This is a genomic window from Streptomyces sp. NPDC001157 (assembly GCF_053598255.1).
Genome location: NZ_JBSFJW010000035.1, coordinates 57672 through 101197, shown reverse-complemented (window position 1 = coordinate 101197; position 43526 = coordinate 57672). Strand labels below are relative to the sequence as shown.

Annotated in this window: 41 protein-coding genes and 1 pseudogene (1 of these 42 only partly in view); 21 read left to right on the top strand and 21 right to left on the bottom strand. The window is 70.3% G+C overall.

Annotated features, from left to right (window positions below):
* Positions 1-124: 124 nt before the first annotated feature.
* Positions 125-1153 carry an SGNH/GDSL hydrolase family protein gene (locus ACWDAG_RS39000; RefSeq protein WP_450700288.1) on the bottom strand — a complete coding sequence of 343 codons (1029 nt, stop codon included), beginning with the start codon at positions 1151-1153 and terminating at the stop codon, positions 125-127.
* Positions 1154-1302: 149 nt separating this feature from the next.
* On the opposite strand from ACWDAG_RS39000, the gene ACWDAG_RS38995 reads away from it, so the two are divergent.
* Both ACWDAG_RS38995 and ACWDAG_RS38990 read left to right on the top strand, forming a co-directional pair.
* On the top strand, positions 1303-2703 hold the full coding sequence (locus ACWDAG_RS38995) for a cystathionine beta-synthase (protein WP_450700287.1): 1401 nt from the start codon (positions 1303-1305) through the stop codon (positions 2701-2703).
* 244 nt (positions 2704-2947) lie between these two features.
* Complete coding sequence (locus ACWDAG_RS38990; protein WP_450700286.1) at positions 2948-3178, top strand: hypothetical protein; 231 nt, start codon at positions 2948-2950, stop codon at positions 3176-3178.
* Between the two features lie 120 nt (positions 3179-3298).
* Here the strand turns inward: ACWDAG_RS38990 and ACWDAG_RS38985 are convergent, their stop codons facing one another.
* The gene (locus ACWDAG_RS38985) at positions 3299-3532 is read right to left on the bottom strand and encodes a DUF397 domain-containing protein (protein WP_450700293.1); all 234 of its coding nucleotides are present in this window, start codon (positions 3530-3532) and stop codon (positions 3299-3301) included.
* Positions 3533-3849: 317 nt separating this feature from the next.
* Between ACWDAG_RS38985 and ACWDAG_RS38980 the strand changes: the two genes are divergently transcribed.
* Positions 3850-4860 carry a terpene synthase family protein gene (locus tag ACWDAG_RS38980; protein ID WP_450700285.1) on the top strand — a complete coding sequence of 337 codons (1011 nt, stop codon included), beginning with the start codon at positions 3850-3852 and terminating at the stop codon, positions 4858-4860.
* Positions 4861-5995: 1135 nt separating this feature from the next.
* On the opposite strand, the gene ACWDAG_RS38975 is transcribed toward ACWDAG_RS38980, so the two are convergent.
* Positions 5996-9013: a caspase, EACC1-associated type gene (locus ACWDAG_RS38975; RefSeq protein WP_450700284.1), complete on the bottom strand. Its 3018-nt coding sequence runs from the start codon at positions 9011-9013 to the stop codon at positions 5996-5998.
* A 2-nt stretch (positions 9014-9015) separates the two neighbouring features.
* On the bottom strand, positions 9016-9447 hold the full coding sequence (locus tag ACWDAG_RS38970) for an effector-associated constant component EACC1 (RefSeq protein WP_450700283.1): 432 nt from the start codon (positions 9445-9447) through the stop codon (positions 9016-9018).
* Positions 9448-10108: 661 nt separating this feature from the next.
* Here ACWDAG_RS38970 and ACWDAG_RS38965 point away from each other — a divergent pair.
* Together ACWDAG_RS38965 and ACWDAG_RS38960 are read left to right on the top strand one after the other, a co-directional pair.
* The gene (locus ACWDAG_RS38965) at positions 10109-10972 is read left to right on the top strand and encodes a hypothetical protein (protein ID WP_450700282.1); all 864 of its coding nucleotides are present in this window, start codon (positions 10109-10111) and stop codon (positions 10970-10972) included.
* Between the two features lie 659 nt (positions 10973-11631).
* Positions 11632-12372, top strand: coding sequence for a hypothetical protein (locus ACWDAG_RS38960; RefSeq protein WP_450700281.1), 741 nt, complete (start codon positions 11632-11634; stop codon positions 12370-12372).
* A gap of 492 nt (positions 12373-12864) precedes the next feature.
* Here the strand turns inward: ACWDAG_RS38960 and ACWDAG_RS38955 are convergent, their stop codons facing one another.
* Positions 12865-13071, bottom strand: a complete 207-nt coding sequence (locus tag ACWDAG_RS38955; RefSeq protein WP_450700280.1) for a hypothetical protein — start codon at positions 13069-13071, stop codon at positions 12865-12867.
* Between the two features lie 68 nt (positions 13072-13139).
* Between ACWDAG_RS38955 and ACWDAG_RS38950 the strand changes: the two are divergent.
* Positions 13140-13471: pseudogene (locus ACWDAG_RS38950) on the top strand (CBS domain-containing protein); the annotation flags it as partial.
* A 329-nt stretch (positions 13472-13800) separates the two neighbouring features.
* Here the strand turns inward: ACWDAG_RS38950 and ACWDAG_RS38945 are convergent.
* Positions 13801-14628, bottom strand: coding sequence for a helix-turn-helix transcriptional regulator (locus ACWDAG_RS38945; RefSeq protein WP_450700279.1), 828 nt, complete (start codon positions 14626-14628; stop codon positions 13801-13803).
* Positions 14629-14764: 136 nt separating this feature from the next.
* Here ACWDAG_RS38945 and ACWDAG_RS38940 point away from each other — a divergent pair, with 136 nt between their 5' ends.
* A complete protein-coding gene (locus tag ACWDAG_RS38940; RefSeq protein ID WP_450700278.1) occupies positions 14765-15529 on the top strand; it encodes an SDR family oxidoreductase in 765 nt (254 codons plus the stop codon).
* Positions 15530-15531: 2 nt separating this feature from the next.
* On the opposite strand, the gene ACWDAG_RS38935 is transcribed toward ACWDAG_RS38940, so the two are convergent.
* From ACWDAG_RS38935 to ACWDAG_RS38905, 7 genes are all read right to left on the bottom strand, one after another.
* A complete protein-coding gene (locus ACWDAG_RS38935) occupies positions 15532-15963 on the bottom strand; it encodes a hypothetical protein (protein WP_450700292.1) in 432 nt (143 codons plus the stop codon).
* 32 nt (positions 15964-15995) lie between these two features.
* Positions 15996-17597 carry a SulP family inorganic anion transporter gene (locus tag ACWDAG_RS38930; RefSeq protein ID WP_450700277.1) on the bottom strand — a complete coding sequence of 534 codons (1602 nt, stop codon included), beginning with the start codon at positions 17595-17597 and terminating at the stop codon, positions 15996-15998.
* A gap of 52 nt (positions 17598-17649) precedes the next feature.
* Entirely contained in the window at positions 17650-18330 is a 681-nt protein-coding gene (locus ACWDAG_RS38925; RefSeq protein WP_450700276.1) for a carbonic anhydrase, read from the bottom strand.
* A gap of 163 nt (positions 18331-18493) precedes the next feature.
* Complete coding sequence (locus ACWDAG_RS38920) at positions 18494-19423, bottom strand: ABC transporter substrate-binding protein (RefSeq protein WP_450700275.1); 930 nt, start codon at positions 19421-19423, stop codon at positions 18494-18496.
* Between the two features lie 12 nt (positions 19424-19435).
* Positions 19436-20098 (bottom strand): ABC transporter permease, encoded by a 663-nt coding sequence (locus ACWDAG_RS38915; RefSeq protein WP_450700274.1) that lies wholly within the window; start codon positions 20096-20098, stop codon positions 19436-19438.
* 1 nt (position 20099) lies between these two features.
* On the bottom strand, positions 20100-20741 hold the full coding sequence (locus ACWDAG_RS38910) for an ABC transporter permease (protein ID WP_450700273.1): 642 nt from the start codon (positions 20739-20741) through the stop codon (positions 20100-20102).
* Positions 20738-21781 (bottom strand): ABC transporter ATP-binding protein, encoded by a 1044-nt coding sequence (locus ACWDAG_RS38905; RefSeq protein ID WP_450700272.1) that lies wholly within the window; start codon positions 21779-21781, stop codon positions 20738-20740. The genes ACWDAG_RS38910 and ACWDAG_RS38905 overlap by 4 nt, the downstream gene beginning before the upstream one ends.
* 142 nt (positions 21782-21923) lie before the next feature.
* Here ACWDAG_RS38905 and ACWDAG_RS38900 point away from each other — a divergent pair, with 142 nt between their 5' ends.
* The 3 genes from ACWDAG_RS38900 to ACWDAG_RS38890 all read left to right on the top strand — a co-directional run bounded on the left by ACWDAG_RS38900 (position 21924) and on the right by ACWDAG_RS38890 (position 24975).
* Entirely contained in the window at positions 21924-23441 is a 1518-nt protein-coding gene (locus ACWDAG_RS38900; protein WP_450700271.1) for an aromatic amino acid ammonia-lyase, read from the top strand.
* Positions 23438-24298 carry a MurR/RpiR family transcriptional regulator gene (locus ACWDAG_RS38895; RefSeq protein ID WP_450700270.1) on the top strand — a complete coding sequence of 287 codons (861 nt, stop codon included), beginning with the start codon at positions 23438-23440 and terminating at the stop codon, positions 24296-24298. Before ACWDAG_RS38900 ends, ACWDAG_RS38895 begins: the two co-directional genes overlap by 4 nt.
* Positions 24299-24381: 83 nt before the next feature.
* Positions 24382-24975 carry a hypothetical protein gene (locus ACWDAG_RS38890; RefSeq protein ID WP_450700269.1) on the top strand — a complete coding sequence of 198 codons (594 nt, stop codon included), beginning with the start codon at positions 24382-24384 and terminating at the stop codon, positions 24973-24975.
* Between the two features lie 11 nt (positions 24976-24986).
* Here the strand turns inward: ACWDAG_RS38890 and ACWDAG_RS38885 are convergent, their stop codons facing one another.
* From ACWDAG_RS38885 to ACWDAG_RS38865, 5 genes are all read right to left on the bottom strand, one after another.
* On the bottom strand, positions 24987-25361 hold the full coding sequence (locus ACWDAG_RS38885; protein ID WP_351482697.1) for a roadblock/LC7 domain-containing protein: 375 nt from the start codon (positions 25359-25361) through the stop codon (positions 24987-24989).
* Positions 25362-25382: 21 nt separating this feature from the next.
* The gene (locus ACWDAG_RS38880; RefSeq protein ID WP_450700268.1) at positions 25383-25901 is read right to left on the bottom strand and encodes a roadblock/LC7 domain-containing protein; all 519 of its coding nucleotides are present in this window, start codon (positions 25899-25901) and stop codon (positions 25383-25385) included.
* A gap of 22 nt (positions 25902-25923) precedes the next feature.
* Positions 25924-26775: a transcriptional regulator gene (locus tag ACWDAG_RS38875; protein WP_450700267.1), complete on the bottom strand. Its 852-nt coding sequence runs from the start codon at positions 26773-26775 to the stop codon at positions 25924-25926.
* Positions 26772-27179 carry a hypothetical protein gene (locus tag ACWDAG_RS38870; protein WP_450700266.1) on the bottom strand — a complete coding sequence of 136 codons (408 nt, stop codon included), beginning with the start codon at positions 27177-27179 and terminating at the stop codon, positions 26772-26774. Before ACWDAG_RS38870 ends, ACWDAG_RS38875 begins: the two co-directional genes overlap by 4 nt.
* Positions 27180-27348: 169 nt before the next feature.
* Complete coding sequence (locus ACWDAG_RS38865) at positions 27349-28725, bottom strand: diaminopimelate decarboxylase (protein ID WP_450700265.1); 1377 nt, start codon at positions 28723-28725, stop codon at positions 27349-27351.
* Positions 28726-28872: 147 nt separating this feature from the next.
* Between ACWDAG_RS38865 and hutU the strand changes: the two genes are divergently transcribed.
* The 4 genes from hutU to hutI all read left to right on the top strand — a co-directional run bounded on the left by hutU (position 28873) and on the right by hutI (position 34617).
* Positions 28873-30537: a urocanate hydratase gene (gene hutU, locus ACWDAG_RS38860; RefSeq protein ID WP_450700264.1), complete on the top strand. Its 1665-nt coding sequence runs from the start codon at positions 28873-28875 to the stop codon at positions 30535-30537.
* A 308-nt stretch (positions 30538-30845) separates the two neighbouring features.
* Positions 30846-32048: an allantoate amidohydrolase gene (locus ACWDAG_RS38855; protein WP_450700291.1), complete on the top strand. Its 1203-nt coding sequence runs from the start codon at positions 30846-30848 to the stop codon at positions 32046-32048.
* Positions 32045-33406 carry a formimidoylglutamate deiminase gene (locus ACWDAG_RS38850; RefSeq protein WP_450700263.1) on the top strand — a complete coding sequence of 454 codons (1362 nt, stop codon included), beginning with the start codon at positions 32045-32047 and terminating at the stop codon, positions 33404-33406. The genes ACWDAG_RS38855 and ACWDAG_RS38850 overlap by 4 nt, the downstream gene beginning before the upstream one ends.
* Before the next feature lie 38 nt (positions 33407-33444).
* Complete coding sequence (gene hutI, locus ACWDAG_RS38845) at positions 33445-34617, top strand: imidazolonepropionase (RefSeq protein WP_450700262.1); 1173 nt, start codon at positions 33445-33447, stop codon at positions 34615-34617.
* Positions 34618-34630: 13 nt separating this feature from the next.
* Here hutI and ACWDAG_RS38840 read toward each other — a convergent pair whose 3' ends face one another.
* Positions 34631-36232, bottom strand: a complete 1602-nt coding sequence (locus ACWDAG_RS38840) for a ricin-type beta-trefoil lectin domain protein (RefSeq protein WP_450700261.1) — start codon at positions 36230-36232, stop codon at positions 34631-34633.
* 190 nt (positions 36233-36422) lie between these two features.
* The gene (locus ACWDAG_RS38835; RefSeq protein ID WP_450700260.1) at positions 36423-37361 is read right to left on the bottom strand and encodes an RNA polymerase sigma factor SigF; all 939 of its coding nucleotides are present in this window, start codon (positions 37359-37361) and stop codon (positions 36423-36425) included.
* 238 nt (positions 37362-37599) lie between these two features.
* Between ACWDAG_RS38835 and ACWDAG_RS38830 the strand changes: the two genes are divergently transcribed.
* The 7 genes from ACWDAG_RS38830 to ACWDAG_RS38800 all read left to right on the top strand — a co-directional run bounded on the left by ACWDAG_RS38830 (position 37600) and on the right by ACWDAG_RS38800 (position 43439).
* The gene (locus ACWDAG_RS38830) at positions 37600-37977 is read left to right on the top strand and encodes an STAS domain-containing protein (RefSeq protein WP_030941730.1); all 378 of its coding nucleotides are present in this window, start codon (positions 37600-37602) and stop codon (positions 37975-37977) included.
* Between the two features lie 296 nt (positions 37978-38273).
* Complete coding sequence (locus ACWDAG_RS38825; protein WP_450700259.1) at positions 38274-38801, top strand: ATP-binding protein; 528 nt, start codon at positions 38274-38276, stop codon at positions 38799-38801.
* 196 nt (positions 38802-38997) lie between these two features.
* Positions 38998-39678: an LPXTG cell wall anchor domain-containing protein gene (locus tag ACWDAG_RS38820; protein WP_450700258.1), complete on the top strand. Its 681-nt coding sequence runs from the start codon at positions 38998-39000 to the stop codon at positions 39676-39678.
* A gap of 155 nt (positions 39679-39833) precedes the next feature.
* Complete coding sequence (locus ACWDAG_RS38815; RefSeq protein ID WP_450700257.1) at positions 39834-40670, top strand: hypothetical protein; 837 nt, start codon at positions 39834-39836, stop codon at positions 40668-40670.
* A complete protein-coding gene (locus ACWDAG_RS38810; RefSeq protein WP_450700256.1) occupies positions 40667-41764 on the top strand; it encodes a hypothetical protein in 1098 nt (365 codons plus the stop codon). The genes ACWDAG_RS38815 and ACWDAG_RS38810 overlap by 4 nt, the downstream gene beginning before the upstream one ends.
* Positions 41761-43056, top strand: coding sequence for a hypothetical protein (locus ACWDAG_RS38805; RefSeq protein ID WP_450700255.1), 1296 nt, complete (start codon positions 41761-41763; stop codon positions 43054-43056). Before ACWDAG_RS38810 ends, ACWDAG_RS38805 begins: the two co-directional genes overlap by 4 nt.
* A gap of 191 nt (positions 43057-43247) precedes the next feature.
* Positions 43248-43439, top strand: coding sequence for a hypothetical protein (locus tag ACWDAG_RS38800; RefSeq protein ID WP_450700254.1), 192 nt, complete (start codon positions 43248-43250; stop codon positions 43437-43439).
* An 80-nt stretch (positions 43440-43519) separates the two neighbouring features.
* Here ACWDAG_RS38800 and ACWDAG_RS38795 read toward each other — a convergent pair whose 3' ends face one another.
* Positions 43520-43526, bottom strand: the 3' end of a protein-coding gene (locus ACWDAG_RS38795; RefSeq protein ID WP_450700253.1) for a peptide MFS transporter. Its footprint extends 1493 nt past the window's final position; the window shows 7 of its 1500 coding nt (coding positions 1494-1500); the start codon falls outside the window, past its right edge — the gene reads right to left on this strand; the stop codon is at positions 43520-43522.

Genomic DNA, 43526 nt, shown 5'->3' with positions numbered 1-43526 from the left:
GCCGGCCTCCTTGAAGAAGCCGAACGGGAGCAGCGACAGCGACCAGGGTGCGAGGACCAACAGGGGCGTGCCGAGCTGGGCCAGGCAGCCCCCAGGTACGGGACGGGTAGGGGCGGCGGCGAGATCACTGCGACGGCTGTTGCACCGGGGCGCGTTCGGGCTCCGGGACCCGGCGCCTGCGCCGCCGCTTGAGCAGGGCCCACGGCCCCCGCGGACCCGTCGGCATCGCTGCCGTGACCTCCGTGCCTGCCTCCGAGGCAGCCTCCGCCGCAGCCTTTGCGACCGGCAGGAAGCCTTCGCGGCGGGTGACGTCGGGGCGCTCCTCCTCGGCCGGCCACAGCTCCAGGGCCGCACAGACCGTCGGCAGCACCGCCATCGCGGCCGTGGCGTAGCCCTCCGCCGAGGGGTGGTAGTTGTCGGGGCCGAAGAGTTCGCGGGGGTTCGCCTCGAATTCGGGGCCGAGCAGGTCGCCCAGCGACACCGTGCGGCCGCCCTGCTCCACCGTGCCGATCGTCTGGGCCGCCGCCAGTTGGCGTGAGGCGCGGCGGGCCAGCCAGCGCAGGGGTTGCTGGACTCTTTCCACCGTGCCCAGGTCGGGACAGGTGCCGACCACCACCTCCGCACCGGCCGTCCGCAGCCGCCGTACCGTCGCGGAAAGGTGGCGGACCGAGCGGGTCGGCGGCATGCGGTGGGTGACGTCGTTCGCGCCGATCATGATCACGCAGATGTCCGGAACCAGCGCGGGGTTCGCCAGGACGAGGGCCACCTGGCGGTCCAGGTCGTCGGACGTTGCCCCCGGGAGGGCCACGTTGTGGAGTTCCACCGGGCGTTCCGCCACCGCGGACAGCCCGGAGGCCAGGAGCGCGCCCGGTGTCTGGCTCGCCCGGTGCACCCCCTGCCCCGCCGCCGTGGAGTCACCGAGCATCGTCAGGCGCAGCGGCGGTTCGTCGGGGGTGGCGTACGTGGTGCCGTACAGGCCGTCCGCCACGGGGACCCGGCCGCCGGAGCCGTTGCCCACATGGCGCCTGGCCATCCGGACCTCCGCCAGCAGCAGACCCACGGCGGCCGCGCCGGCCAGTCCGATCCCGCCACCGCCGTATGCCGCGCCGGCCGCGATCCGCCGGGCCACCCTCGCCCTCGACATGCTCGTCATGCGTCGCCGCCACCTCCTCGAAGCCGTACATCCACTCCTTGCCCCGTACCGGCCGTTCGCCAATCTCAACGACAAGTGAACGGCCCTCCCGGGCCTTAGGCTGGCTTCACCATCACGATCACCTCTTTTGCAAGCATCCGGAGACAACGGTGCATTTCCACGACTCGATGATCAGTCTCGTCGGCAACACCCCGCTGGTGAGGCTCAACAACGTGACCAAGGGCATCCGGGCGACCGTCCTGGCCAAGGTCGAGTACTTCAACCCCGGCGGCTCCGTGAAGGACCGCATCGCCCTGCGCATGATCGAGGCGGCGGAGGAGAGCGGCGCGCTCAAGCCCGGCGGGACGATCGTCGAGCCGACCAGCGGGAACACCGGCGTCGGCCTGGCCATCGTGGCGCAGCAGAAGGGGTACAAGTGCATCTTCGTGTGCCCCGACAAGGTGAGCACCGACAAGATCAACGTGCTGAGGGCCTACGGGGCCGAGGTCGTCGTGTGCCCGACCGCCGTGGACCCCGAGCACCCGGACTCGTACTACAACGTCTCCGACCGGCTCGTGCGCGAGACCCCGGGAGCGTGGAAGCCCGACCAGTACTCCAACCCCAACAACCCCCTCTCCCACTACCACTCCACCGGCCCCGAGCTGTGGGAGCAGACCGAGGGGAAGATCACCCACTTCGTGGCGGGTGTGGGCACCGGCGGCACCATCTCCGGCACCGGGCGGTACCTCAAGGACGTGAGTGACGGCGCCGTCCAGGTCGTGGGCGCCGACCCCGAGGGGTCCGTCTACTCGGGCGGCTCCGGGCGGCCGTATCTCGTCGAGGGGGTGGGCGAGGACTTCTGGCCCACCGCCTACGACCGGACCGTCGCCGACGAGATCGTCGCGGTGTCGGACAAGGACTCGTTCCAGATGACCCGCCGCCTCGCCAAGGAGGAGGGCCTGCTCGTCGGCGGCTCCTGCGGCATGGCGGTCGTGGCGGCCCTGCGGGTCGCCGAGCGGCTGGACGAGAACGGTGTCGTGGTGGTGCTGCTGCCGGACAGCGGGCGTGGATACCTCAGCAAGATCTTCAACGACGAGTGGATCGGTCAACATGGGTTCAGCGAGGAGGAGCCCAGCACCGAACCGACGGCAGGGATGGTCCTCGCGAAGAAGACAGAGGCAGAGTCGGGCGGTATCCCGAGCTTCGTGCACATGCACCCCAACGAGACGGTTGGGGAGGCGATCAACGTGCTGCGTGAGTACGGGGTCTCTCAGATGCCAGTGGTTGCCCCCGGTGCGGGACACCCTGACGTGATGGCTGGAGAGGTGGTCGGCGCAGTGGAAGAACGAGTTCTGCTGCACGCCGTGTACGTCGACCGCACGCCGTCGGACGCGCCGCTGTCGAAGCTCATGTCAGACCCGCTGCCGGTTGTTGGTGCCGGTGAGCCGGTGGCGCGTCTGGTGTCCGCCCTTGAAGGCCGAGACGCGGCTGTGGTGCTCATTGACGGCAAGCCCGCCGGCATTGTCACCCGCCAGGACCTCTTGGCCTTCCTCGCGACCACAGGCAGCTGATCCAGCGCGGATGTCTCCGCACTGGCCGCTGCGTGGATGCGTCCGCCCTTGAACGCGAGACAGACCAGGAGCGCAGATGGCCGATCAGTCGGAGACTCCGCCGGATCGTGACGAGTGGGTTGCACAGGAAGTCAGGAAGTGGTGAAGCTCCTGCCTCAGATCACCGAAGACAGGTGGTCTGAGGTCTGGGCTGTGATTGCTCCCGATGGCCTTGGCTCTGGCGTTGGCTTGGGGGAGTGAGGGCGTGACTGACCAAACGGCCAAGACGTCCAAGGTGTTGTCGGTCCGCCGGGACGACAAGTTGAGGCGGGCCCTCAGCGTCATCGGTCAGACGGGCATGTCGGACAGTGACGCAACCAAGTGGGCATTGACCATCGCGGCCAACATCCTTGAACTGGCGTGGCAGAACGGCCATGAAGCGCCCGGTGCCATACCGGATATGCGGGTGTCGTACAGGGTGAAGGACACCGTGTGACGGCGATGTGACGCAGGTCCGAGACGGCGGCCGCCTGAGCGCCGGATGGTCTCCCCACGACAACAGCGAAGCCCCGCCACTCTGCAAGGAGGGGCGGGGCTTCTCATAGTCGGGTCAGACTCACACGGGGAACTCGTCACGCTGGACGGCGGCGACGAACGATGCCCAACCGGCCGCGGAGAAGACCAGCGCCGGACCGGTCTTGTCCTTGCTGTCGCGAACCGGCACGCCCGCCGCGTAGCCGTCGATGACCTCAACGCACTCGCCGCCCTGCGCCCCGCTGTAAGTATCTGGAGCTAACCCCCGCTCTGACCGGATGTACCACTTCCCCCTGTCTCCGGTCAGAGAGGGCACCACCCCTTGTAGCTCAGTCAGGGAGAGCTCTGAGCACGCGCGTTTCTGCACTCCACTTTCTCCGCGCGCAGTGACCCCGGTTCGAATCCGGGCAAGGGGGCTGCCCGCCCCGGTTTGTGCGGATCAAAAGCAGGCGTATCGGACGCGCTTCATGGGCAGAACACTCCCGAGTAAGCACCTTGGGGCGTAGGCAGCCCGCCAAGTCCGGCGGCGCAGGAGCCTACCGAGTGCGAGAGACCAGCAACCACCATCAGACGTTGCCGTCCGCGGCGTCGAATCCCCCTGGACACCCGCGTCCTTCCTGCCCAGGAGGCACCATGAGCACGTCTCCGTTACCGAATTTCTTCATGCCCTTCCCGTCGGCAGGATCTAACCCCCACGCCCCTCAGGCGGAGGCTGCCATGTGGGCCTGGCTGGAGACGTCCGGGCTCCTGCCGACCGAGGCGGCTCGTCTGCGTGTTGAACGGACCCGCCCGGCGCTGATGTACGCACAGTGGTGTCCGACGGCCGAGCCAGACGTGTTGGCGTTACTGACGCAGTATCTGGCCTGGGCCTTCATCGTGGATGACGAGTTCGACATCCGGAGCCCTGACCCCGTTCGCTGCATCGCCACCGTTACCGCTCTGGATGCGGTGTTCGATCCGCACTGCCCGACAGCGGGAAACGGCCCTCTCGTCGACGCGTTCGCGGACCTTTGGAGGCGGCTTTCTCTGGGACGTTCCGAAGGTTGGAGGAAGGCGTTCCGGTCCGAGGTGAGGGCGTGGCTGTGGACCTACTATCGAGAGGCCGTGGGGCACCTGACGGGGCACCTGCCGGAGATGGACGCCTACAGGGCACACCGCAGGGACGGAGTCGCCCTGTACATGTTCATGGACATCAGTGAGATCGCCTCGGGTGTCGATCTCCCGGAGAGTGTGCGACAGCTGGCCGCCTTCCGGGACTTGAGGGATGCCGCCGAGGAGCACATGGGCCTGTACAACGACATCTGCTCGCTGGACTCGGACGAACGCGTGGGCTATCGCTACAACGCGGCGCTTCTCCTCCAGGACAACCAGGACTTCACGCGTGAGCAAGCGGTCGACGCTGTGAACGACATGCTCACCGCAGCACTGCAACGGTTTCAAACTGCGGTGGAACAACTCCCCGTCCAGTTGGAAGCCGCAGGGATCCAGGGTCAGGCGTGTGTCGATGCCTTGCGGACGGCAGAGGACTACGCCCGGTATGTGCGAGCAAACTTCGACTACCACCAACAGGCTCCCCGCTACACCAGCGTGCCGGAAGTCGCATTGGAGGGCATGCTCGGCCTCCGCACGCTGGGTGAGCAGTAGCTACGTCCTGCACGCGATGTAGCCCTGGCGGGAACGGCGGCTCGGCGGGCGTTCGCCGGCTCACGGGGGCAAGTCGATTTCGTACCCCGTGACGGGGGAAAGTGGCTGGTCACCACGCTGGGCGGGGTCCAGGGGTGCGCTATAGCGCCCCTGGTACCACCGGCCCCAGGTGAGGGTTTGTCACGATGCTGTGTGCCAGGGTCGGTTGCGTTGGCCTCCGTGAGGAACCGACGTCAGAGATCACGGACTCGGAACCGACGGACGGGCTCTAGCCGTTCAATCCCCCTTCCCGAGGAGGCCCGCGACTGAGTCGGAGACGTACCCGACGGGGCTTGTGAGCCCTCCAAGTGGGTCAGGGGCGGCCTGAGCGGGGGTGGCCAGCGTGATACTGCCGAGTGCGAGAAGGACGGTAGCTGCTCCCGCAGTGACGAACCGGCGTACGGGGCTCATGTGGCAGGCCTCCTGAATACGTGTGCTCGTTGGCACAGATGTGATTGGGCTGGGAGCATTCCCGGTCGCGGCTCTGCTGTACCGGTATTCCCGGCGTGATGGCGCTCGGAAGCTCCCGAGGAGCGCATGAGACTCACCGACGTGCCTGAGGCCAGCGAGCACCCGTCGGATCGGCCCGAGCAGTGTGGGCGCCTGTGGTTGCGGAGCGTGGGCCACGCTCCGCGCGGCTCGTCTCCCCGGTGGCTGACAGAGCAGACGACGAAGCCCCCCGCCATGATTCGGCGGGGGCTTCTCTGTTTGGTCCGGGGGCGGGCTGGGTGTGTCGGGCGGCTGGCCGTCCGGACGGGACCGGCCGAAGGTCGCATGCCCGGCCGAGGCGGCCAGGGCCGCCCGGCGCGCGGAGCGCGCGCCCTTGAGCAAGTAAAGAGAGGCTGGACCGATCAGGATTGGCGGCGGGCGGTCCGCTTGGCGGCTGGCTTCGTCGGCGTGACGGGGAAGGCGAGCTGACAGGTGGCGGCGGGCGCCTTCAGCTCCTCGCACAACAGTGGGCGCTCTTGGTCTGCGTCGGCGGAAGGGCTGCTTCGACCTTCAGGTGCGGACGGCCCTTCCCCGGACGATCAGAGCCTGACGATCCAGACGACGGCCGCCCCCGACCCCGCACCGTAGTGGTTGGCCGCATTGGGACTCAATCGGTCCACCACGCCCACCTTCGCGGAGGCCTCTTTGCGGAAGGCTTCTTCGCGCTCTCCAGTTCTGCACGAGCCCCGCTGAGTGTGGGGTCGATATCGAGTGCGGCGGTGAGGTCGGAAATCGCTTGGTCGTAGCGACGCGCCTGGCGATGGGTCGTGCCGCGTTGAGCGAGGGCCCAGGCGTACTGCGGGTCGAGGTCGAGTGCGGCGGTGAAGTCGGTGATCGCTTGGTCGTAGCGACGCGTCTGGCGATGGGCCGTGCCGCGTTGAGTGAGCGCCCAGGTGAGCGTGGGGTCGTTGTCGAGTGCGGCGGTGAGGTCGGTGATCGCTTGGTCGTAGCGACCCGCCTGGCGATGGGCCGCGCCGCGTTGAGCGAGGGCCCAGGCGGACTGCGGGTCGAGGTCGAGTGCGGCGGTGAGGTCGGTGATCGCTTCGTCGAAGCGGCCCGTCTGGCGATGGGCCGTGCCGCGTTGAGTGAGCGCCCAGGTGAGCGTGGGGTCGTTGTCGAGTGCGGCGGTGAGGTCGGTGATCGCTTGGTCGTAGCGACCCGCCTGGCGATGGGCCGCGCCGCGTTGAGCGAGGGCCCAGGCGGACTGCGGGTCGAGGTCGAGTGCGGCGGTGAGGTCGGTGATCGCTTGGTCGTAGCGACCCGCCTGGCCATGGGCCGTGCCGCGTTGAGTGAGCGCCCAGGCGGACTGCGGGTCGAGGTCGAGTGCGGCGGTGAGGTCGGTGATCGCTTGGTCGTAGCGACCCGCCTGGCGATGGGCCTGGCCGCGTGCAGCGAGGGCCGGGGCGTACTGGGGGTCAAGGTCGAGTGCGGCGGTGAGGTCGGTGATCGCTTGGTCGTAGCGACCCGCCTGGCCATGGGCCGTGCCGCGTTGAGCGAGGGCCGGGGCGGACTGCGGGTCGAGGTCGAGTGCGGCGGTGAAGTCGGTGATCGCTTGGTCGAAGCGACCGGCCCGGCGGTGGGCCTCACCGCGTTGAGCGAGGGCCCAGGTGAATGTGGGGTCAACGTCGAGAGCGGCCGTCAGGTCGGTGATCGCTTGGTCGAAGCGACCCGCCTGGCAGTGGGTCACACCGCGTTGAGCGAGGGCCCAGGCGTACTGCGGGTCGAGGTCGAGTGCGGCGGTGAAGTCGGTGATCGCTTGGTCGAAGCGGCCGGCTTGGAGATGGGCCTGACCGCGTTGAGTGAGGGCCCAGGCGTACTGCGGGTCGAGGTCGAGTGCGGCGGTGAAGTCGGTGATCGCTTGGTCGAAGCGGCCGGCTTGGAGATGGGCCCGTCCGCGTTGAGCGAGGGCCCATTTGAGTGTGGGGTCGAGGTCGAGTGCGGCGGTGAGGTCGGTGATGGCTTCGTCGTAGCGACCGGCCTGGCGATGGGCCGTGCCGCGTTGAGCGAGGGCCGGGGCGTACTGGGGGTCGAGGTCGAGTGCGGCGGTGAGGTCGGTGATGGCTTCGTCGTAGCGACCGGCCTGGCGATGGGCCGCGCCGCGTTGAGCGAGGGCCGGGGCGTACTCGGGGTCGAGGTCGAGTGCAGCGGTGAGGTCGGTGATCGCTTCGTCGTATCGAGCGGCCTGGCGATGGGTCTCACCGCGTTGAGCGAGGGCCCGGGCGTGCTGGGGGTCAAGGGCCGGGGCGTACTGGGGGTCGAGGTCGAGTGCGGCGGTCAGGTCGGTGATCGCTTGGTCGTAGCGACCGGCCTGGCGGTGGGCCACACCGCGTGCAGCGAGGGCCGGGGCGTACTGGGGGTCGAGGTCGAGAGCGGCGGTCAGGTCGGTGATGGCCTGGTCGAAGCGACCCGCCTCGCGATGGGCCACACCGCGTGCAGCGAGGGCCGGGGCGTACTGGGGGTCAAGGTCGAGAGCGGCGGTGAAGTCGGTAATCGCTTCGTCGAAGCGACCCGCCTCGCAATGGGCCTGCCCCCGGTGGCAAAGGGCGACTGCATCCTCAAGGCCGGCTACCGGCCTGGCGGTCTCCTCCAGCGTCGGGGATGCGGGGCGGGGCGGCTGCGGTTGCTCAGGAGCTCTCTCGGGCGCCGGTGGGGGCGGCGCTTCCGACGACGTTTGCACTAGCGGCACGAGAGCCCGCAAGCGGGCGGCGGCGGCGCTGGACACGCGTTTGCTGTCGTCGTCGGTGAGGCGCTGGATCTCCTCGATGACACTGCGTCGCACGACGTCGTTGCCCTTGCGGTGCAGGCGAGCGAGTTCGTCGAGAGCGGTGAGCCGGTCGTCCACGCTCGGGCTGGCAAGGTCGTTGGACAGGTAGAGCGGCAGGGCCCAGTTGACGTTGCGGGCGATGACGATGCGCCCCTCAACGTCGCCTTGCAGCTTGGGCCGTTGCTGCGGCATTTCGTCGACGACCCGCTCGTAGACGTAGCCGTACAGCTCGTCGAGGGTGATGTCGCCGTCGCCGTCGAGGTCCGCGCTGCCGTCGCGTATACCGTCCACCAGATAGCGGGTGAACACTGACTGCACGGCTGTACCGTGCACCTGGTTTCCTTCGAACGAGTACTGGGTCGCGTCGGAAGCGGTCAGCACGACGTGCCCGCGGCCACGGAAGCGCTCCGCGGTGTGCACGGCGGTGTCGGACTTGGAGATCCTGCCGGCCGGGAACGCCCCGCTGTAGCAGCAGTCGAGGATCAGCACCTTCCGCCGAGAGTTGCACCCCTTCATGGCCTGGCTGATCCGCTCGGCGGCAAGTGCGGTGAACAGCAGATCGTCGCGGTATGTGTCAGCCATCGCCAGGTACAGGAGGCCGTCGTCGTCCTTGAGACCGTGGCCCGTGAAGTACAGGAGGGTGAGGTCGTCGCGGCGCGCATTGCGGTAGAAGTCGCCGATGGCCTTGCCGACGACATAGTGCGGTTGGTTGATCAGGGGAGTGACTTCGAACCCGGCGATGTCCGGGTCCTTGAGCACCGCAGCGAGCGCCTCCGCGTCGTGTGCCGGAGCGGTCAACTGACGCAGGGCGCTGTCTTGATAGTCGAAAGTGGCGATAAGCAACGCCAGGCGGCGGCCCATGGCTAGTCGCGGGTATGGCGCCGGACGTATGCGTCGATCAGGGCTTGGCGCTCGGCGTCGGAGGCTCGCTCCAGCTCGATCGTGTCGCCGTCGATGGTCAGCGAGACACGGTGCCGTGCGGAGGACCTGCCCAGCCAGTCACGTACGGTCTCGATGAGTGCTGTGAACGCGCCGCCGGATGCGCTCAGCGCCACGACGATGGCCCCGAGAGTGACGGCATCGGTGCCCTTCGCTGCGTCAGGAGCCGGGACGCTGGGGCCGGTGTGGACCGCGTCGACGTCCAGATCGGCAATCTCGGCCCTGAGCCGGCGAGTCACCCGTTCCCCTGCCTCCGCATCCAACTCGGGATCGGGCACGACGATCAGCAGCACCTCGATCCCATCGGGCGCCTGCTGACCCGCTTGGTGAACTCTCGACGAGAGGTCGTCTTGCATACGTTCATCCCCCATGGCAGACCGTCGCGAAGCCTGCCTTACAGTGTGACCGCAATCGGCCACGGCCGGAGGCCAGTTGGCGTCGCTGGCCACTGGATCGGGAAAACGGCATTCGACTGCGCAACGGCTGGCGCGACTCCTGGCTCTGAGAGCGTGCCCCCGTGCTGGATTTTCAGTTGTGGCGGGTGGCGCGCTTGGCGGCTGACTCGGCGGTTTTAGGAGGTGGGTGAGCCAGCAAGTTCGGACGGGGCCCTCAGCTCCTCGCACAGCAGCGGGCGGTGGTCGGCGTCGGCGTTGCAGTAGGCGATCAGGAGGGGCTGGCGTCGTTGAGTCCGAGTGCGGTGTGCTCGTCTGGATACGGGGTGAAGGCACCACGGCGAGTTGAGGTCAGGTGATCAGCTGACAACGGCGACGGTCATGGCGACCGCAGAGGACTTGGGCCTGGCCCGCCATCTGGCCGACTGGCACACGACATGTGCGGGCGGTCACTTCGCCGCGGTCGGTTGATGCCGGGTGGCATGTCGCTCGCCGGGCCGGCGGCGGCGTGCGGCCTGGTCGCGCTTCTCCGGGATGGGGTGCGGGAAGGGGCCGAAGGCCCACGCGCACCCCTCGTCGTCCTCCCGTTCCCGGTGGGTGCAAGATGGGATGCAGGGGGGTGCTGATGGCAGCGCAACGAGCGATGGCTACGGCGCACAGCAGGGGCAAGACACCGAAGAAGCGCGAGCCAGGCCCGTTGTCGCCCGGCCGGACCCGACTCCTGGGCGCTCTGCTGATCCTGCTGTCCCTGATCGCGGCGGTGCTTTGCTTCCTCGCATTCGCCGAGTGGCTGCCCTCCGACGGGGAGCGCTACAGGGACTACCAGGCCGCCGAGCCGTGCCTTGCTCATGCGACCGAACAGGTCCGGGCGGAGACGGACTGCCTGAGTACCTGGCGATACACCGTCGAGAAGACGGTGGTCAAGAGCGGCGGGAAGAGCTCCACCTACCGGGCAACCCTGAGGGGCGGGGCTTCCTGGCGGAGGGTCGTGGACTTCGGTGACCCGGGGCCGCTCCTGGAGAAGATAAAGCCGGGCGACCAGGTCACCGGCACGATCTGGCGCCGCACCATCGTGGCGCTCAGCAAGGACGGCGTCCGGCAGAACACCTCTGAAGCACCTCGCGACGAGCTCCAGATGAACGCCGCCTTGGGCCTGTTGGCAGGGCTCCTCGCCGCTCTGATGTTCGTCTTCGGCGCGGTGCGACTGGTCAGGCCTCGTGGCCCCGAGCCCTTCACCTGGGCACCGTACGGCAGGCGCATGCTCATCACTATTCTGTCCGCCTGCTTCGGGGCGGGGCTCCTGACGGTGTGGACCGGGATCCCCTGGCCGACCGTGCCCGCCGCGGTCGTACCCGTCGTGGCGTGCGCGGCGGGACTGATGTACCGCGACCTGCAGCGGAGTGTCGCAGGCAAGAAACGTGACGGCACTGCGACACCCGCAACGCTCCACCATGATGCACAAGCGACGAACGTCGTCGATACGGGCTGAGCGCCGGAGCGGCCAACTGAAGCGCTCGGTGGACAACTGGGACATTCAGTCACACGGCTATTCCGTGACGGGTTGGCGGCGGGCAGGGCGCGTGGCGGCTGGCTTCGTCGGCGTCACGGGGAACGTGAGCTGGCATGTGGCGGCGGGCGCCTTCAGCTCCTCGCACAACAGTGGGCGCTCCTGGTCCGCGTCGGCGGTGATGCGGCAAGTGATCAGGTTCGGCCTACCTCGCTCGCCGCAAAGGCGACCCACGCAGATGATCATTGGGCAGAGAAAAGCTGTCTGTAAGATGAATGAGGAGTTAATGGATTACGTCTCACCGAAGAACTGGCCGGCTGAGTTCGACGTCGGCAAGCTGCTTGTGCAGGGCGGCTACTTGGGCGTCCGGCTGTTCAGCCTCTTTGGGCTAGAGAGGCTTTGTAGGCGCGGTCAATCCGTGTTTGGGCTATGCCAGTCACACATACTGCGCCAAAAGGGTCGCGCAGTGTGCTAATTGAGGAACTTCTGAGGTGAAAACGTGACCTCCGTCATAGGGGGGATCGGTGCGGCCCTGCTGGAGTGGATCTCGACCACTCGGGCACGCAACAGCGCCACTTTTCAGTTCAGGGGGAACTGGCAGATGTGTCGTGCCCACCAGCGCTCCCAAAGGAACACGACGCGTGCGCACCACCCTTCGCCAGTCCAGCACTATGGGCGCTGCCGTTAAGGCAGTTTCCAGCTCTGTTACCGCCGCGATTGCGCTACTCGCGCTGGCGGCCCCTCACGCCAGTGCCGCCAGTACCCGGGCCGCAGCACCGCCGGCTACTCCGGGCGCATACATCGCCTACCTTGAGTCGTCCTCGCAGGAAGGCGCCAAGGAGACGCTGAGTGAATTCAAGGCGCTCTCCCCGGAAGTGCAGAAAAAGTTCATCGGCTACCTCAACGACCCGGAAACAGTAAAAGAGTTTCTGGAGCAGGCGGGCGACCTCGAAGTGACGCCCTCTGTGCGGTCGACGCGATCGGTGTCAACCCACGGCGGTGACGTGGTCTACACCAGTACGGTGGAAGACACGCAGGCGGGGCTGGCGAGGACATCCAGGGGAACCCACGAGTACAAGTTCGGCCCCAGTGCGAAGATTTTCGGCATCACCATCATGCGGCTGTCACTGTGGGTGAATTACTTCTACGATGGCAGCAAGATCACGAAGGTGAACTTCGCCGATTCCGCCGTCAAGAACATCTCCGGTTTCGGCGACATCACCGGCAAGGCTGTCGCATGGATGGACGGAGGTTTCGCCAACGGACAGATCGTCTGGCATGGAAGCTTTGGGTACAAGGACTTGAGCGCGGAGCTCGACAAGCGTGAGAAGGTGTGGACGAACGCTAATGGACACTCCGGCGCCTACCTCAAGAACATCTGACCCACGGAAGGCATTCCCTCACATGACTGCGACTGTGAAGAAGGTCGTCATCATCCTGTCTATCCTGATCGCTGTCATAGCGGTAGGAAGCGCGGTGAGCGCAGCACTGTTCTACAACCTCAGCTGACCTCGGCTTCGATCTTGCATGAGGGTCCGTCAGCTACTGACGGACCCTTTCTGCTTGTTCGGAGGGAGATTTCTGCTTCACGCGTCTGCTGCCCCGCACCGAAGCGTGCGAGTCACTGGTGAATGCCGTCCTCAATCTGCGCGGCGTGGGGGCTGAATCGCGGACCCGGACTTACATACGGCGTCGAGCCAACAACTCTGTGACCGTTTGGCGCTCGGGGGAGAAGAGCGGTGAGGTTAAAGGGGACATGTCCGCGGACGACATACTAAAGATCCTTGACCCTTCTTAAACGAACCTACCGGACGTCACTTGTCCACCCACGTTGCTGATGCACGGTCGGGATGCGGCCGTCGCAGGTATGTCGGCTATTCCGTGGCGGGTTGGCGGCGGGCGGCGCGCTTGGCAGCCGGCTTCGTCGGCGTCACGGGGAAGGTGAGCTGGCACGTGGCGGCCGGCGCCTTCAGCTCCTCGCACCGCAGCCGGTCGCCCTGGTCGGCATCGACTGCAAGGGCGGCATGGAACTCGGGCTGTTCGGCGGACGGCTCTCCGCCCTGGCGACCGACCGTGCGCAAGCGGTCGGCCTGCTGTCCGGGGTCGTCGAGGAGATCCAGGCACGCATGGGCGTATGCCGGGCGCTGAGCAAGCGCTCGAGGTGCTGCGCGAGTACGGCGTCTCGCAGATGCCGATCGTGAAGCCGGGCGCCGGCCACCCGGACGTCATGGCCGCCGAGGTCGTGGGCTCGGTCGTGGAGCGCGAGCTGCTCGACGCCCTGTTCACCAAGCGGGCCTTCCTGGAGGACCCGCTGGAGAAGCACATGTCGGCCCCGCCCAGGTCGGCTCCGGCGAACCGGTCGGCGACCTGATGTCCGTGCTCGGTGCCGCGGACGCGGCGATCATCCTCGTCGAGGGCAGGCCGACCGGCGTGGTCAGCCGGCAGGACCTGCTGGCCTTCCTCGCCAAGGGCGGGAAGTAGCGGCAAACGTCCGGTGAACCGCCGGTGCCGGAGGCGAACTTCCGTTTGCCTACCGAAGTGGTGGACTTCGGCGAAGTGGTACGAGCGTGTCACGTCCACGCAGCACACGCTTAACACGAGTCCGGCACATTAGTGGGTGTCGGCAGGGCGGGAGCGGCTCCCCGCCCCAGCCGGCACCGAAACGTCCAAGGACCTCCGGAGCGGCTCCCGGACCTCCATGGACGCCCGGACGTGAGACCCGGCCTGACCCGGTTAACGTCCCTCGCGGGGACCGCCGTCGTCCCGCCCCCCGGCAACGGGGGTGCGGCGGTCCCCGCGCATATTTCTTTCTACGAGGCTGTACTGGCCCAGCTTCCCAGCAGCGTCAGCCTCTCCTCCGTCTCCGACCCCGGCTCCGGTGTGTACACCACGAGGGTCTGTCCCGGTGCCCCCGGGAGCGTCAGTGACTCGTACGACAGGGTCAGCATGCCCGCCACGGGGTGCCGGAGGAGCTTCTCGCCGTACAGGCACGCCCTGACCTGGTGGTCGGCCCACAGGCGGCGGAATTCCTCGCTCTTGAGGGAGAGTTCCCCGACGAGATCGCGCACGCGGTGGTTGTCGGGATGGGCGCCCGCGCTCAGCCGCAGATTGGCGACGGACTGGGCGGCGCAGGCGGCCCAGTCGGGGTAGAGGTCGCGGCTCTCGGGTTCGAGGAAGATCTGGCGGACGGCGTTGCGTCGGCCGGGGGCCCTGTTGCCGAAGCCGTGCACGGCGTCGCCGAGGGCGTTCCAGGCCAGGGCCTCCATGGCGGGGTCGAGGACGAAGGCCGGAGTGCGCTCCATGCCGTCGAGCAGCCGCTGGACACCCGGGCGGACGCGGGGTGCGCTGCGGTGGCGTCCGTCCTTCTTCGGCGGCCGGGCCACCGCGTGGAGATAGGCGTGCTCGGTCTCGTCGAGGTGCAGCACCCGGGCGATGGAGTCCAGGACGGCGTCCGAAACGCTCGGCCCGCGCCCCTGCTCCAGCCGGATGTAGTAGTCGACGCTCACCCCGGCCAGCTGCGCCACCTCCTCGCGGCGCAGCCCGGGGACGCGGCGTCTGCCGTACGAGGGCAGCCCCACTTCGTCGGGCTGGATGCGGGCGCGGCGTGAGCGCAGGAAGTCTCCGAGATCCCCGTCCATGGGTTCGATCGTAGGGGAGCCCCGGGCGCGGAACCTGGTACTGGCAGACCCAGGAAAAGCTCATCCCTGGGTACGGCGGCCCGGGCGGCGGAGGGTCGTTGAGGACCTTCCCTTCCGAGTTTCGAGGAGCACTTCCATGTCGTACGAGAACCTGGCCGGACGCACCGCCGTCGTCACCGGGGCCGCGAGCGGGATCGGCGAGGCCGTCGCCCTGACGCTGGCCGCGCAGGGGGCGAGGGTCGCGCTGCTGGCGCGGCGGGCGGAGCGGCTGGAGGCCGTCGCCGAGAAGATCCGGGCCGACGGCGGGCAGGCGCTGGCCGTGGTCGCCGATGTCACCGACGACGCGTCCGTCGCGGCCGCCAAGGAGCGGATCCACGAGGCGTACGGGATCGCCGACCTGGTCGTCAACAACGCCGGAGTCCTGCAGGTGAACCCGATCGCCGACGCCCGCGTCGACGAGTGGCAGCGGATGATCGACACCAACCTGAGCGGGGTTCTGCGGGTCGTGGGTGCCTTCGCCGAGGACCTGACGGAAGCGGCCGCGCAGGGCCGCAGCGCGGACCTGGTGAACATCTCGTCCGTCGCCGCGCACCAGACTGGTTTCCCCGGTGTCGCGGTGTACGGGGCGACGAAGGCCGCGGTCACCCATCTCTCGGCGATGCTGCGCGACGAGTTCGGGCCCCGGGACGTGCGGGTCACCAACATCGAGCCGGGCCTGACGGACACCGAGATCGTCTCGCACATCGACGACGAGGGCGTGCGGGAGCAGGTCGGTGGGCTGGTCGAGGCGTTCGGCACCCTGGCGGCCGGGGAACTCGCCGATGTCGTCGCCTACGTCACCAGCCGCCCCCGGCACGTCAACCTGCGGCAGATCATGGTGCTGCCCACCCGGCAGGTGTGAGGTCAGTCCTCCCAGCGGTCCTCGTCCTTGCCGGAACGGCGGCGGCGGCCGAAGAGGGCCGGGTTGACGCGGGCGGCCGAGAAGGCGTTCACGCCGACGATGCCGGCCCAGGTGATGAACAGGCCGGCGAGGTGGCCGATGCCGCCGCCGATCGCGGACAGCGGGATCGCCAGGACCAGCGAGACGATGCCGAAGCCGAAGCGCTCTCCCCAGGAGTCCGTCGGCGGCTTCGGCGCCCGGGAGCCGCGGGCCACCACCATCTGCTGCTCGGCGAGCTGTCGGCGCACCCGGCGCTCGACCGCGCCGTCGATGCGCTGGTCGACCTTCTCCAGGAACGAGTCGACCAGCGCCGACTCGTACTCCTCGCCCAGTTCCCTGCGCGCCTGCAGGGTGGCGTTGAGTTCCTTCTTGAGCTCGGCGTCCCGCGCGTCCATCCCCGTCTCCATTCCCGTCATGGGAACCCACGTTAGGGAGCCGGGGCGCTCACCGCACTGGGGATAGCCCCCCTGTCGGGGCTGGGGTTCACCGGGAGGACGCCGAACGACTCCAGGACCCTGCGGTGGCCCTGGCCGACGCCGCTGATGCTGACCTCGATGCCGCGGCCGCGCAGCTCGCCGACGACGTCCTTCAGGGCCATCGCTCCCGTCGCGTCCATCGCCGTCAGACCCGACAGGCGCAGGTCGACGGCCGCGACGCCCTGCACGTCGGCGAGGCTGCGGCGGAAACGGTGGGCGGCGGCGAACAGCAGCGGGCCGTCGAAGCGGTACGTGACCCTGCCCGCGCCTCCGGGCACCTCGTCGGCCGCGGCGGGTGTGAGGCGCGTGCCGCGGACAGCCGCGCGCAGGGCCAGCAGGACGGAGACGGCGAGACCGATCAGTACGGCTCGTACCAGGTCAAGGGCGAGCGTCGAGGCCGCGGTGAGGACCAGGACCAGGGCGTCGCCGTGGGTGGCGCGGGCCATGGCCCGTACCGCGTCCGTCTCCACCATCCGTACGGCGGTGGCGAGCAGGACGCCCGCCAGTGCGGCCAGCGGGATGCGGCCTACCAGCGGGGCGGCGACCGCGACGATCCCGGCCAGGATCACGGAGTGCGCGAGGGCGGCCAGCCGGGAGGCGGCGCCGGTGCGGACGTTGACCGCGGTGCGGGCGATCGCGCCCGTCGCCGGGACGCCGCCGAAGAGCGGGGCCGCGAGGTTGGCGATGCCCTGCCCGAAGAGCTCCTTGCCGGGGTCGTGGCGCTCACCCGGGCGCATCCCGTCGGCCACGGACGCGGACAGGAGAGACTCCAGGGCCGCGAGCGCGGCGACCGCAGCCGCCGGCGCCAGGAGCGAGGGGATGCGGGAGACGTCGAGGAAGGCGAGGGAGGGGGCCGGCAGGGAGGGCGGAAGCTGGCCGATGCGGGTGACGTGGAGGTGCAGGGCCTCCGCCACGACCGTCGCGGCGGCGACGGCGGCCAGGGAGAAGGGCACGGTGGGCTTCCAGCGGGCGCCCGCCAGCATCAGCGTCGCCGAGCCGAGGGTGAGCAGCAGGGCCGGCCACTGCGGGGCGGCCCCGAACTCCTCGGCCGCCCGCGCCGCGACGACGGCGACCTGCTCGCCGTGCGGGAGCGGCACGCCGAGCGCGTTCGGCACCTGCTGCAGGGCGATCACCGCCGCGATGCCGATGGTGAAGCCGGCGGTCACGGGAGCGGGCACGTACGCCATGGCGGTTCCGGCCCGGGCGAAGGCGAGGCCCAGCAGCATGAGCCCGGCGAGCAGGCCGACGGTGAGGACGCCGTCGGCGCCGTAGTGGTGGACGATCGGCACGAGGACGACGGTCATCGCGCCGGTGGGGCCGCTGACCTGGCGTGCGCTGCCGCCGAAGAGCGCGGCGAGCGACCCGGCGACGATCGCGGTGATGAGCCCGGAGGCGGCACCGAGCCCGGAGGTGACCCCGAAACCGAGGGCCAGGGGGAGGGCGACGACGGCCACGGTGAGGCCGCAGAGGAGGTCGCGCCGTGGGGCGCGGGCCATGGAGCGGAGGTCGGCGAAGGTGGGCAGGACGGAGAGGGACGGGCGAGGGGGGTTCATGGGTCTCTTCAATTGGGGGGTTTCAAGGAGTGCCTGAAGCGGGGGAAGTGGTTCAGGGCAGGAGGGACACGAGCCCGGTGTCCAGGTCGAACCTGGCCGCCGTCACCGTGGCCGCCGCGAACGCGGAGTCCGCGCGGATCGCATCCCGTACCCAGACCGTGTTGGCCCGCATGGTGAGTTCGGCCCAGTCGCCGGACTGGCGCCGGGTGCGGAGGGCGGCCGGGGCGATCTCGTCCACCAGCAGCTCCAGATGGCCGGGGACCGGGGCGCCGGTTCGCAGATGGTCCAGGGTCGCCGCGACCGCCCCGCAGCGCTCGTGCCCGAGCACCAGTACCAGCGGGATGTGCAGTTCCTGGACGCCGTACTGGATGGAGGCGAGCACCGCCTCGTCCAGCACCTGGCCGGCCGTCCTTATGCAGATCAGGTCCCCGAGGCCCTGGTCGAAGACGAGTTCCGGCGGTACCCGGGAGTCGATGCAGCCGACGACCACCGCGAACGGGTGCTGCCCGGTCGCCAGCGCGTGTCGTCGCAGCAGCCCCTGGTCGGGGTGGTGGGAGCCGCCGGTGGCGTAGCGCCGGTTGCCGGCGAGCAGTTCGGCCAGGGCGGCGCGGGCGGTCGTAGGACGGGGTCGGGCGGCGGTTTCAAGGGCGTCGGCGGGGGCCGCCGACGCGGGGGCGGCGGCCAGCGCGCCGACGGCGGTGGCGGTGAGAAAGGCCCTGCGGTTCGAGGCCATGACGCATCCTCAGGTGTCGTGCTGATAGCGCACATTCACCGTATGCATGCGATCAGTCACCCTGAGTGCCCGTTTAAGGACATTTGGTTGATTCGTCGTCAGATCATCGCCGCCCGGATACCCCTTCTTGATCTCTTGATCCGTTGATCTGTCGATCTGTTGATCAGGCGAGCCCGTGCTGCTTCGCGTACGCGTTGGCCACGTCCTCCGGGTCCTTCTTGTCGTTGTCGACCTGGCTGTTGAGCTGGGTGAGCTGGGCCGTGGTCAGGACGTTGCCGAGCCGGGCGAGGGCCTTGCGGACCTTGTCGTCGGCCTTGCGGTCGGCGATGAGCGGGACGATGTGCTGGCTGGGGATCAGGTTCTTCGGGTCGGTCAGCACCACCCAGTCGCCCGCGGCGATGTCGGTGTCGGTGGTGAAGAGGTTCGCCACGTCCACGTCGCCCTTCTTCAGGGCGCCCTTGACGAGCGGGCCGTCCGAGTCCAGCGACTTGAACTCCTTGAACTCCACGCCGTAGACGTCCTTCAGGCCGATCGCACCCACCCGGCGCTTCTTCACCTCGGGCGCGGCGCCGATGACCAGCTTGCCGTTCTGCTTCGCCAGGTCGGCCAGGGAGGTCAGACCGTACTTCCGGGCCGTCTGCCGGGTGACCACGAAGCAGTCGGAGTCGGCGGCCTGGCCGTACGGCAGGACCTGGAGTCCGCTGGGCATCGCCAGTGTGAGCGCGTTCTGCATGGTGCCGGGCTCCGCCGAATTGTCCTTCGGCGCGAGGTAGTTGAGGAGGGCGCCCTGGTACTCGGGCAGGAGGTCGATGTCGCCGCTCCGCAGGGCGGGGATCACGATCTCCCGGGTGCCGAGGTTCGGGCGGACCTTCACCTTCACACCGGCCTGCTGGAGTACGGCCGCGTAGAGGTAGCCGAGCACCTGGTTCTCGGTGAAGTTGGCGGTGCCGATGGTGACTCCGCCCTTGCTGGAGCCGCCGCCACCGGAGGCGGAGCCCTGGCCGTCGAGGGAGGTGATGCCGCTCGCGCAGGCGGAGAGGGCGGGGACGGAGGCGGCCGCGAACAGGCCGCCGATGAGGGTGCGTCGGTTCATGGTCTGTGTTCCCTAGGCGGTGCGGTGGCGGAAGAGGAAGCGCTGGAGGGCGGACAGGAGCAGATCGAGGGTCACGGCGACGACGGCGACCAGCACCGCGCCGCCCAGCACCTGTACGAGGTCGCGCTGGGCGAGGCCGTCGAAGACGTAGCGTCCGAGGCCGCCGAAGGAGACGTACGCGGCGATCGTGGCCGTCGCGACGACCTGGATCAGCGCCAGGCGCAGGCCCGTCATGATCAGGGGGAGCGCGAGGGGCAACTCGACCTGGAACAGGACCTGGTGGCCGCGCATGCCCTGGCCGCGGGCGGCGTCGCGGACGTCCGGGTCGACGGCCGTCATGCCGGCGTAGGTGTTGGTGACGATCGCCGGGACCGCGAGGGCGACGAGGGCGACGTACACCGGCAGCATCGACAGACCGCCGGCCAGGAAGACCAGCACGACCAGGCCGACCGTCGGCAGGGCGCGGCCGAAGGACGACAGGTTGATGGCGAGGAAGGCGCCCTTGCCGGTGTGGCCGATGAGCAGGCCGAGGGGCAGGCCGATCGCGGCGGCGATGAGGGTCGCGAGGAGCGAGTACTGGAGGTGCTCGGCGAGGCGGTGGGCGATGCCGTCCGGGCCGGTCCACTGCGAGCCGCTGGTCAGCCAGCTGCCGAGGTTCTTGAGGAGTTCGTACATCTCAGGCTCGCCGCCTCTTCCACGGGGTGAGGGCGTACTGGAGGGCGACCAGCAGGGCGTCCGCGACCACGGCGAGGAGGATCGTGAGGACCACGCCCACGATCACCGGGGTCGGGAAGTTGCGCTGGAAGCCGTCGGTGAAGAGCTGGCCGAGGCCGCCGTCGCCGATGTAGGTGGCGACCGAGACCAGGGAGATCGACATGACCGTCGCGATCCGGACGCCCGCCATGATCACGGGGAGCGCGAGCGGGAACTCGACGGTGAGGAGCGTGCGCAGCGGGCGCGTGCCCATCGCCTTGGCCGCCTCCTTGGTCTTCGAGGGGACCGAGTCGAGGCCCTCGACCGTGTTCCGCAGCAGCACGACCAGGGTGTAGACCGTCAGGCCGATGACCGTGGTGGTGCGGGTCAGTCCGCTGATCGGCAGCAGGAGCACGAAGATCGCGATCGACGGGATCGTGAACAGGACGTTCGAGAAGCCGAGCAGGAAGCCGCGCAGGGGGCGGATCCGGTGCGCGACGACCGCGAGCGGCAGCGAGATCAGGACGCCGAAGAAGACGGCGGTCATCGCGGCCTGGAGGTGGGAGATCGTGAGGCTGGTGAGGTCGTCGGTGTGGTCGCCTATCCACGACCAGTCGATGGTCATGCGGCCACCCGCGCTTCGCTGTGCGCCTGGCCCGCGTGCTCGTGGATGTCGTCGCGGGAGGTGACGCCGGTGAGGCGGCCTGCCGCGTCGACGCGGGCGATCAGGCCGGTGGGGGAGGCGACCGACTCGTTGAGCGCCGAGAGGAGGGAGTCGTCGTCCCGCAGCGGTCGTACGGGGATCTCGGCGTCCTTCGTGTCTTTCGGCGCCCAGTGGACGGGCTTGCGGGCCTCGTCGAGTACGAGGGTCCAGGCGCCGCCCTCGGGGGCCGGGCCCTGCGGGACGCCGGCGAGGGTCTTCAGCGAGAGCAGCTTCAGGCCGCGCTCGGCGCCGAGGAAGTCGGCCACGAAGTCGTCGGCGGGGCGGGCGAGCAGCTCGGCGGGCGCGGCGCACTGCACCAGGTGGCCCCCGGTGCGGAAGATCGCGATCTGGTCGCCGAGCCGTACGGCCTCGTCGATGTCGTGGGTGACGAAGACGATGGTCTTGCTCAACTCCTTCTGGAGCCGGAGCAGTTCGTCCTGGAGCTGGGTGCGCACCACCGGGTCGACCGCGCCGAAGGGCTCGTCCATGAGGAGCACCGGTGGGTCGGCGGCGAGCGCGCGGGCCACGCCGACGCGCTGCTGCTGGCCTCCGGAGAGCTGGTGGGGGTAGCGCTTGCCGGCGTCGGCGGTGAGGCCGACGGTCTCCAGCAGCTCGGCCGCGCGGGCCCGTGCCCTGCGGCGGCCGTGGCCCAGCAGCAGCGGCACGGTGGCGATGTTGTCGAGCACCGTGCGGTGCGGGAAGAGGCCCGCCTGCTGGATGACGTAACCGATGGAACGGCGCAGCTCCGCGGCGTCCTGGCGGGTCACGTCCTTGCCGCCGACCTGGATGGTGCCGGACGTCGGCTCCACCATCCGGTTGATCATCCGCAGGGTGGTCGTCTTGCCGCAACCGGAAGATCCGACGAGGACGGTCACGCCGCCTTCCGGCATTTCCAGAGAGAGATCGTGGACTGCTGTCGTGCCGTTGGGGAAGCGCTTGTGGACCGCATCGAACTGGATCATGAGTTGTCCCTTGCCCGGCTGTATAACGTCATGCAGAGTTCTTGGTAGCTGAATAGCTTGTCAACGCCTTGGCGTTAATCCGAGGTAACGGATGCTCGCAGTGCAAGATCGGATGTCCGGATTGAGGGGAGTTTGAAGCCTTATGTCGTCTCGGATCGTGGACGCGCCGCGAAGTGCGTTCTCGGGAGGCACCGGTCTCGTCGTCCTCGACGGCATCGGTTTCGGCGTCGATGACGTGGTGCGCCTCGCCGACGGGAGTGCGCGGGCGGTCCCCGGGACCGACGCGATGAGGCGGGTGACGGAGTCCTGGGACGCCGCCCGGCAGATCGCCGCGACCGGGCGCGTCTACGGCCGCTCCACCGGCGTGGGCGCCAACCGGAACGAGGACGTGCCCACCGAGGCGGCCGCCGAGCACGGTCTGAGGCTGCTGCGCAGCCATGCCGGTGCGATCGGCGAGGAGCTGCCCGCGCGGGAGGTGCGGGCGATGCTCGCCGTGCGCGCCAACCAGATCCTCGCGGGCGGCGCGGGCCTGAGGCCCACCGTCGTCACCGCGCTGTGCGAGGCGCTGGAGAGCGGGGCGCATCCGGTCGTCAACGAGTTCGGCTCGGTGGGTACGGGGGACATCGCGGCCCTCGCGCAGGCGGGGCTCGCGCTCGCCGGTGAGCACCCCTGGCGGGGGCCGGGCGCCCCCAAGCCCCAGCAGCTCGACAACAACGACGCGTTGGCCTTCATCAGCAGCAACGCCCTCACCCTCGGCCAGTCCGCCCTCGCCCTGCACGAACTGCGCGGGCTCGTACAGGCAACCCAGGTCGTCGCCGCCCTCTCCCTGCTGGCCGTCGACGGCTCGCACGAGGCGTACGCCGCCCCCGTGCATGCCGCCCGCCCGCACCGGGGCTCCAGCGAGGTCGCCCGCCGGATGCGGGAGCTGATCGGCGCGGCGGACCGGCCCACGCCTCCCCTCGGCCGGATCCAGGACCCGTACGGCTTCCGCTGTCTGCCCCAGATCCACGGCCCCGCGCTGGACGCGGCGGACGCCCTGGAGGAGATCGTCGCGATCGAGATCAACGCGGCCGCCGAGAACCCGCTCATCACGCCCGAGGACATGGCCGCCTACCACCACGGCGGCTTCTACCAGGCCCAACTCGCCCTCGCCCTGGACCACTTCAGGCTGGCGCTGACCCAGGTGGCCCGGCTGTCGACCTCACGGCTGTCGACGCTGAACGAGCCCGCCTTCACCCGACTGCGCCCGTTCCTCGCCGACGACGAGCCCGCCTCCTCCGGCGTGATGATCCTGGAGTACGCCGCCGGGGCCGCCCTCGGCGACCTGCGGGCCTTCTCCGCCCCCGCCTCGCTCGGGCACGCTGTACTCTCCCGGGGCGTCGAGGAACAGGCCAGCTTCGCCTCGCTCGCCGCACGTCAGACGCTGCGCGCCTGCCGCGCGTACCGTCTGGTCGTGGGCTGCGAACTCGTGGCCGCCGTACGGGCGTTGCGCCAGCGCGATCTGCGGCCCGAACCGGACCTCCCGGTGGGCCGGGCGCTGGAGCTCGCCGAGTCGGCCCTGGCCTCCGACCAGGCCGACCGGCCGCTCACCGACGACGTGACGGCGGCGGCCGCACTGCTGGAGCGGTTCACGGACATCTGGAGGGGGAGCGGGGCATGAGCACGGAGAGGGACTTGAGCGTGGTGGACAGTCCGGCGGGGCGGCTGCAGGCGCTCTTCGAGGGGCACCGGCTGACGCCGACCCAGCGGCGCATCGCGCACAGCATGGTGCGGCGGGCCGCGGACGTGCCGTTCCTGTCCAGCGTGGAGCTGGCCGAACTGGCCGGGGTCAGCCAGCCGTCCGTGACCCGCTTCGCCGTCGCCCTCGGCTTCGACGGCTACCCGGCGCTGCGCAAGCACCTGCGCGAGGTGGCCCCCGCCGAACAGGCCGCGGACGCCGGCTCGCACAACGAGTACCAGCAGGCGGTGGAGGCCGAGATCGAGAATCTCCGGCACCTCGCCGAACTGCTCGCCGACCCCCGGCCCGTGCAGAAGGCGGGCCGCCTGCTGGCGGCCTCCCGCCCACTGCCCGTCCTGGGGCTGCGCGCCGCCGCCTCCCAGGCCTATGGCTTCGGCTACTTCGCCGCCAAGGTCCACCCGGACGTACGGCTGCTCAACGAGGGCGGCACGATGATCCACGACCGCATCGAGGCCGCCGTACGCGCCGGTGCCACGGCGCTGCTGTGCTTCGCGCTGCCCCGGCATCCGCGCGAGGTCGTGGACACGCTGGCCTTCGCGAAGGAGGCCGGCCTGACGGTCGTCACGGTCGCCGACTCGGCCTTCGCGCCGGTCGCCAAGGTCTCCGACCTGCTCCTGCCCGCCGCCGTCGGCACGGGACTCGCCTTCGACACCGCCTGCGCGCCGATGCTGCTGGGTCGCGTCCTGCTGGAGGCGATGTGCGACGACCTGCCGGACGCGCAGGCCCGCCTGGAGGAGTTCGACGCACGGGCGGCGGCGCGGGGGCTGTTCGTGGAGTAGGCGCGCGTTTTCAGATTCGTCTCACCTTGCCTCGTTAACGTGCGTCTCACGGATGCCGCACAGACATGAGACGGGAGACGGACGTGGCACGCGGAGAAGGCAGAGCTCAGGGTCTGGCTCGGGTGGCCGTCGTCGTACGGGCCGGAGCCGCACCCCTGTGGTGGGCCGGGGTGTTCGCGGCGGGTGTCGGGGTGCTGGTGCCGGGGGTCACGGGCCGGCGGATCGGGGTCATGGCCGGAGCGGCGTTGTTCGTCGTCGCGGCGGCCGTCGTCGCGTACGCCCGCCGCAGGCGGTACGCCGCACTCGCCCGGGCGGCCGCCCGCGCCGGCAGGCACGACGTGCTCCAGGACCGCGCGGTGAGCGTGCGCAACTGGCGTCGCGGACACCGCTGGTGGGTGCTGCTCGCCTTCGTGGCGGCCATGGGCAGTGCGTTCGTGGTGCCCGCCGCCGGAGGCATGCTGCTCGCCGGCTGCGGCACCGGGCTGCGGCTGAAGGCCGCCTGGCTCGGACGGCGCGAACGGGCCGACGACGCCCTGCTGTGGGTACGGGTCGACTGGCTCGCCGCGAGCGGCGGCCGCCCGGCCGGCAAGGCCGTCAAGGCGTACCGCAGCACGGGCATCGCGGCGGGCGACGCGGCTCCGGGCGGGGCCCGGCGCCGCACCGCGGCGCTCGTCTAGCGGACGGACACTCAGACTTCGAGATCCTCCTCGATCTTCTTCAGCTGGTGGCGGGCCATCGCCAGGTTGGACCTCTTGGCGTCGAGCACCAGGTACAGGAAGAGACCGTTGCCGCCGCGGCCGCTGATCAGGCGGATCAGGTGGTACTGGTCGCTCAGCGAGATCAGGATGTCCTCGATCTGGCCCTTCAGCCCGAGGTGCTCCATGGTGCGCATCTTGGCGCGGACCACATCGGTGTTGCCGGCGGCGGCGACATTCAGGTCGAAGCCCTTGCTGCCGCCCATCGTGCCCAGCGCCATGCCGCTGGTGTAGTCGACGAGCGCGACGCCCGTGGCGCCCTCGATGGAGGCGAGCGCCTCTTTCAGTGCGGTTTCGGTGTTGGCCATGACTGTGCTCCTCGGTTCCTCTCAACTTTCCGTGGTGGTGCGCGCGTTGGTGTTGGTGGTCGTGGTGCGTGGTGCGCGCGGGGTTCTGGTCCTGGCGGCGGCCGGTTTGGTCTCCGGCTGTTTGGCCGCCTTGGCCTCTTTGGCCGGTCCGGTCTGGTTGGCGGGTGTCGTACGGCTGTCGCCGAGCTCGCCGATGCGGGCGGCCGCCCGACGGCCCTCCAGAAGGAGCCGGCCGACGTTCACGCGGTCCTGGGCGAGCAGCGTCAGCACGGCCGTGCCGCCCGCCGCGTACGTCGCCACATAGCCGTACCCACCGCGGACGAGCAGTTCGCGGAACTCTCCCTGTCCTGTCGCGTCCGCCAGCTTCACCGCTGCCCCGTGCGCGGTCTCGACGAGCGCGGCCATGCCGTTCGGCTCGACGCCCGGGGTGTCATGGGCGAGGACACGCCCGTCGAGGCCGGTCGCCAGGGCGCCGGTGAGCTGGGGGACGCGGGCTCTCAGACGGCGCAGCTCGTCGAGAATGTGGGGGTCGGCAGCCATCCGGTGTCTCCTCTCGAACCAGTCAAAGGGCCTCCAACGCATCCCTGAGCCTCTTCAGCAAGGTGGTGTGGGGATCGGGCGGCAGCTGTTCGGGGCCGGTCGGCGGCGGCTCGCCGCGGGCGGGCGGCTGCGGTGGCTTCGGCCGCGGCGGACCGGGCAGTGGTGACACGACCCCTGCCGCGATGAGCCGTCGCACGTCCACCAGCGTGTGGAAGGCAGGGCGGCCCAGTTCGCGGGCTATGTCCGGTGCCGTGCGCACCCCGTTCACCCGGTCCAGCACCGTCTGCTGGCGGCGGGTGAGGGCAGGGGCGGCCACGGGGTCCGCGCGGATCAGGGGGGCCTCGTCCGTCCTCGGATCCGGCCAGATGCGGTGCACGAGGTCACGGCGGCGCAGCGTCTCGCGCTCCAGGGCGGCCACCGGGACCGGGTGGATCGGGCCGAGCGGGTGTGCGCCGCCGTAGCGGAAGCGGCCGGGCGTGCTGCTGGGGGCGAGGGCGAAGTACGCGGCGTCGTACAGGGCGGTCAGATGGCACAACTCCAGTGCGCCGGAGGCGAGATGACCGGCGTCGACGAGGTGTCTGCCGACGCCGTGATCGTCGTCCGCCGCCGTGAGCGCCCGCTGCCAGGCCTCGGGGGTGAGCGTGCCGTGGGCCGTGAGGAGGGTGTCCAGGCCGGGTGCGGAGGGGCTCTCGGCGTGGACGACCAGGCCCTGGGCCAGGTGGAGCGTGCCGCGCTCGCGGACCAGGACGCCGGTGGCCCGCTCGGCGGCGAGCCGGGTCAGCATCGGCGAGACACCGCCCCACCCCCGCTCGCCGGCCGCGGTCTTGTCGCGCACCGGCAGACGCGGGGGTTCGGCCGTCTGTACGGCGGTCATGCCAGCACCAGCCGTTCGGCCATCTCGCCCAGCCGGATACGCGCCAGCGCCAGGTTGCCCTCCGCGCGGGCCAGCCACAGGTGCAGGAAGACGCTGCCGTCGAAGGAGGCCCCCACGAACCGCAGCACGTGGTAGCTGTCCCGGTTGCTGACGATCAGGTCCTCGACCGGTGGATCCGCGTCGGCGGCCGCCCCGTCGGCGGGGTCGTCGTCCGGCGCGAACGCGCGCTGCTCGGCGGCCAGCCGGGCGATCTCGGCGGCCTCCACCGCAGCCGTCTCCTGGTCGCCGCCGGGGGACTCCCCTACGGTGGCCAGGGCCAGCCCGCTCATCCAGTCGATCAGCGCTGCCCCCCGGGCACCGGGCAGTCGCATCGCTTCCAGCAGACACTCGTCGATTCCGGGCACCGTGGCTCCCCTCCCGCCTGCGGTTCGGCTGAGTGACGCCGAAACTACGCAACGTGTGCGCGAGGGGTGAGCGTTCTGGCATTTTCCGGTGGAACATGCGGCGGGGGGCTAAGGTAGGTCAACTTGCCTAGATTCCTACGCAGTTGAACATCGGATCCGCGGGCGTGCGTCAACGGTGGTCAGGCGCCCGGAGGGTGGTGAGCGAGTCCGTGTGCGCCCCTCCCGACTCGGCCACGATCTCCTCCAGGCTCTGCGGCTCCCGGACGGTCGCGAAGGAGATGCCGCCGGCCCCGTCCGGCGCGAAGCCGTAGATCCCGGGCCGCGCAAGGGAGTTGTACGCGTAGTGGTGCGCGAAGTAGTACGCCCCCGTGTCCAGCGCCGCCGCATGGTCCCCCTGCTCCAGCAGCGGCAGCGCCCGCCCCTCCGCCAGCAGGTCGCCCGAGAAGCAGGCCGGCCCCGCCACGTCCTGCACGACCGCCGGGCCCTCCTTGGGGCGCCCCTTGCCGTCGTAGGCGGCGATCCTGAGCGGCCAGGCGCCCGGCACGTACACCGTCCGCGTCGCCACCTGCACACCCGCGTGCGTGACCGCGACCGGACGCCCGCCCGCGCTCTTGGCGTACTCCACCCGGGCCACCACCGTGCCGTGCTTGGCCAGCAGCGACCGCCCGAACTCGGTGACCAGCCCGTACCGCCCGTCGAACAGCCCCGGCACCGCCTCGCTCAGCAGTCGTGCGTACTGCGCATACGTCGGTGTCGTGTCGTCCGAGCCGAAGTTCACCGGCAGCCCGCCGCCGATGTCGAGCGTGTCGATCTGCGGGCGCCCGAGCCGCCGGTTGATCTCCTCGGCGAGCGCATACGTCTCGGCCACGCCCTGCACCATCAGCGAGAGCGGAATGCCCTGGGAACCGGTGTGCGCATGCAGCCGCCTCAGCCACGGACGGTCCGCATACGCCCGTACGACCCATTCGCGCGCCCCCTCGTCCCGCAGCGCCACCCCGAACTTCGAGGTCGCCGTCGCGGTCGACGTCGCCTCGATCGAACCCCCGCCGACCTGCGGATTCACCCGAAGCCCCAGCGGGGAGCGGCTGGTCGCCGACCGCATCAGGGCGTCGATGCGGTCCAGCTCCTGCGGGTTGTCCGCGTTCACGGCGATGCCCAGCGCCAGTGCCTCCCGCAGCTCGGCCGGGGTCTTCGCGGGCGAGTCCAGGACCGTGCGGTTCGGCGGCACGCCCGCCGCCCGCGCCAGCGCCAGCTCACCCGGGCTCGCCACCTCCGCGCCGATCCCCTCCGCGTGCAGCAGCCGCAGCACCGGCACCAGCGGGGTCGCCTTCACCGCGAAGGCGTGCAGCACGGGCGTGCCGGGCGCCGTGACCGCGTCGAACGCCACCCGCAGCTCGGCGGCCGCCTCCCGGATGCCGGTGACGTCGAGCAGCCCCACGATGGGGGTGCCGGGCCCCAGCAGCCCCTGCTCCACGGCGGCCCGCACCGCTTCGTCACGTCGGGCGGCCCTCTCGGCTCCGTCCCCGTCCCTGTACCTGCCGTTCATGACGTCCCCCGTTCATCGCCGTCCGCTCCTGTGCTTCCAGCCAAACATCTGCGGCGGGCCCACGCTGGCCCACAGATGTATTGACTAGTTCTATTCAGGACGTCAGGATGTGAATAACGGCAGCAACAATCCGCTAGGAGGCAGACCATGTCAGGACCCCGCCCCGTACGAGCGCCGCGCGGTACGGAACTGAGCGCCCTGGGATGGCAGCAGGAAGCCGCCCTGCGGATGCTGCAGAACAACCTCGACCCGGAGGTCGCCGAGCACCCCGACAAGCTCGTCGTCTACGGCGGCACCGGCAAGGCCGCCCGCGACTGGCGCTCCTTCGACGCCATGGTGCGGACCCTGAAGGGGCTGAAGCAGGACGAGACCATGCTGGTCCAGTCCGGCCGCCCCGTCGGCGTCATGCAGACCCACGAGTGGGCCCCGCGCGTCCTGATCGCCAACTCCAACCTTGTCGGCGACTGGGCCAACTGGGAGGAGTTCCGCCGCCTGGAGGCCCTCGGCCTGACCATGTACGGGCAGATGACCGCCGGTTCCTGGATCTACATCGGCACCCAGGGCATCCTCCAGGGCACCTACGAGACCTTCGCCGCCGTCGCCGCGAAGAAGTTCAACGGCACTCTCGCCGGGACGATCACCCTCACCGCCGGCCTCGGCGGCATGGGTGGCGCCCAGCCCCTCGCCGTGACCATGAACGACGGCGTCGCCATCTGCATCGACTGCGACCCGCGTGCCATCGAGCGCCGCATCGAGCACCGGTACCTGGACGTGAAGGCCGACAGCCTGGAGCACGCTCTCCAGCTCGCGGTCGAGGCCCGCGACGCCCGCCGCCCGCTCTCCATCGGCCTGCTGGGCAACGCCGCCGAACTGCTGCCCCGCATGCTCGCCGAGGGCGCCCCCATCGACATCGTCACCGACCAGACATCCGCCCACGACCCGCTGTCGTACCTGCCGCTGGGCGTCGACTTCGACGACATGGCGGACGCGGCGGCGAAGGACCCGGCCGGGTTCACGGTGCGGGCACGGGAGTCGATGGCCAGGCACGTCGAGGCGATGGTCGGCTTCATGGACGCCGGTGCGGAGGTCTTCGACTACGGCAACTCGATCCGTGGCGAGGCCCAACTCGCCGGTTACGAGCGGGCGTTCGCGTTCCCCGGCTTTGTGCCGGCGTACATCCGGCCGCTGTTCTGCGAGGGCAAGGGGCCCTTCCGGTGGGCTGCCCTGTCGGGTGAGGCGTCCGACATCGCGAAGACCGACAAGGCGATCCTGGACCTCTTCCCGGAGAACGAGTCCCTCGCGCGCTGGATCAAGATGGCCGGGGAGCGGGTTCACTTCCAGGGGCTGCCCGCGCGTATCTGCTGGCTCGGCTACGGCGAGCGGGACAAGGCCGGTGAGCGGTTCAACGACATGGTCGCGAGCGGTGAGCTGGCGGCTCCGCTGGCCATCGGGCGGGATCATCTGGACTGCGGTTCCGTGGCGTCCCCGTACCGCGAGACCGAGGCCATGCTCGACGGGTCCGACGCGATTGCCGACTGGCCGCTGCTGAACGCCATGGTCAACGTGGCGTCCGGGGCGTCGTGGGTCTCCATCCACCACGGTGGTGGTGTCGGCATGGGGCGGTCCATCCATGCGGGGCAGGTCTCCGTCGCCGACGGCACCAAGCTTGCCGGCGAGAAGATCCGCCGGGTACTGACGAACGACCCCGGGATGGGTGTCATCCGGCATGTCGACGCCGGGTACGACATCGCCGAGTCGGTCGCCGACGAGCGGGGTGTGCGGGTTCCCATGCGCGAGGGTGACGACGCGTGACCCTTCCGGGAGATGAGCGGCGCGGCAACCGTCCGGTGGGGGCTGAGCTCTCGTCGCCGCCTGCGGGTTCGGCTGTGCCCACCCGTTCCGCCCTGCGGAACGACTGCCCACAGCCCGTCCGGGCTGACGGCTCACAGGCTGGACCGGCTGACGGCTCACAGCCTGGACGACCTGACGGCTCACAGCCTGGACGGGCTGACGCTCCACATCCTGGATGGGCGGGCGCTCCAGAGCCTGGACGGACTGACGCGCGGCAGCCTGGACAGGCGGGCGCCTTGCAGTCCTCCGGAGGTAACTCGTTCCACTCCATGTGGCGCGAACTGCTGCCCATCGGGCAGCACCCCGACTCCCGTGGCTACCGCCGTTTCGCCTGGACGGGCGCCGACACCGAATGCCGGGCCTGGTTCAAGGAGCAGGCCGAGGCACGCGGGATGGCCTACGAGGTCGACCGGAACGGGAATCAGTGGGCCTGGGTCGGGGATCCGGGCGCCGGGGACGCAGTCGTCACGGGGTCGCATCTCGACTCCGTGCCCGACGGGGGTGCCTTCGACGGGCCCCTGGGCGTCGTGTCCTCCTTCGCCGCGCTCGATGAACTCCGCGGGAGGGGAGTGGAGTTCAGCAAGCCGCTCGCCATCGTCAACTTCGGTGACGAGGAGGGCGCCCGGTTCGGGCTGGCCTGTGTCGGGTCGCGGCTCACCGCCGGGCAGCTCACCGTCGAGAACGCCCACAAGCTGACCGACGGGGACGGCGTCAGCCTGCCCAAGGCCATGGAGGCCGCCGGGTACGACCCCGACGCCATCGGCGCCGACCCGGAGCGGCTGGCCCGCATCGGCGCCTTCGTCGAGCTGCACGTCGAGCAGGGCAGGGCGCTGGACCTGTCCGGCGACCGCGTCGGCATCGCCAGTGCCATCTGGCCGCACGGGCGCTGGCGCTTCGACTTCCGGGGCGAGGCCAACCACGCCGGCACGACCCGTCTCGTCGACCGGCACGACCCCATGCTGTCGTACGCCGAGACCGTGCTCGCCGCCCGCCGGGAGGCCGAACTCGCCGGTGCCGTCGCCACCTTCGGCAAGATCGCCGTCGAGCCGAACGGCGTCAACGCCATCCCCTCGCTGGTGCGCGGCTGGCTCGACTCCCGCGCCGAGGACCAGGAGCGCCTCGATGCCGTGGTCGGCGGGATCGAGAACGCCGCCCGCGAGTACGCCGCCGCACACGGTGTCGACCTCGACGTCGTCCGTGAGTCCTTCACGCCCGTCGTCGAGTTCGACCACGCCCTGCGTGACGAACTGGCCCGCATCCTCGGCAAGGACACCGACATCACGGTCCCGGTCCTGGGTACCGGGGCCGGACACGACGCCGGAATCCTCTCCGGGAGCATCCCGACCGCCATGCTGTTCGTGCGCAACCCCACGGGTGTCTCGCACTCCCCGGCCGAGTTCGCCGCCGAGGACGACTGCGTGGCCGGGGTCCTCGCACTCGCCGACGTACTGGAAGGGCTGGCCTGCAGGTGACGCACTCCGACACGCGGACGTACTGGCTGGAGCACGCCTGGCTCGACACCCACGTCGAGCCGGGAGTCGCCGTCGAGGTGGCGGACGGCCGCATCACCGCCGTCCGCACGGACGTGCCCACCCCGCCCCCCGGCGCCGAGATCCTGCGCGGACTGACGCTGCCGGGGCTGGCGAACGCCCACTCGCACGCCTTCCACCGTGCCCTGCGTTCCACCGTCCAGGTCGGCTCCGGCACCTTCTGGACCTGGCGCGAGGTCATGTACTCGTTCGCCGACAAGCTGACCCCGGACACGTACCACGCGCTCGCCCGTGCCGTGTACGCCGAGATGGCGCTGGCGGGCGTCACCTCCGTAGGCGAGTTCCACTACGTCCACCACGCACGCGGCGGCACCCCCTACGCCGACCCCAACGCCATGGGCGAGGCCCTCATCGCGGCCGCCGCCGACGCCGGAATCCGCATCACCCTCCTCGACACCGTCTACCTCTCCTCCGGCCTCTCGATCCGGCCCGGTGGTGAGCCGCCCAACACCCATCAGCTGCGCTTCTCCGACGGCAGCGCGGAGGCCTGGGCCGAACGCTGTTCAGTTCTCAAGGAACGGGATCACGCGCGGATCGGTGCGGCGATCCACTCCGTACGGGCCGTGCCCGCCGACCAGTTGGCGACCGTGGCGCGGTGGGCCGAGGAGCGGCGGGCCCCGCTCCATGTGCACCTGTCGGAGCAGACCGCCGAGAACGAGGCGTGCCTGGAGGTCCACGGGTGCACCCCGACCCAGCTCCTCGCCCTGCACGGGGTGCTCGGCCCGCGCACCACCGGCGTCCACAACACCCACCTCACCGCCGAGGACATCTCTCTCATCGGCGGCTCCGGCACCGGCACCTGCATGTGCCCGACGACCGAGCGGGACCTCGCGGACGGCATCGGACCGGCCGTCGCCCTGCAGAACGAGGGCTCCCCGCTCTCCCTCGGCTCCGACAGCCACGCCGTCATCGACCTGTTCGAAGAGGCCCGCGCGATGGAGCTCGACGAGCGCCTGCGCACCCGCAGCCGCGGCCACTGGACCGCCGCGGCGCTGCTGCGCGCGGCCTCGGCCGACGGTCACGCCGCGCTCGGCTGGGACGAGGCGGGCACGATCGAGCAGGGCGCCCTCGCCGACCTCACGACGATCGCGCTCGACTCGGTCAGAACAGCGGGACCGCTGCCCAGGCTCGGCGCCGAGACCGCCGTATTCGCGGCGACCGCAGCGGATGTACGGCACACGATCGTGGGCGGCCGGCACGTCGTACGCGACGGCGCGCACGCGCTCGTACCGGAAGTGCCGCAGGCCCTCGCACAAGCCGTCGAAGCCCTGCGCGGCTGACCAAAATCCCCCGTCCGGCCACCCACGAGGACACGACGATGAGCAGCACCGTCATCACCAACATCGCCACGCTGGTCACCAACGACCCCTCCCTCGGTGACGGCTCCCCCCTCGGACTGATCCAGGACGCGGCGCTCGTCATCGACGGCGACCGCATCGCGTGGACCGGTGAATCAAGCAAAGCACCCGCCACTGACAACCGGGTCGACGCCGGCGGCCGCGCGGTCCTCCCCGGCTTCGTCGACTCGCACTCCCACCTGGTCTTCGCGGGCGACCGGACCCAGGAGTTCAACGCCCGGATGTCCGGGCGGTCCTACAGCGCGGGCGGCATCCGCACCACCGTCGCCGCCACCCGCGCCGCGAGCGACGAGGAGCTGGAGGCCAACCTCACCCGCTACCTCGCCGAGGCCCTCCGCCAGGGCACCACGACCTTCGAGACGAAGTCCGGCTACGGCCTGACCACCGAGGACGAGTCCCGCGCCCTGCGCATCGCCGCCGCCCACACCGACGAGGTCACCTACCTCGGCGCCCACATCGTGTCCCCCGACTACGCCGACGACCCCGCCGGCTATGTCGCCCTGGTCACCGGCGAGATGCTCGACGCCTGTGCGCCGTACGCCCGTTGGATCGACGTCTTCTGCGAGAAGGGCGCCTTCGACGGCGACCAGGCCCGCGCGATCCTCACCGCGGGCAAGGCCAGGGGCCTGCACCCGCGCGTCCACGCCAACCAGCTCTCCTACGGCCCCGGCGTCCAACTGGCCGTGGAACTGGACGCGGCCAGCGCCGACCACTGCACCCATCTCACGGACGCGGACGTCGACGCGCTCGCGGGCAGCCGTACGGTCGCCACCCTCCTGCCCGGAGCCGAGTTCTCCACCCGCGCCGAGTGGCCGAACGCCCGCCGTCTCCTCGACGCGGGCGCCACCGTCGCCCTCTCCACCGACTGCAACCCGGGCTCGTCCTTCACCTCCTCCGTCCCCTTCTGCATCGCCCTCGCGGTACGGGACATGGGGATGACCCCGGACGAGGCGGTCTGGTCGGCCACGGCGGGCGGCGCGGCGGCTCTGCGGCGGGACGACATCGGCCGCCTGACCCCCGGCGCGTACGCGGACCTGATCGCCCTCGACGCCCCGAGTCACGTCCACCTCGCCTACCGGCCGGGTGTGCCGCTGGTCACCGGGGTGTGGCGCCGGGGCGTCCAGGAAGTCTGACCGGGCCTCCTGATCAGGAGGCCCCCGCCCGCCACTGCTGCTCGGCACCGCCGTCCAGCGGTCGCAGCGACAGTCCGTCGCCCCCGTACGGAGTCAGGGCCGTCTCGATGGCGATCGCGGGCCGGATCACACCGTCGGCGTCCACCGTGAACCGCAGGTTCTCGCCGTTGTTGCTGTCCACCGAGTCGCACTCCCAGATGCCCACGCCCCTGTCCACGTCACCCCTGCTGTCCAGGCAGAAGTCCGGGTCGGCGGACGACTGCACCACCCCGCGCGCGGAGTCGACGCGCCAGCGCTGGGTGCGGGACGAGGAGCAGGGGGCCGTGATGACGTCCGTGCCCTTCTCGAAGTCGCCGTCGCGGACGTCCAGGCACCGGCCGGTGGCGATGTTCACGATCTGCGCGAAGGTGCCGTTCGGGGCGTGGGTGGGGGAGGGGGAGGGCTTCGGCGACTTCGAAGGCGCCTTCGAGGGCCGCTTGGAGGGGGAGGAACTCCGCGTCGGTGACGGAGACTTGCTCTTCGCCGAGGGTGACGGCGACGGCGAGGGGACGGCGGAGACCGTCGCCGTCACCGTGACCTGCGCCGGGATCGTCGGCGTACCCACCGCGCCCGCCTCCTGGGGCGGCGAGGACGGCGAAGCGGCCTGGGAGAGAAGGAAGACGATCAGGGGAGCCAGGGCCACGCCGACGGCGATCGAGGTCAGCAGGAGGCGCCGGGACGGGGGCCAGGGTGAGAAGTCCGCACGGGCCTCGGGGCGCGGTGCGTCGGGGCGCGGTGCGTCGGGCGTCGTGGCATAGGCCCTGCCCGCCCAGGGCAGCAGGCCCTCGGCCAGTGCGGTGCGTGGCGAGTCACGCAGGGCCGACAGTTCCTCGTAGGCCGTCGTGCAGTGGGCGCAGTGCACCATGTGAGCCCGCAGGTCGGCGCTGGTGCGCGGGCTGTCGGGTCGTACCGACTCCTCGATGAGCCGGCCGAAGTTGCCGCAGCGCGGGTCGGCCGAGGCGGCCAGGCGGGAGCGCAGGCACGCCTGGCCCATGGCCTGGAGGGCGGCGCCGGTCTCATGGCCCACGTCCTCGCGGGTCAGGCCGAGGAAGGCCGCCGTCCTGTCCTCCGTCTCCTGCTCGACGACGCCGTACCAGACGAGGCCCTGGGCGCGGGACGGAAGGGACCGGAAGGCGGTGAGCATGGGCGGTACGGGGGCCTCGGAGCCCGCCGTGGTCAGGACGAGCAGCAGACCCGGGTCGAGACCGCCGGCTCGCCCGGCGGTCGCCCAGGAGGCGGCCAGTTGCCCGGTCAGCAGCAGGAGTTGAAGGCGGAGGGGGACCAGGGGTTCGGTGCCGCGTGCCGTCTGCCGGGCCGCCAGGGTGAACGCCTGCGCGGCCAGGTCCCGTGCGGCGGCCTCGCTCGCCGTGCACAGCCGGGCGTAGGCGAGGACCGACGGCTGATGGCGGGCGCGGAGCTCCTGCAGGGCCGGATACAGGGTGGGGGTGCTGGTGCGCAGCAGGTCGGTCAGCCGCCCGTCGGACGTGCCCGCATGCACCTCTGTCTGGGGCACACCCCCAGACCCCCGGCCGCCTCCGGTCTCGACGCCGCTGTCGGTCCCGTCGGCCCGAGCCATCGCCACCCGCCTCCTTGCACCCTTGCCGCCCGCCCGGAGCTCTGGCGTACCGGCGGGTATGGGGGCCCATAGTGATGGATGTAAACCTCTGGGGAAAGAGTTTCTGTGGGTAACCCAGGGAAAGCCAGAGCGCGGTGCCCCCGGCCGTCAGCCGGGCGCACCGCGCTCAGAAACGCTCAGTGAAGAGGTGTCACTCCTCGACTGTCAGCCCCTTGCGCAACCGCACCAGCGTCCGCGACAGCAGCCGCGACACATGCATCTGCGAGATGCCGAGCTCTTCGCCTATCTCGGACTGGGTCAGGCCCGCGACGAAACGCAGGGAGAGGATCTGCCGGTCCCGGGGCGGGAGTTCGGCGATCAGCGGTTTCAACGACTCGACGTACTCGATGCCTTCGAGTCCGTGGTCCTCGTATCCGATCCGGTCCGCGAGCGCGCCCTCGGCGTCGTCCTCCTCGGGCTGGGCGTCCAGTGAGGAGGCGGTGTACGCGTTCGACGCCGCCATGCCCTCGACGACCTCGTCCTTGGTCAGCTCCAGGCGCTCCGCGAGCTCCGCCACCGTCGGCGCCCGGTCGAGCTTCTGGGCCAGCTCGTCGCCGGCCTTGGCCAGGTCGAGCCGGAGCTCCTGCAGTCTGCGCGGTACGCGCACGGACCACGAGGTGTCGCGGAAGAAGCGCTTGATCTCGCCGACGATGGTCGGCATGGCGAACGTGGGGAACTCGACGCCCCGTGCCAGTTCGAACCGGTCGATCGCCTTGATCAGGCCGATCGTGCCGACCTGGATGATGTCCTCCATCGGCTCGCTCCGGGAGCGGAACCGGGAGGCGGCGAACTTGACCAGCGCGAGGTTGAGCTCGACGAGGGTGTTACGGACGTACGAGTATTCGTGCGTGCCTTCCTCGAGGGACTCAAGGCGCTCGAAGAGGGTCTTGGAGAGCGCTCGTGCGTCTACCGGTCCCACTTCGTCGTACGGGGGGATCTCCGGAAGGCCTGCCAGCCCGGTGAGCCCGGCAAGCGTGTCTGGGTCGTTTCTCTCGATGCTCTCGATGGGATCCAGATGTTCCGGAGGGGATGCCGACGTCGCCTCCTGGGTATGCGATGCGTCGAGCCGGGGTGACATGATGTCCTCCATCGTTCTCGGCATATGGCTGCCGAAGCCGGTGCGTGCACTGCGGTGTGCGGCGCCTCCAAAGCCGGGCCGTGTCGGTTACGTATCCCTACTAGCCCTACCCGCTTTCCCACGCCCGCCGCAAGTGCGTTCTGTGGGGATATGTCCGTTTACGTGCGGTTGTTCGGGTGTCGGAGAGTGTGAGGAAGGCGTAGTGTTCGAGGGCGTGAGTCAGCAGCCACGACGTCGGGAGAAAGACGGCATGGACCGCGGGACGGTCGGCAGCGCACAGTCTGGCCGGCTACTGGTGGAGGTCAGGGAAGAGGGCTCCAGCGCCGTAGTGACCCCGGTGGGTGAGTTGGATCACCACACCGCCGATCTGTTGCGTGAGCCACTCGAGGAATGCCTCGCCAAGGGATTCAGCCGGCTGGTGGTGGACTGCTCACGGCTGGAGTTCTGCGACTCCACCGGACTCAATGTGCTGCTCGGCGCGCGCCTCAAGGCGGAGGCCGCCGGGGGCGGGGTGCATCTCGCGGGGATGCAGCCCGTGGTGGCGCGCGTCTTCGAGATCACCGGGGCGGAAGCGGTCTTCACCGTCCATGACACGCTCGAGGCGGCTCTGGCCGATGAAGCCGGCTGAGGCCCGCTGGGCCCGGCCGCCGTGCCCGACCCGGTGTCCTGTCCCGCTCGCCCCTGTGTGACCGGCACTTTCCGGGCGCCCCGCCCTCCGGGCCGAATAGGGGGTGTTCTGCCGGTTCGGTCGGGCAGGAGACATCCTGTCGGCAGGGACATCCTGAACGTGTCGGCAGCAACAAGTGGACGACAACATGTGGACGGCAACATGTCGACGGCACAGCGACGGCTCCACCGTCGAGGTACGTAGTGACTTTTGAATCGTGAACTGGTGAATCGGTGAATCGGTGAGGTGAAGCGCTGATGAGCACCACCCGGCCTTACTCGCCGGGCGACCGCGGCCCGGAGCCGAGCGGCGCTTCCGGGGAGCCCGAGGGCGACGAGGCCCCGTCGTCGGCTGCGCCCGCGTCGTCCGCGGGCGGCGGCCAGGTCCGCAGACTGAACTTCGACGGCGAGAGCGGCGTCGTGCCGCTCGCCCGCGACTTTGCCCGCCAGGCGCTGTACGCGTGGGGCTGGCTGCCCGCCGCCACCGCCGACCAGCGGGCCGCCGCCGAGGACGTGCTGCTCGTCGTCTCCGAACTGGTCACCAACGCCTGTCTGCACGCCGAGGGCCCGGACCAGCTGTGGATCGCCTGCGACAACAAGGTCATCCGCATCGAGGTCTCGGACAAGGGCTCGGGCCAGCCGGCCCCCCGCACCCCGCACCGCGCGGGCCGCCCCGGCGGGCACGGCATGTTCATCGTGCAGCGGCTCTGCCTGGACTGGGGAGTCGTACGGACACCGGGAGTGACCGGCAAGACCGTGTGGGCGGAGCTGGGCGCCCCGGCGTAGTACGCCCGCGCCGGCTCGGTGTTACCCACGGTCACCCTCTCCACCGGAACCCCCTCCCGCGCGCGCCGGATCCCCACAACTCCGGCGTGCATCGTCTCTTCCCTCCTCAAGACCCCGGGCGTACCTTGACGGCCCGATCTGATGTGCCGTCAGGAAGTACAGGGGAACCCGAGGATCTCGAAGAGGGAGCGGAACCGTGTCGTACCGGAATCGAACCGCCGCGCTCGCGTCCGCCGCGGCCCTGGCCGGCTCGGCGGTGCTGCTCGCCGCCCCCGCAGCCGAGGCCAAGGTCGTCGACGTCAACTACCAGTGCAAGACGCCGATCGGCAACAAGAGCGCCGTCTCGCCCATCGACATCAAGAGCGTGAAGAGCGGCAGCGGCTACAAGCTCACCATGTCGTGGCAGAAAGGCGTCTCCTCCAGCCCGGTCGAACTGGGCAAGGGTGCGATGAACCCGAGCGCCACCATCAAGCTGGGCGGCGCCGACAGCGGCACGGTGTCCGTGTCCGGACCCGCCAACCAGGCGGCGATCCCCGCCAACACCCCCATCAAGATCAATGACTTGACGGGCACCTACACGCCGAAGAAGACCGGCATGGTCACCTTCACCCCGGGCCTCCTCACCATCAAGGCGCTCGGTACGACGACCACGTGCACGCCCTCCAACAGCCCGGGACCGGCGCTCACCCTCGACGTGACAGCCGCGGGTGGCTCCGCCGGTGGCAGCCAGGGTGGTACGGACTCTGGGGGGTCCCTTCCGCAGACCGGGCCCGACGACTCCGCGATCGCGCTTGGGACGCTCGGCGGGACGGTGCTGCTTGCGGGCGCGGCGGGCGCCCTGTGGCTGACTCGGCGGAACCAGGCGGTTCGCCGCTAGGCGCCCCGCAGGTTGTGCCGCGATACGTCGTCGGTCGTCTGCGGCGTCGTCGTGGCCGGTCGCGCCCACACGGCGGAGCCGCAAATCGACACAGCCCCGCGCCCCTTACGGGGCGCTGCCCAACCGCTCCGACTTACGACCGCTGGAGCCGCCGGATGCCATCTGCTGCCCGTGTCCTGCTCGTGTCCCTGCTGCTCGTGATGACCGCCGCCCCGTCTGCCTCGGCCGCCGACGGCTGGTCGCTGGCGCCCTCCGGTGGTGGGCGCCCGGCGTTCTACGGCGAGGGCGCGCCCGGGGCGGTTCTGCAGGACACGGTGTCGGTGGTCAACCGGAGTGGGCGGGCGGTCACGGTGCGGCTGAGCGGTAGCGGCGTTCACGTCACCTTCGCCGCCGACCGGGTGCGGGTGCCCGCCCGTACTCGTGCCGATGTGCCCTTCACGGTGAGTGCGCGCGGTGACCGCAGTGGCGAGATCGCCGCCCGGGACCAGGACGGCCACAGGGCCGCGGTCCCGGTCCGGCTGCGGGTGGGGGGACCGGCGCTGTCGGCGCTGACCGTCGAGCACGTGGTGGTGCGTGGCGACCGCATCACTTACGACGTGGTCGACCGCGGCACCACGGTCCTCGTGCCGAGCGTCTCCGTGCACGCCGACGGTGTCCTCGGACCGGTCCTCGACCGAGCCCCGCGCACCCTGCCCGTCCACCTCCGGCCGGGCCAGCGCCTCCGACTCACCGAACCCTGGCCCGACCGCCCCGCCCTGGACTCGGTCGACGTCCGGCTGACCGTGACGGCGGCCGGCGGCGCGCACGACTCGGCCGGTGCGTCGGCGCGGTTCGTGCCGTGGGGAGCGGTGACGGGGATCGCGGGTGCGGTGGCGGCAGGGGGTGCGCTGCTTCTCGTACGAGGCCTACGGCATCGCAGGCGCCGTACCGCCGACGGCGAGCTGCTCGAACCCCCGCGTACGGAAGCCGAGTTGACGGGAGCGGTGACGTGAACGGCAAGCTGCGGATCACGGCGTTGTCGGCGGTGCTCGCGCTGCTCCTGCTGCCCCTGGCGGGCACGGCTGCGGCGGACGGGCCGACCGTCACGCTGTCCAAGTCCCAGGCCGGTACCGGAGGTTCGATCACCGTCAGCGGTAGCGGATGGCGTTCGCACGCGCTGCTGATGATGCTGATCTGCGGGCAGGCGACGCCGTCGCGGGGCGTGATCGGCGGCACCAACTCCTGCGCCAACTCGGACGGGAGGGCCGTCACCACCGACGCCAAGGGCTCCTTCAGCAAGAAGCTGCCGGTCGCCGAGCCGCCGGTGCCGTGCCCGTGCGTGGTGCACGCGGCAACGGTCGAGGGCGCGAAGGCGCAGGCGGACGCGGCCTTCCAGGTGGCCGGGCACGCCGTCGAACCGCTGCCCGCCGAGCCGTCCGGCGGGCGTCTGTCGGTCCTCACCGACACCCGGCTCGACGGGTCGAGCGGCCTGCTCACCTGGTTCGGCGCGCCGCCGTCACGCACCCTCGTCCTCACCGTCGGCAACGCCGGCACCACCGCGATCAAGAACCCGGTCTTCCAACTCGGCACCTCCCACGGCGTGTTCGCCCCGAAGTGGGAGGACCAGGAGTGGCGCGGCACCATCGCGCCCGGCAAGAAGGCACAGCTCAGGCTCCCCGTCGAACTCACCGCGGGCGCGCACGGCGACTACACCGTCTCCCTCAAGTACAGCGGCAAGGTCCTCGCCGAGCAGCCCTGGGGCGTGGGCCGCCCCTGGGGCGTGACCCTGTTCTGGATCCTGGTCTGCCTGGTCGTGCCGGCCGCGGTGTTCCGTGCCGGGATGGCGATCGTGGACCGGGTACGGCCGCGCAGGGCCGGCGGCCTTCGGCACCGGGGACTCCGCCTGCCCGAACTGGCCCTGCGCATACCGAAGTTCACCACCAAGGCGGCTCACGAGCCGCCCTCGAACGCGACCCTGCCGTGGTTCACCCCGGACTCCGATCCGGGCACGGCCGGTCGGCTCTCCGCACCGCACCACGACGACAGCCCGACGAGTCCTACGACTCCTACGACTCCTACGACTCCCACCAGGAAGGGACCCCCGTGAGAAAGCGCAGGAGAGTCACACCGGTCGGCAGCGGGAGGGCGGGTGCGGCGGGCGCCGCGCTGGTACTGGGCTCGGCAGGCATCCTGCTGGGCCTGGCCGCCGCACCCGCGCAGGCCGCGGAGGTGTCGTTCGCGACGCACTGCGTGCCGCCCGCGGGCATCACCCCCGTCGACGGCACCACGAAGGTCGAGATCACCGCGCCGGCCACGGCGAAGGTGGGCGACACGGTGAACGTCGTATGGAAGTTCGTCCAGGCCGCTTCCAAGAACCCGGACATCATCGACCTGCCCGCCAACTCGGTCCAGCCGTCCGGGGTGTTGAAGGCGGCGGGCGCGCAGGCCGCCGACATCGCGATGCAGGGCACACGGACGAACCCGGCCATCCCCAAGGGCGGCGCCATGGTGCTGTCCGACATGAAGGGCACCCTGAAGCTGACGGCACCGGGCCAGGTGACACTGACGCCGGACGCCTACACCGTCAACGCCATGTCGACGGACACCATGTGCACGCCGAAGGAGACGGTGCAGAAGGCGGCGACGATCGAGGTGTCGCCGGGCGGCGGAAGCTCGTCGAGCACGACGCCGGACCCGACGGACTCGGCCTCCCGGTCGTCCTCACCGTCCGCGTCGGCTTCCGCTTCCGCCAGTGACGGCACCGGCAGCGACCAGACCGACTTCACCGGCAAGGAAGTCGACATCCCGTACACCTGTCAGTCGCCCATCGGCGAGAAGAAGGCGACCTCGCCCATCCAGATCGACGCCAGGAAGAACGGCGGCAGTTTCGACCTCACCGTGCAGTTCAAGAAGTCGGTGATGGACAGTCCGGCCGACATCCCGAAGGGCTCGGTCAAGCCGTCGATGGAGGTCGTCCTGGGCGGCGCCGACAAGGGCACGGTGCATGTGGAGGGGCCCACCAACTCCAAGGACATCAAGTCCGGCGAACCGATCGAGATCCCCGACCTCACCGGCACCTACAAGCCGGGCGCGGACGGCAAGTCGACCCTCTCCCCGGGCGTCCTCACGATCAACGCCCTGGGCACGACGACCACCTGCAAGCCCGACAGGACCGAGGTCTCCCTGACCCTGGACACGACACAGCAGGCGAGCGGGGCGTCGGGCGGTTCGTCGTCGACGTCCGGCGGCACGTCGTCGTCCTCGTCGTCGAGCGGAGGCCTGGCGCAGACGGGTTCGAGCGACCACGGAGCCCTGAAGGCCCTCGGCCTGGTGGCCGGTACGGCGATCCTCCTGGGCGGCGCGGTGTTCACGTTCATGCCGCGGCGGCGGATGCGCTGACCTCGGGGAACGGACCTCAAATGTTGCTCAGAACGCCGGCCTGGGCTGGCATGAGCATCATTCCGGAGGCTAGGTTTCCATCTCGGAACCGGCCATTCCTGGGCGGTTTCAGGCCACATAAATCCCGGCTGTCCTCCCATGACCTCCTGACCAGAGGCGATCAGGGGGCAGCCGTTCACATGGGGAGAATCATGCGCAAGAAGTTCACGGGGGCTCTCGCAGTTATGGCGCTGGCGGGTGCCATTGCCCTCGGCAGCGCGGGCTCGGCCAGCGCGGCCGGCGGCGGCTTCGGCGAGCACTCGCCGGGCAAGTGGCAGAGCGGTGAGGGCGGCTACGCCCTCGGCTGCGCCATCGCTTCGCTGTGGGGCGTGAAGTGCGGCTGAGCCGTCGGTGAGCGCACGGGAGGGGCGGTCCGGGAAGACCCGGACCGCCCCTCCCGCATGTGTGGGCCGAGGCCCTCGGATCAGTGC

What these genes read in the sequence shown, in the direction of transcription:
- ACWDAG_RS39000 (WP_450700288.1), bottom strand. Translation starts at nt 1,153, where the DNA reads ATGACGAGCATGTCGAGGGCGAGGGTGGCCCGGCGGATCGCGGCCGGC.
- ACWDAG_RS38980 (WP_450700285.1), top strand. Translation starts at nt 3,850, where the DNA reads ATGAGCACGTCTCCGTTACCGAATTTCTTCATGCCCTTCCCGTCGGCA.
- ACWDAG_RS38975 (WP_450700284.1), bottom strand. Translation starts at nt 9,013, where the DNA reads ATGGGCCGCCGCCTGGCGTTGCTTATCGCCACTTTCGACTATCAAGAC.
- ACWDAG_RS38970 (WP_450700283.1), bottom strand. Translation starts at nt 9,447, where the DNA reads ATGCAAGACGACCTCTCGTCGAGAGTTCACCAAGCGGGTCAGCAGGCG.
- ACWDAG_RS38965 (WP_450700282.1), top strand. Translation starts at nt 10,109, where the DNA reads ATGGCAGCGCAACGAGCGATGGCTACGGCGCACAGCAGGGGCAAGACA.
- ACWDAG_RS38945 (WP_450700279.1), bottom strand. Translation starts at nt 14,628, where the DNA reads ATGGACGGGGATCTCGGAGACTTCCTGCGCTCACGCCGCGCCCGCATC.
- ACWDAG_RS38940 (WP_450700278.1), top strand. Translation starts at nt 14,765, where the DNA reads ATGTCGTACGAGAACCTGGCCGGACGCACCGCCGTCGTCACCGGGGCC.
- ACWDAG_RS38935 (WP_450700292.1), bottom strand. Translation starts at nt 15,963, where the DNA reads ATGGACGCGCGGGACGCCGAGCTCAAGAAGGAACTCAACGCCACCCTG.
- ACWDAG_RS38930 (WP_450700277.1), bottom strand. Translation starts at nt 17,597, where the DNA reads ATGAACCCCCCTCGCCCGTCCCTCTCCGTCCTGCCCACCTTCGCCGAC.
- ACWDAG_RS38925 (WP_450700276.1), bottom strand. Translation starts at nt 18,330, where the DNA reads ATGGCCTCGAACCGCAGGGCCTTTCTCACCGCCACCGCCGTCGGCGCG.
- ACWDAG_RS38920 (WP_450700275.1), bottom strand. Translation starts at nt 19,423, where the DNA reads ATGAACCGACGCACCCTCATCGGCGGCCTGTTCGCGGCCGCCTCCGTC.
- ACWDAG_RS38915 (WP_450700274.1), bottom strand. Translation starts at nt 20,098, where the DNA reads ATGTACGAACTCCTCAAGAACCTCGGCAGCTGGCTGACCAGCGGCTCG.
- ACWDAG_RS38910 (WP_450700273.1), bottom strand. Translation starts at nt 20,741, where the DNA reads ATGACCATCGACTGGTCGTGGATAGGCGACCACACCGACGACCTCACC.
- ACWDAG_RS38905 (WP_450700272.1), bottom strand. Translation starts at nt 21,781, where the DNA reads ATGATCCAGTTCGATGCGGTCCACAAGCGCTTCCCCAACGGCACGACA.
- ACWDAG_RS38900 (WP_450700271.1), top strand. Translation starts at nt 21,924, where the DNA reads ATGTCGTCTCGGATCGTGGACGCGCCGCGAAGTGCGTTCTCGGGAGGC.
- ACWDAG_RS38895 (WP_450700270.1), top strand. Translation starts at nt 23,438, where the DNA reads ATGAGCACGGAGAGGGACTTGAGCGTGGTGGACAGTCCGGCGGGGCGG.
- ACWDAG_RS38885 (WP_351482697.1), bottom strand. Translation starts at nt 25,361, where the DNA reads ATGGCCAACACCGAAACCGCACTGAAAGAGGCGCTCGCCTCCATCGAG.
- ACWDAG_RS38880 (WP_450700268.1), bottom strand. Translation starts at nt 25,901, where the DNA reads ATGGCTGCCGACCCCCACATTCTCGACGAGCTGCGCCGTCTGAGAGCC.
- ACWDAG_RS38875 (WP_450700267.1), bottom strand. Translation starts at nt 26,775, where the DNA reads ATGACCGCCGTACAGACGGCCGAACCCCCGCGTCTGCCGGTGCGCGAC.
- ACWDAG_RS38865 (WP_450700265.1), bottom strand. Translation starts at nt 28,725, where the DNA reads ATGAACGGCAGGTACAGGGACGGGGACGGAGCCGAGAGGGCCGCCCGA.
- hutU (WP_450700264.1), top strand. Translation starts at nt 28,873, where the DNA reads ATGTCAGGACCCCGCCCCGTACGAGCGCCGCGCGGTACGGAACTGAGC.
- ACWDAG_RS38855 (WP_450700291.1), top strand. Translation starts at nt 30,846, where the DNA reads ATGTGGCGCGAACTGCTGCCCATCGGGCAGCACCCCGACTCCCGTGGC.
- hutI (WP_450700262.1), top strand. Translation starts at nt 33,445, where the DNA reads ATGAGCAGCACCGTCATCACCAACATCGCCACGCTGGTCACCAACGAC.
- ACWDAG_RS38840 (WP_450700261.1), bottom strand. Translation starts at nt 36,232, where the DNA reads ATGGCTCGGGCCGACGGGACCGACAGCGGCGTCGAGACCGGAGGCGGC.
- ACWDAG_RS38835 (WP_450700260.1), bottom strand. Translation starts at nt 37,361, where the DNA reads ATGGAGGACATCATGTCACCCCGGCTCGACGCATCGCATACCCAGGAG.
- ACWDAG_RS38830 (WP_030941730.1), top strand. Translation starts at nt 37,600, where the DNA reads ATGGACCGCGGGACGGTCGGCAGCGCACAGTCTGGCCGGCTACTGGTG.
- ACWDAG_RS38825 (WP_450700259.1), top strand. Translation starts at nt 38,274, where the DNA reads ATGAGCACCACCCGGCCTTACTCGCCGGGCGACCGCGGCCCGGAGCCG.
- ACWDAG_RS38815 (WP_450700257.1), top strand. Translation starts at nt 39,834, where the DNA reads ATGCCATCTGCTGCCCGTGTCCTGCTCGTGTCCCTGCTGCTCGTGATG.
- ACWDAG_RS38800 (WP_450700254.1), top strand. Translation starts at nt 43,248, where the DNA reads ATGCGCAAGAAGTTCACGGGGGCTCTCGCAGTTATGGCGCTGGCGGGT.